Origin of the sequence: Klebsiella pneumoniae subsp. pneumoniae HS11286, assembly GCF_000240185.1 — a bacterium.
Classification (GTDB): domain Bacteria; phylum Pseudomonadota; class Gammaproteobacteria; order Enterobacterales; family Enterobacteriaceae; genus Klebsiella; species Klebsiella pneumoniae.
In genome coordinates, this window is record NC_016838.1 from 57071 (window position 1) to 112159 (window position 55089).

Below are 55089 nucleotides of genomic sequence, written 5' to 3' on the forward strand. Positions count from 1 at the left end.
TCGAGATATCCTTTAACGGCGTCAGATCTGCGTTTCGAAGGCTAATCTTGTTGTTGCCGGCATTATTGATCGCGAAGTCAGCGGATTTGCGAACCCATGCGCCGATACGATAAGTCTTGCCAGCCTGCAGCTCGACCGTTTGATTGCAGCCTGAGTCACCGCCAGAGGCCAGTTTGCCCGCCTGGATGATGTATTTCCCCGATTTGGGGGTCTGGGCCTCCAGCAGAGTCCAGCCGACATACTCCCAACCTTCGAAACCACGTTCAAAAGAGTTGTTTTTGAGCATGTTGCCGATGATCGCTTTCGAGGCATCAGCATCAGCATTGGCGTTATCCAGCGAGTTTGACAGGCTGGTGATGCTCTGGGACTGGCTGGAGATCTGATTTTCAGCAGCAGTTACGCGGTTTGTCAGATTAGTCACAGCTGAGGCGTCAGCTTTGTTCTTGATGCTGTTCTGCATCGAAGTGATCTGTTGCCCCTGACTTGTGATGGTGCCCTCAACAGACGATACCCGAGAGGTCAAAGCATTGGTGGCACTGGCGTTCGCCTCAATCGCCAGAGCATCAGTGACGTCAACAAAACCAACATCATCGAAGTACTGAGAACCGGTTTTGAGAGAAGACATGATCGATACGTCAACTTTACCGGTCAGCGTCGCCTTCCAGGTATCAGAGACCTCTTTCCATGTTTCATCTTTGGGCAGATTCTCCGGACGGATCGGAATCTCTTTGAGCAACGTGGCCGCGCCAATACGCAGTTTGTTGTTGCCAGGGCTGCTGATCACCGCATCAGTGGTGCACCGCACAAAAGAGGACAGCTTGTATATCCGCCCTTCGACGACGCTTACAGATTGCGTGATTTGCACCGTGCCGGCGGCGCAAACAAGAATTTTGCTACCAGAATGGGGCGCACTCGCCTTGATAACACTGGATACGCTGTTGCCTGCAGACCAACCTGCCAGGTCACGCTCAAAGGAGGCGTTAACCAGCAAATTGCTCGGGTTGCTTTTGGCAGTATCGGTATCGCTCTGAATATCGCTCAGCGAGTTATTCAGGGTGGTGATACTTTCACTCTGGCTGCTAAGGGTTTTATCCTGCTGGGTTACGGTCGACTGCAGACCGGTGATCGCCTTGCTGTTCGCAGATACACCAGACTCAACACTTCCTACGCGATTATCCAGCGTAGACAATGCCGCACCTTGTGATTTAAGGGTATTGCCCTGCTCTTCGACCTTCTGGGAAATTGTCTGTACCGCACTGGCATCGGCCTTCTGGCCAAGGCTTGTTTGCAACCCGGTAATCTTGCTTGCCTGGGAAGCTTGTTCAGTGGACAGCGTATGCAGCTCTTCTGCAACAGAGGCTTTGTTTCTGTTGAATTCAGTCTGCAAGGATTCACGCGCACTCGCTTCCGCAGCATCGGCGGTGATACGAGCATTTTTCTCCTGATAGATCAGACCGGAGCGAATGTCGTCCAGATTTCCGCTTTCAGAGGAACCGCGGATTTGTGCAGCCAATGTGCTGCGCGCCTGCGCTTCGGCGGTATCCGCATTCGCACGAGCCTGCTGCTCTTCCTGTAACGCGGCCATGCCTGCGCCCGGCGTCGGTCGACCGACAGCGATCCAGTCGAATAACAGGTAATTGTCCGCATCCTGACCTGAAGTGAAATCGAAGCGGAAACGACGAATCGTTGTCGAATCTCGCCACTCAAGGTCGTGCAGGGTCAGAATCGCAATACCCTTGTCATCGTATTCCGGTTCATTGATAACCACGGAGCGACCAGCATTCCAGCCGGTTTCATCAGCGCCGATCCAGAACATTTTGGCGTTCCAGGTTGGGTTGCCAACCTTTTTAATGCGCATCTTAATGAAACGATAAGCATGGGCATCGATCGTCAAGCCGTTAGGGGAACGACAGGTTGAGGTCGGATTGTTCGCTTTCAGCCAGCCATCGCTGGTGACGCTCATTGGCGTGTAGCCGTTATCATCTTCCGTCCAGCCTTCAGCGTCCTGGTCGAAATACCAGATTTTCAGAGAGTCGAACTGTTCTCCTGTGCCGGCGGCAATCTGCGAGATCTGTCGCGCGAGATTTTCGTCACCGGAGGTCACAACCTCAGACAAGCTATCGATAGAGGTTTTCAGCTCATTCTTCGCGCTCAGCAGTTGGTCGGCCGCTTGTTTGGCTGCATCATTAACATCTGCAATACGGTCATTCGTCTCTTTCTGAATGGCCGCAGTCAGATCTTTGCTGGTCTGGGACAGCGACGTTGTCAGTGATGACTGCGCATTCTTAATCTCCTGCGACAGAGCAGCGTCGCCGTCTTTAATAGACTGTTTTGCAGCTTCAATTTGGCTGTTTACGTTGGAGATGTTGGTATTGATCGTCTGGTTGACCGTATCGATATTGTCGACAATTGTCTGATTGACGGTATCAATGTCCTCTTTCAGCGACTGATTGACAGAGTCAACCTGCGCCTTAATTTCGGAGGAGGTTTGCGCAAGGTCGTTTTCAACTTGCTGAATAGACTCGTTGACTGAGTTCTGAACCTCGCCAATGGCGTTGTCTACCGCCTCCTGAGTGGCTTTGCTGTCGATTTCGTCGAGCAGCTCCTTGCCGAGTTCAGAAGATGTGATCTTATCTTTCAGGAAAGACAATACGTCGCGAGTGGTGGCCTCTGTACCGAGGTTAGAGTTAGGCTGGCCTACCATCCCACGTTTGTTTACCGCACGAATCCAGTAATACCAGGTCTCGTTGTCACCCAGCCCAGCGTGAGTGAAAGTCGTTGTGGCGGCCTGAGCAATGAGTGTCGCGGTGTCCAGCTTATTTGTTTTGGACGCATACACGTTGATCTGCGCGAGGTCGACTGAATCAGGGTTAACCCAATTCAATACCACGTTACGATAATCCCCCACCGCGGTCAGTGATGTGGGCGCCCCTGGCGGCGTCATCGTGCCTTTTACCTGATAGACAGCAGTAATGATCTCGGATTTTTTGCCGCCGAAGGAAACGGAATACAGCTGGAAGTCATATCGCCCATTTTCGGCAACATTGACGATTTCATATTGTTCTTCCGTGGCGCGGGCAGATTGCCAGTTGGAGACGTTGCCCTCGTCGGAGCGGCGCCAGCTGACCCAGTATTCTGGTGATTTACCTTCCCAGGCAAGCATCAGCTTCACGGACAAGTTGCCCGGACTGGACAGATAGGTGCCTTCTGAGATGACCAGATTGCTCGGTTTGGAATATGTGGGATCAAGAACCGTCGTATTTTCTGGAACGAGCGTGGCCCCGTTATCAATCGCCTGGTACTTAGATGCATTGTTCTGCACCACCGTGATATCAAACGACCCCGGGGTTTCACCTTGCGCGATAGCGACAACGCGCGCCCGCATTGGAACCAGGTCTGGTTCGGTGATCGTCCAGACGCCATTCGCTACTGGTTGATCGGCTGTGGCCAACGCCGTCTTGAAGGTAACTTTAGTGATGTTGTCGCCGGTCTCGTTGATGTCTCGCTCAACGATTTTGCCTTCCTGATTGATGATGCGGATGAAGCTACCGCTCTTTTTCAGAGAGACAGGTGCATCGAGGGTGATGCTGTTTTTGGTGAAAGAGACAATGCGACCGGAATTGCGTTTGCCGGCACGATATTTGTTCTGAATCAGAACGGTTTCGCCCGGCATCAGGAACGAGGCGTCCAGGCCCGCGGTAAAGGTGATCATGTCTGACTCCATACGCGCGGTATAGAGCAGCCACAAACCTACACGATGAGCCTGACCTCGGCTGGTGCATCCGAACGCAACGGCCTCGGTCTTGCGCTCCCCATAACGGGCCATCGCTTCCTGATCTTCAACATACTCAACGTTCTGCTTATAGCCGTCTTGTTTGTTGTTATAGGTAATCAGAGCAACGGACGGCCGATCTTTTCGAGCAGAGCCTTTATAGGTAAACAGGCCATCTTTTACGTTTGCGTTGGTAAACAGCATGACAGGGTCAGACGGGCTGTCCTGCATGATATTCACCATGCCACCAGCCCAGAAAACCATGCCACGGAAAGCGCCGGCAATATCCTGAATCAGACGATAAGCGTCCTGACGACTGGTGATCTGGGTGTTGATTGCAAAGCGTTTTTCTTTGCCGCCAAAGCCATCATCAACCTCTTCGTCGCAGTAGCGACCGATCTGATAAAGCTGGCCAAGGTCAATCATTGACTCCGAAACAAATTTGCCGAGGCCATAACGAGCATTGGTCAGCAGATCGAACAGAATCCAAGCAGGGTTTGAAGATGACAGAAGCTTAAATGTTCCATCCCAAACGCCGTTATAAGTGTTTGTATTTTCATCATAATTCGAAGGCACACGGATTTTGAGGCCACGGATAAGATACGAACGTGACGGCATAGAGCTACCAAACTGCTCAGAGTTAACCTTAAGGCCAACCAGAACGGAGTTCGGGTAGTTCATTGGGGTGTCAACGATCTCACCGATAGAGTCGACCCAGGTATCGTTAAAGAGATACTGATCGTTGCTGTCGGCGGAGAGACGAAGCACGCGCACTTTATAGGCACGCCCAGGCTTTGGAAGCTGGATTTCGTAACTGCGGTAGTAGACACCAGTCTTTTTCGCAGTCAGCGTCACGTCAGAGCTGCTCTCACCTGTAGCAATCACGTCATAGAAAGAGCCATTGCCATTGGCCAGCTGGAACTTAAACTGGACAGAAGTACCGTTTGTGTCCCCTGTTTTCTTGTCAATGCTACGCAGCGACGGGAACTTCATGATCACTCGGACACGATCAGCGTCGTCGTTATCGATGGCGACCGTAACCGCGTTTGTGGTTTTCAGCTGTGTGTTAACGGCCTTTGGCGTTTCGACAAAATCGAAACCAGGCATCGGGCTTTGGTCTTGCGAACCATCCCGGAAATCCCAGGTTACACCGGAATAGTTGAATGATCCGTCTTCGTTCTCCAGCGCCACGCCATCGATGAAGATAGATTTAGCACCGTTAATAAGCCCACCAACAACACCTTCCCCGAGCAGATCGAGGATAGACGCCATGGCCCGCGAATTAACGGTATCATCCGCTTCAACTGGTGTACGGCTTGAGCCTGAGCTCTTTTTGCCGCCCGCTCCCGCAATCAGGAGGGGCAATCTCTTTTTCTTGAACTGATCCATGTTCAAAAAACTTCCCTTACAGTTGGTCTATGGTGATTGAAGAACTCACAATCTGTGAGCCAACTAAAATTTCCTCGCCGTAATTAAGCTGAACCGGGTTTCCCTGGTTGCTGGTGTTTTGAGGCCCATCGAAATAAAACGAATCCGTGTTATCCGCCTGTCTGACAGACGCATTTGATGCCTGCGGCGAAATCAGCATGGACACACCGCCCATCATCAATGACATCCCTCCCATCACCAGCGCGGAAGACGCACCAAAAGTCAGCCCAGAGGCCAGAGCGCCGACAGCGATCATCGCGGCGCCCACGAAAGTCTGGAACCAGCCAAACGCCTTACCACCGCTGCCACGTGGTACGGGAGTAATGCGGATTTTTGCGATATTTTCCGACTCGCCCATCATCTGGTATTCGGTGTCGTCTATTGACCACTTGTGGCCCTGCTTATTTGTGACCTGGATGTGGTACTTATCGAAGTGGTTACGGTTACGCTTAATCCAGGCTTTAAAGCCCGGGCGATTCGCCTCAATCAAATCGATGGCTTGTTTGGTGTTGCGCACCTTCAATTTCCAATGGCGGCCAAAGTTCTTTGCCATCGCACCGCCGAGTTGAACATGAACTAATTCAGACACGTCTCGTCTCCCTTGAGTAAATCCCTGTGACGCAGGTGATGCGTCGTGTGCTTCTGATACATCCCACCGTAATAAGCCCGACAGCTGAGACGGTCGATCTGGTGATGCATGATCATGCCGTCGCCGATGTATACCGCGCAGTGATCTGGCATTTTCCCGTACTGGATGAAGAAGATGTCGCCGCGCTGGGGTTCCGTCCCCGGTGCCATGCGGACAAGTCCTTCATTTCGGTAGTTCTGGTCGAGGATGTCGTTGTCCCCCGTGTACCAGGAAGGAATATGCAGGTGGGCGTTTGCATTCAGCTCAACGTCAAATTCACGCTTTAGGTAATCGCGGCACAGCATCCAGCAATCAAACACACCGAATACGTATGGGCGACCGAGGTAGGGCATCTCAAAACCACACGGATAAATGACGTTCATTTCGCTAAAGTGGAATGGCATATCGCTTTCCACATTTTTGCGAATTGCCAGAATCATCCACGGTAGTTCCGTCGCCTCGCACCCGGAGCGATCCGGGTCTGACGCCTCTGCGCTGCGCTCAACGTGAGAGTGCCAAATAGCGATCACTTCCCCAGCATCTTCGGCCGCAATAATGTCGCTGGCACGCATGACAAAATCCTCACGTGGCGTTTCAGAGACATTCATCGCTTCCATAAAGCGATATTTCTCACCCTGTGTGCGTACCAGAAAGCCACACGCTTCATTCGGGTAACGTTGGATAGCGCAACGATAGATATCCTGCATGACTTCTGAGCCCAGCTCAGGTAACGTCTGGTTACTCATATCGTGTCGCCCCAATAAATCCGCCAAAATGAATAACGCCATTCGCGAAGTAGTTGCGACGAGCATTACAGGCGTCGTAACGCTTGGTGCAGTAGTCGGCGCCGGCCAAAGAGGTTTGCTGGTTGTTTTTGTCGAAATATGGGCCGGTGTAGCCACACTCTGTTCCGCGATATTTCCACGGGCAGCTGTTTTTGATGATCTGACGATACGGCAGTTGAACACCCATCAGATCTAAGACGCTGGACAACTCGAATTCGACATACTGGTGTGTCTCCAGGGTCTTCTGTTCGACGAACCACATTTCATCAGCAAAATGCTGACTTGGGTCTGCGGTCGGGTTTCCATCCGGAAAGTTCACCGCGTCCAGAAAACGTGCCAGCGTCATCTTGCGAATGATTTTGCAGCCAATCAGATCGTCATTGGCCTGCAGCTCCGCAGAAATTACACCGTCGTAGTTGGAAACCTGAATCTTTGGACGAGGAAGTGTTCCCTGACCGCTTTTATCAAAGCCAGACGCTTTAATTGGCCACGGCTCATAGGAAACTCCCTGCCAGACAATTGGCTGGCTAAGCCCGTTGGTGCCGGCATGGAAATACAACTTGCCGCCGGAGGTTGTCACCGACATATCCAGCTCGAACAACTCAATGAGCGAAGAAGGCGATAAACTCTGAATATCAGCTCTAATACCCATCACTTCATCCTTGAAAAACTCAACGTCACATCCTGTGACGTTGGTATATAATAATAGATAAGTACTTACTTATCTATAGTCGCAAATTAAGACTCAAAAACCTGTCTAAATGTTGCCGTAAGCACTTGATAACCTGGGTAACGTTTTACCGTATGGCTATCACAAACCACGATAATTGCTTTGCCTCTTGGGTTAGTCCAAACGAATGACTCCACCCCTGCGCGGGCAGTCAAAAAGTCATCAACGTCGTTTACCACGTCATGGCTACGGGTGAACGTGAGAGACCACTCTTCTTTAATCCGATTGAGCCCCTGCGACTGGCGCTGCTCGTAATCATCGCCGTAGTTCAGCACGGTCACGTTAGGCTTTACGGTTTTCTCAGACTCATAATCTGGATACCAATTAAATACTTTCCTCGACATATCACTTCCTTGTTATGGCCGCCCGCTAAGGCGGCCGGCTTTACTACCCTCTGGTGGTATGCGGATTAAGTGAACCACCAGAACGTTTCTCTTCGGCAATCGTCTCAAGCACAATCGACTTAATTTGCCGCGCTGCACCGTTCCAGAGATTGCTCTCGCTTCCACTGCTGCTCTCGCTGGTTCGTCCATCCTTGGTCACATTGATTTGAATTGAGACAGGGGACACCGCGTTACCCGTACTCTTTCCAGCCGACTCTGCAGAAAGTGTGACTGGAATGGTTCGACCATCTGGCAGCGGTACGTAAGCCTCATTCATTGAGCCCTCGCCAAACATCGCCAACTGCGGTGAGGTGGCGATTCCGCCTTTCTGATAGGCTCTCAGAGGTACAACCCCTTCCTTGCCAAAGATGCCGCCATTGGCGTGTTTCTTCACATTAGGCTTTGGCTCAGATGAAGACGATGAAGCTGACCCAGCCCAGGCGGACACTGCGGTACTGGCCAGTGACAGACCGAAATTTAGCCAACGGCTGGACGAACTCGACGACGAAGCACCTACCATGGCGAATGTAGCTGCCAGCGCCCCAGCCGCGGTAGACAGATTCCCCATACTGAGGATGCTGCTGTTAACCGCTTTGGTTTGATCTTTTGTAGCGTCAGTACCGGTGAACAATGACTTAGTCCAGTCCCAGACGCCATTCACCGCCTGACTTAAACCACTGGCCGCATTCTGAGACGCTTGCCCCATAGAGTTCACGCCGGAGGCTGTCTCCTTAGTGGCCTCGCCGACAGATTTATCCCCATTGGCCACCGACACACCAGAATTACCTAGCTGAACCCCTTGATTAGCGATCGCAGACGCTACGCCATTCATGAGATTTCCACTTTGTGCATTGCCAGCGTTTGTCGTTCCCATTCCCAACATATTCATGAGAGGCAGAGTGATCTGAGTCTTCACGACCATGTTGGTGATGTCTTTAAGGAACGATGTGGCCAGACTGGAGATGCTCATCTTCCCGTTAACAACAAAGTCAGTAAGCGTGTCAGTTAAACCGCTAAACAGATCTGTCCAGGTACCTTCGATCTGGTCAGCCAGGTTTTCATATTCCAGAGCCAACTGCTGGGTCGCTGTGCCTGTTTGCTTAATCAGCGCATTATTGCCAGCGGCCACCAGCTGATTAAGCTGCTTGTTGTAAAGCGAGATGATTTTCGGGTCAGTCGCCTTATCACGCAGCTCGATCAGCGCCTTAAGATTGCGGTTGTAGGTATCCGAAAACTCGGCAGCCTTCTCCTCATGGCTTTGCATCAAGCCTGCGCTGATAATCGAATCCGATTCCGGCGCCCAAGCGCTGATCATTTGCTCGACGTTACGGCGATTAAACATTTCACGGTATTCGGGGGTAGCGTTCCTCAAATCCGCGAGACGTTTTTTTGGCCTGGTCAACCATCTCCTGCGAGATAAACTCGTTAGGCGTGGCGTTTGCAAGATCGGTTAGTGACTTGGTGACATCACGCAGCGACTGATCAAACGACACAGTAGCCTTTGAACTTTCGCCCATTTGCCCCATGAGCTGATCAGCTTTATCCAGAGCCTTCTGGTAGCCGGCAGCCAGCTTCTGTTGCGCTCTTTCCTCCCTTTTCGCGGCGCGTTCAGAGGCATTCGCAGTACGCTTCCCTGCCCTCTCGGCAGCAGCGGCATCTTGTTCACGAGCTTTGGTTAATGCGGCTATGGCGGCTGCACGCTCCTTCTCGCTCATCTTTTCCAGAGAAGATGCAGTTGAGGCTTTCTGCAGGTTAAGCTGAGTTTTAAGCTGCTTCGGCCCAATGATAGGTTTTCCTTCAAAATCCATCATTGGTGTGCCATCAGGCAGCGTTCGCTGGTAAACCGCAGAGTCCATCTGGTTGCGCATGTACTGCGCGAGCGCTTTGTCAGCGCCTTTGTCGCTGGTGCCCAACCCAAGCACTGTTCCTTGGTTGGTCTTCACGCCCTTCCCGGTTTTCGCCGCGTTATCGCGTTCAAACTCAGCCTGTGTCAGTTCCTGAGCAATCGTCTCCAGGTGTTCCTGATAGCCGCGAATACTGCCCTGCAGCTTCTGTACCTGTTCTGTGTTTCCTTCTTTTTTCGCCTTTTCCAGCAAATCGCTAAAATGTGCGATCTGCTTTTCAGTTGCGGTCTTACGCGATGATAAAGAGTCGACAAGTTTCTGGGCCGGCTGCAGATAAGATTTGTTTACTGTCTCTCGAAGCGGCGCAAGCAGCTTGTTCTTCTCATCATCGGACAGTGTTTTGTCGTCATTGATCTTCTGGATTTTGTCCAGTGCCTCCTGACGCGCTTTAACAAACGTAGCTGAGAAGAGCTGATTGTCCGCCCGGATTTTCTCGATCTGGGATTCAGCAGCCTCTTTCGCCAGACGTTTGGATACAGCGCCATCCCCCAGCGCGATGGTGTCAGTGGTTCTCTTGTACTCTTCCTGATTTTTCTTCAGTCGAGCCTCAACAACCTCTTTAGACTCCTTAACGGCAACAGGGCCGGCGACAGTGGAAATGTAGTTCACACTTTCGCCAGTTTTAAGCGCTTGCTGATCCCGCTGAATTTGCTTCTCTAGCTGCGATGCGCGCTCCGCCATTTGTGCTCGCTTGGCTGCCGTCATCGCTTCGGGGATTTTGCGAATCTCCTCAACAACTTTGGACGTTTCGTTGCGAAGCATGGTCATGTAGGTGATCAGCCCGGCAACAGCCACTGTTGCAACAGTAAACGCAGCACCAATCGGGTTTGCTGCGATAAACGCAGTGAGCCCAGCGAATGCCCCTTTCAGCCCCGTAATCGCGCCACGAATGGCAAAAATGAGCGATGGGATTGGTGCCAGTCCCATGCGTGCAGCACGATTGAAACGAGTGACTGCCGTCGCTCCCAGCGTGAATGGTGTCTGGATTACAGTGGACATTTTCATGAAGGTGGAAAGCATCTGGCCGCCGGCGCCGACAACACCTAAAATGCCCGCTCTGAGCATTTTAAATGCCACCATTCCGGCGACAATTTTGCCCAGCGTAATAACCAACTCCTGATTCTTAGCCAACCATTGCGCCAGCTCGCGCAGGCCATCAATCGCGGTGGTAAGCCCCTCTCCCAATGAATTAGCGAACGAAATGCCTTCTGCGCTGTTCATTACGGCCGACAGCTCTTTCATCCCCTTGGTCAGAGAGTCAAGGTACCCAGCCTGACCCACTCGATCGGCAAACAGAGTGAAAGAGGTTTGCAGCTGCGCCAGCGCACCGGTGTAGGTTTGCATCATATCTTTGGCGGCATTTTCGTTTTCCGCACGCAAACCAACAAACATCAACGAAAGAGCCTGTTTCGCTTCAACGGTCCCACTGGATACGGCTTTGGTTAGCTCCCCCATCGTGATACCGGCCGCATCTGCCATGGCCTTCATCGCATTTGGAACCGCTTCACCCAATTGCTGGCGGAGCTCTTCCATCGACACGACGCCCTTACCAGACATTTGCTGGACAGCCACCGCCGCTCGCTTAAGCAACTCACTATCGCCACCAAAACGTGCGACTGAGTCCACCAGTGCCTTTAACGAACCATCAGTGGGATCGAGCCCAGCAGAACGGAATTTCACAAATGAGTCGGTTAAGGCCTGCATCGCAAATGGGGCGTTTTTCGCCATATTCACGATATACTGCATGTCTTGAGCAGCGGCTTCTCCAGGATTGACTTTATCCTTGTTCAACCCACGCAACATGACACGCATACGCTGCATTTCGGCCGCAGCATCTACGATCGGCTTCTGCCAACCAAACAGGATGTCAGTAACCGTTCTGGCAGCATCCCCAATTTCTCCCAGAAGGAAAATATTGCCGCGTAATCCAGAAAAGACGCCATTTTCACGACTGCCACCGCGATGGGACGCAGCGGTAAATCGATCAGCGCCACCTCCGCTGCCTCCCCCACCCGTTGTGGTTGTTCTGACCCTGACTGGACGGCTGATCAGCTGCTGGCTTCGAATAACGCCATCCATCTGATCTTTGACTTTTTTTAACCCCTCGGCCGCCTGGCTTGTCGTTGTTCCCCAATTGCTCAGACGCTTGCTGGTCGCATTTAGTCTGGTGTTCATTCCACCAAGAGAAGTAGTGGCACCCTTGATCTCAGTGTTGAATTTACCGGCATGGTCTCCTGCGTATTTAACCCAATCAGAAAACTCATTGAGTTCCGACTGAACCTTCCGCAATGAGGCCAGGAACTTGTGCGTAGACGATGTGGCTGAATCAACGCGATCTGTGAATGTCCGCAAATCAGTGCTGATAGCGGACAGTTCACGTTGTGCCTTTCGAGAGGTGTTGGAAACGAGTTCAAAACCGGCAGCTACGTCCTGTAGTTTGTCTGCCGTAGAATTGAGTCTGGTTTCAAGAGCGCCAAGAATGCTGGAGACCGAACCCAGAGAGCGCTCGAGGTTTTTAATTTTTTGAGCCGGTTTGGTAGCCCGCTCGCCAAATTTGGTAAGTAATTTACCCGCCCGGTCGATTGACGCCGTAAACTGTTTGTCTTCCAGCGACAGGATAAACTCTACGTTTTGTGACATTCCCTTGTCATCCTCTGCCAAAAATTTGCATCAGCTGCTCTTTGGCGTCGGGGTCTGCCTTATCCATATGCGGACGGTAGACTTTATCAGTAACGACTGGCCTTCCAATCCTGAGTTGCAAACCCTCCATGAACGCCTTAACGCCATCGCCATCCGCTTGGGCGACGCGGGCGACCTGCAGATTGCGGACATCCTCTTCCGCTCGCAGACGATCGATATTGCGGCTGAGCATCCAGAACATGGTCAACGGGACACTCAGTAGCTCTATTGGCGATACGGCGTAGTGAGCAACTACACGACTGAAATAGAATCCGAGATCTATCGAAACGGTCTTTACCCCGGATTCATCGCGGGATATTACTTTGCCCCTTCGCCAGCCGCTTTTTCGTTCTCTTCATCAATCACTTCCATGGCGAAAGTGAAGATCTGCTGGAGTTGCTGGACAGTCAGTTTTTCCAGAACGGAGTCAGGTACTGACGGAATGACTTTGCGTACCAGTTCTGCGTAGGCAGTTACCTGGTCGACGGGAGACATATTCATGAGGTCTTTGTCTTCCATCTGCTTGATAGAAACAAAGAGGCCGACGGTCATTTCAACGATGGGATATTCTTTGCCACCAAATTTGATGCTTTTTTTCGGCGGCAGAATGGAGTCGAGATCGAGTAATTTGGTCATGGTTTAAATCCTTTTAAACTCATACAGAGGCCCATCCATGGGCCTCTTGGGTTATCACAATTTAGCTTGCGGCAGTTACAGAGACGGCTTTGGTCGCCTTCTTGGCGCCGTCATTAGTTGTGAAGGTGATATTGGCTGAACCGACAGCTTTACCAGTTACCAGTCCGTTCTGATCTACGGTTGCTTTATCAGTCGCATCAGAGCTCCACACGCCAGTCTTATTGGTTGCATCGGCCGGGGTAAAGGTTGCGCTCAACTGAACTTTAGCGCCCACTTTTACGGTCGGTGAAGACGGGGTCAGCGTGACGCTCTCAACCGGCTTTGGGAGGCTCATTTTCCCCAACACGCCAGCGTCGTCCGGGTAAGCGGAAAACTCAACTGAGAACACGCGAACGTCGTCAGACTGGTAGGTCATGGTGAAGTTACCCGCGGTTGCTGCTTTAGGGATGGTCAGAACATAATCCGTCGCATCCTGCGGGGTCAGCACCAACTCTTTTGCAACGTCGATCAGGTTCACACCCTGCGCAGACGTGATGGTTACGGTATCTTCGCCAGAACTCAGCGTTGAACCTGGCATCAGATCGACCATGTTTTTCAACACGGATTCAGCCAGCGGCGCAGTAATGGTGATGTTGCGGCCTTGGATCAGCTCGGAGATCGTGGTCTGGCCCAGCTGGTCTACGGTCACTTTCAGCGTTTCGGTTGCGATTTCAACCTGAACACCGCCTTTGGTGTAACCCAGATCCACGCCACCAAACGACACCTTGCAGGCGCCAAGCTTGATGTTTTTAACATGGGTATTGGACATTATTGGAAAACTCCTTTTTCCGTTAAAACAGTGTCATTCCGACACACAATGGTAAGTATATACTTACTTATTTATTCAGTTCAATAAAGTACCCGGCAAATTCAAGTGGAATCCCTGTTTCAATAAGCGATCCGTCATTTATTGGATACGTTATTGGCATCGCCATCGGCCTAACCATTTTGAAGAATACCCCGTCAGACTCAACGTTGCTAACAGGAAGGATATCCATGATTTTGTTGGCCATTTCAACAGATTTTGTGATACTCGCATTGCGAACTACTATCGTGAATGAGTCGAAGTAAAAACCCTGCAAATCCGGGTCGATGGCTATGCCTGTATTGGGATTAATCAGCAAAATGCCAGACTTAACTTTTGCTGGCATATAGTGACAGAAAATGTCCGTCCCTACTTTTCCAAGCCCATTTTTCTGTATCAATTTTGCGAATGCTTCTACAAACATGTCAACCTCGCGTAAATCCTGCTTTTCTGGCAGCTTCCATGATCGTTTGCGAAAATTGCTTTTCGCTGATCTGAGTCGCTCGCTCAAGGAAATATGGGCCCACTTTAGGCTTCACGCCGGCGACAGGAGGGTTGGTAACATTCTTCATACGAGACAAATAACCAAGACGGTACTTACCAAGCTCCATGTATTTGGCATAGTCCCCAACCTCAACGCCTGGATGCCCTTCTCGCTGCTTTGCGCCTGAAACGGAAAGCTCAATACGAAGCCCCGCGTATCCTTCTTTTACAACCCGTGCAAAAATGGCGCTCTCAAGCGAACCGGTTTCAAGCGGGGCCATGGCTCGTGCCAGTCGTTCAACCAGACGCGCCAGCTTTTCCATGTCCCTGATTAGATATCGCTTGAACGCTTTCTGGCTGTTATTAAGTCTGGCGCCGGCACGCTTAAACTGGTGTGCGTCATATTTCAAACCCATATATTCGCCCCCAACTCAAGATGCCCAGGGCGGCCACGTAGTCCCCATCGCCGATGTACGCTTGAGACCTTCAGCTTCTGTCCCTCCAGCACAAGAACGTCATCGAGTTGAACAGCGGCTTCAAGTGGAACAATAAGTACAGCGTCAAACAACTCCAGCGCCGCCTTTCCGCGGCTTCCAGAGCTATCTGCCCTGACGGACGATTTTTCATTGCTCTGTTCAAATTTAACGACGCCTACTTTCGTCTTCCTGACGAACTGCAATTGCGCTTCACCGTAGACATTTTTGGAACCAAACCGGTAGATCGACAATTCGGCTTGCCACGAAATATTCATCCACTCTCCTTGTGTGAAGTCGTCGCACTCATTACCAGGCGGAGGCGCGGTTTCCCGTCTTTGGCCTGTCGACCAGAAGTAAAGAGCACGACGTGTGTTACGCACGACGAACAATCATCCGATTGTTGATGTAACTAATAAGCAATCGCCAGGTGCTGCGGGCCACACGGACATTCGCCACTTTGCTTGTGCGGTACATATTGGTTGTTTCACCGATCGATTCAGACAAAATGCCGTCTTCTCGCGCACTCGCAATATCGTTGCCATTGGCGATCTCGCATGCCTCATTAACAGTGGCCAGAAGCAGCGCCTCTTTAAAGTAGTCTGGCAAATCCGCAAACTGCTCCGAAGTGATCCGCTCCCAGTCCACCAAATCCTGCCGATACACGCCGTCAGCCCCCCAGGGAATGTCATAGACATTCAGCATGTTTTGGGGACGGTCATACCGATCGAAATCGATGCGCATGATCCTCCGGATAGAGAAAGGTAAGGTTTTGATTCGCCGTGTCGCTTCGATTAGCCGCTTGCGCATCAAACCCTCTCCATCAGCCAGCAATGTATCTCCATTGATCATATCAATGGCCTGCATTTGAGCATCGGCTACGGTGGCAAACGACTGAGCCGGGACGGATAGTTCAAAGCTATTAAGCAGCACATACATCTGCCGCTCTTCATGGGTTAGCCCACCCGCTGTGGCCTTCACGATGACGTAGCGCAGATCACGCTCTTTTTCGACCAGCTGGTTATGCTCTGCTGAGATCACAACCGGTATAGACATTTGGCCTTCTGCAATATCGAGAGGCTCTTCGTCCACAAGTGTTGTGCCTGCACTATCTCGCACCGTATAAGAGGCGGAGTCGATATCCAGTACGTTAAAGGCGAAGGTCAGAGACACGATGTCTCCGCTACGAAACGTGTCGATCAGAGCCATCACTCACCGCCTTGTGCTTTCAGGATGCCCTCGATCATTTCAACAATGCCCTTCGCTTTCACGCCAAGCGTGTTGCCGATCTGGCGCAGGCCGGCGATACCTTCACAGTCAGCAATGGACTCCAGCTCTTCTCGGGTGAAGCGCTGCACTTGTTTGTCTCCTCCTTCGCGACGCCACGTTTCATAGGGACAATATCAGGGGCCGTAGGCTCCACAATCTGATCGGCCACCAGCTCGTTACGATTGCTGAAGGCAGCTGATGGAGAGACATTTTGCCCATCAATCGTTTCGGCACGCATTGAGGCACAGATCCGCTGTTGATCGAGGAATGGCAGCTCTGCTACGGAAATGCCGTCTTTAAAGTAAACGCCGCACAGGATGCCCGTGTATCCAAGGAACTGAGGTTCCAGAAGATGAATTTTTGCTGGTTTCATGAGTTTTCCTCTGAACAGGGTGGCCAGAGCCACCCCTTGTTACTGAATCAGGCTGCAGCTGCTGTAACTTGAACAGTTGCGGTTGCTTTATGGCTGCCGTCTGCGGTCGTGACTTCAATTGTTGCAGTCCCTTCTGCAACGCCGGTCACGAGACCAGTAGCCGCGTCAACCGTTGCAAATTCAGCATTTTTCGACGCCCAGGTAACTTTCTTGTTGGTAGCACCAGCAGGCGCCACGGTAGCCGTGAGTTGAACCGTTTTTTTCACCTCCACCGATGCCGACTTAGGACTTACCGACACACCAGTAACAGCGACAGTGGGCTCCATCGGAACCGCTCGCATAGCTGCGGTGATACGGTTCTGCATGCGCTCGTTTACTGGATGATCGGACACCGATTTAGTGAAAGAAGTACGGAACATAACCCCCGTAAAGTCGGTGAAGGCCTTTTCAGTGATCTTCACTTTTTTTTCTGACATATATCGCTCCCATAAAAAGGGCGGGCGTATAGCCCACCCATTTAAAAATAATAGGTAAGTACTTACCTATTATTAGGATTAAATTTTGACGTTAGTCAGCGCCGCGATAGCTTTGTCGTGCTTATTGGCCAGAGAGCAGTACCACTTCACACGAGTACGTACTGCGTCTTTGTTCTGAACGGTGCCAATGTTTTCCACAACGATACCGGCGTTTTCGCCGCCGTACAGACCAGTTACACCGTTTTCTTCAGAAAGGTGCAGACAGTAGATATCCGCTTTGGTGGAGTCCGCAACCGGAATGAAGTCGTTTACGATAAACGGAACGCCGTTATGGCACAGCATTGGTCGACCGAAGTTTTCCATCATGATTTCGGACGGGCCTACGTTTACAGTTCGCAGCAGCGCACGATATGCGCGAAGATGCTCAGAACGCATCATGATGCAGTCTGCGCCCAGATCTTTAACTGCGTCGACCAGTTCGTCGAACATAGAGAAAGTCATGGATGCGCCGGAGATGTCGATCTTCTGATCATCATGCATCAGCTTCGGAATACCGTCGAAGGCTTTGTTGTTAGTGGTGGAGTCGCCAACAATCAGATTGCGACGGAAGGCACGAGCCAGACCTTTGACTTTCTGACGAACCTGGATAGCCAGCTGGTTGTTGGTATCAGCCATAGTGGTAGCCAGGAATTTGTCGACGTCAACGTCGCCAGCCAGAATGCGCAGCTTCGCAACTTTCTCTTCGAAGGTTGCTGCACCTTCGGTGATGGTGTCGTTCACATCAATGAAAGTAGCTTCGCTCAGGGTTTTTTCGCGGTTATACAGATATGCCTTCGAATTGATCTTCATGAAAGGCAGGACGGCGAACAGGTCGTCACGATCGATAATGGTCTCGATCACGCCCTGTTCAAGCTCGTTATTAGACAGCTTTTCAGCTTCTTCACGCAGTAATGGCATCTTTCATTTCCCTATGATTTAAGATGTTACTTGATTCCGATTTTCCCTAAACCGGCAGTCAACTTATCCATTGTCGACTTGTTCTTCGGCTGGGTTACTTTGTGGGTCGGTTTACTAATTGAACCAGCACCCTGCTTAGCTTCGCTGCGCAATAAAGCGTCAGCTTCCGGATCTGCACGTAAAATACGCTCAATCGCGGATTCGAACGGTAACGGCTTACCTTCGCCGTCAACCAGAACAGCACGCTCTTTCTGACCTGCCGGCTTGTCATAGCCAACGACGTTACCGTCTTCACCCACTTCGAAATGAGAGCCGTAGATAACGCGGGCCTTAGCCGGAGTCATCAGAACTTTTTCACGCAGGAAATTGGAGCCAGAAAAGGAAGCGCCGACGGTCATTTCAACCAGCTGGGCTTTAAGTGCGGCGTTTTCGCTCTCCAGAGCGGAAAAACGTTCATCACGTTGAGCCATCTCAGCCTGGTGAGCTTCGATCATTTGCTTTTTCACAGCATCGAATTCACCGCGGCGTTCCAGTTCAGCTTGCTCCGCCTCACGGCGTGCGTTTTCTGCGGCTTGCTCAGCTTCAAGAAGCTGGCGTGCTCGTGCCGGATCGATATCACCGTACTGAGCCAGCTGATCGGCCATGGCACGCTCTTTTTCCTTGCGTTTCATGTTCTCTTTCAGCAGGTCAGCACCGGCTTTCTTGGATTTACGCAATTCAGCGAGCAACTCTTCCTGAGTCATCCCTCCGAATTCATCGTCTTCGATTTTCGGCTGATCTTTCTGCTCGCCGTTCTGCTTACCAGATTCCTGGGTGCCCTGCTCTTCTGCACCAGCGGGAGCTCCAGCACCTGCGCCACCACGTTCATGTGATTCGGCGACATCCATGAGGCCACGACGGGCCATTAGCATTTGCCACAGATTCATAAAAATTCCTTTTAATTACTTATCACTCGGTTGCTTGAGTTGATGAGTTCCCATTCCCTTGGGATAGATCTTGTCCGCTCTCTTGGACTGTATCACGATGATAAGTAAGTACTGACTTATTTTCAAGGGTGTTAAGAGCATTTTTTGGCGGAAAATTCAAGAGATCTTTCTCAAATTCTTTCTGCATCGCGGCCGAAATATTCGGGAAGATTTTCTCAATGAGCATTTCCATCTGATATCGACGCACAGAATCCGGTGCTTCCAGCAGACCAAGTTTCTCGGCAACGGCAAATTCATCCGTCAGACCGCGGATATCAAAGCTCTCCGGATAGGCAATCAGCGAATGCTCCTCATCGAGATCGACCCCCATCCACTTCGCCGCCAAAAACATCATCTGGCGTTCAGCCCGCTCAAGACGCTCGGCTTTAGTAATAAGCAGACTATTAACCCGCTGAAAGTCATATAACTTGGCGGCCCCGGATGAATTATCGATCCCCTTAGCGTTATCCTGCTTTGTTCGCTCGCCAGCGACCCCAACGGAGTGGTAGATCTCATTAATCACGGTCTGGATAGTGGTGATGATCATCTGAGCTTGCTTAGGGTCTGGCGACAAATAAAAAGGCTGGTTGCCACTTTCCGAGTCATAGGTGAAGACGCGTTTTGTCCCCATTTCCATTACCTTTGCGTGATTCTCATCGCCTGGCAGGAGCGACTGAACAGGAATGGCCAGCTGGCTGAACGTCTGATCCTGAATAATGGCGTCAAGGTTCGACAGATAGTTGGCTACTGCACGGTCAAGGTAGGCGATATCATCAATAAGCGACGGGCTAAATACGGCGATTCGCTCTCCCCTATGCAATCAACAGGAAACACAGGTACAACGCCAAGTTTGTGTTCGCCTTTATCTTCAAGCACAACTTTTGCGGTCCGACGACCGGCATTCCCGGCGCCTTTCTTAACCTCTTCCCGGAATAAATACCACTCGTTACGTGTCCATAGACGATAACGCTGATATTCCTGGCCAGATGAGGTAAAAGGATCTTGATCATCGCGCGCCACTTCGACAATCAGCGCCCAGATCAAATTGCCGTCATCGTCCCACGCCATATCCAACATCTGCTGCGGAGAAATCCAGTAGGCATAGGCGCGAACATCCTTCTTCTTCTCGTCAGCGACGGATTCTGCGTCACTATCCATCGTGCTATCGACCACCACCCAGACACGACCATAGATGGAGGACTGGAGGTCAAGCGCGGACATAAAGCCATCGATGGAAACATTCTGTCGTGTCGCGCGTTTCCAGAATTTCTGAATTGGCTCAGGCGCTTCTTCTACATTTCGATGGATGTCCTCTTTGAAGAGATATTTATTAATCAGGTTCACCACTTCCCTGGTGTGATTGAAGCGGTAGGCGCGTTCCAGACGCTCCTTGAACTCCTGATCACCTTCTTTGAAGTATCGGAAAATGTTGTCATCGAACCAGGCACGCCCGCCAGCGTATGTGCTGGCGAGGAAATCCCAGTGCTCTTTTTTCTTTATGTATTCGGGGTGGCGTCTTGCCACAAGATCCTTAATTTGCTTATCAGTCAATTCCATTTGCTTCTCTTCCATGATAGGTAAGTACTTACTTATCTTGAACCACCAAGAATAACACGATTTTTTACGGGATACCTACGATGAACCGGGTAGCCCAAGGCATCCGCGCTGTGCTCAATCCCCCCGCTCTTATCCATATCGCGAGAGCCTGGTTTGTAGATAACTTTCTCCAGTGAATCGATGAGATGTTTGCACTTAGGGTCGATATACAAACGAGTTTCGCCAGAGGCGCTCATCAACATGCGATTCACTGAGTTCACACGATCAGCAATCGGTGGGTGCTTTTTCGGATAATCAACACGCAGAAAGCCCTTCTCCTTGAAGATGTCGATGTCCGATTCCCCACGAGCGTGCTGACGATAGGCGCCGGCCGGGTCTGGAAAAATTGTGACCTGCGATTTCCACCGCCAGAAGCGGCGCTCCAGCTCATCGCACACTTCTGCCGTATTCGACGAAAACAAGACAAGCTCATCCACAGCCCACAGCTCCCCATTCGGTTGTGGCTGCAGGATGACCGACGACATTGGATCAATGTTGAAGTCCTGACCTACCCACACCGGTAATTTAGGATTGAACTGCAGCGGCTTAACGTGAACGCTACGATCGAACGGGTAATACACGCGCCCTGACATGTTTTCGAAGCTGGCGAGGTACTCCTGAGCGAACGACTTAGGGTCCATATCGTTCTTGGCTGCCTCGATTTCTGCCGTCGGAACGAATGGTGAATCAGCGGTTACAAACTGCCAGCTTTTCCACTGACCTTTGCGCTGCAGCTCTTTGTTCTGCCCGATAGTCCATAGTTTATGGAATTCGGAGAACCCTTTCGGTGTACCGATGATCAGCGCGCCGCCGCGGGTGGATGACAATGTCGGACGGAGAACCTTGTACCAGGTGTCTGGCTTCATATCCTGGAACTCGTCGAGCACAACGAAATGCAGCGCAACACCACGAAGCGTATCCGGTTTATCTGCGCCTTTAAGCGCGATCTCCGAACCGTTTTTCAACACGATGGTCATCGTGGTGTCGTTCTTCTTCCGAATCCACTTACGCGGCAGAACTTCCTGCAGATCATCCCAAAGAATCTGGCGCGCCATTTGGTAGGTCGGCGCGACGTACCAAACTCGTTGTTTTCTCTCCTTAGCGGCAGCACGAATGATGGTTGAGATCGACAGCCTCGATTTACCCCAACGTCGTCCGGCGCACACCACTTTGAAACGATGTGGCGACTGGAAGACTTGCATCTGCCCGGAATGCAGCTGTACGAGACTTAGAGACGACGGGATGGACATGGTTATGCATCTCCATCATCATCTTCGCCCGATGCGTCAAAATCGCTCTCAGCTTCGCTCAGCGCTTCTTCTTCGAGTGATTCCAACAGATCGTCATCAATCACTTCGGGCTCATCATCTTCCTTGCGCAGCTGGGCCACCTGTGATGGGGTTAGCTCGCCAAAGACAAGGTTCGGAATATCCTCTTCACCGCCTTCGTCTTTCTCCATGCCCAATGCCTTGGAGGAAATTTCGAAGCATTTGGCCAGCGTGCCGCTGGCGCGCTGCAGGCTTTTAAGATCGTCCTCAATCGAGGCCAGTGGCTTGCCTTCGCGCTTTGCTGTAGTGACCTCGACCATTACCATCTGACCAAGGGCATACGCCCAGCCGTCATAGCGTGTCCGGCGGTCTTCTATCTTTTCGGCTCGGGCTTTAGCGCGCAGTTCTGCATCGGACTTGAGAGACTCGCGCACCATCTTCCCAACAGAATCAGCGCCTTTCTCTAATCCACGCTTTTTGAAGTGTCTGGAGAGCGTTTCACGACGGATGCCGTACTCTTCTTCCAGTTTTGAGAGCGTATACTCGCCCGAAGTCCATTTCGCTTCGGCTTCCGCCCATTCAGCCGGAGTCAGGCGAGTTTTGCTCTCGTCTTTTTCGACAGTCATAGATCCCTCTAAAACACACACAGAGCGCTTCCTTGCGCTCTTAAACAATTTGTTTTCTGGTTGTATTAATTAGGTCTGGGGAATCTGTTTGAGAGCCTGCTTTCGTATATATTTAATAAGTGACTTATTAGTTATATATACAGACGCAGGCTGTTAATCTGACTCCCAGACCAACTTACATCACCAGTAACTTGGCTCTGGCTCGACCTAATGTCGTCAGCCCCAGAGTTCGACGCTGGTAGCCAGAATCCTCTCGCGGCCGGCAGTCGTGCTTTTCGACCAAACCTTTCTTGATCAGCGCGCGCAGGGAGAATTGCATAGACTGCTTTGTCGTCCGGTAAGGCAGCACTTCCAGCAGCTCGTCCAGATCGAGCAAATGTCCACGTTCATGGCCTAAGTTGATGGTCTTAATGATGTCTTTCTGTTTATCAGTCAGTGTCATGGCAAATCCTTATGCCGGTAACGCAATATCCAGTGGTGCATTCAGCGGTTGTTTATCAAAAGCCAGCAGTGGCAGTGTGTCAGGCAGCTGGCGACCAAAATCAGGGTTGCGATAAACCCCATAGAGCGGTGAAGTGAAGCTCAGATTGTGAATATCCTTGAGCAGTTTCACGATGCTGGCCTCATCCACCAGGCTATCCGCGATATCCTGAATGGTAGTGCCACGGTTGCGGCCTGCTTTTGCCAGAGAACTATTCTTGTGGTAGTCCGCCACCAGATCTCGCAGTGCGCGGCGCCGGCGTGAATCAGTCATCGCAAACAGCTCCTTCACAATCGCTTCGTTGTCGCCGGGGTCAGAACGAAAATGGCGCTGAAAAACACGAAGCGCGCTTTCGTAGCTCTTCGGACGTTCAGGACGGATGAAGCAAAACCCTGCTTTCATAGCAAACGGGTTATATTTGCTCATCGACGACTGGATCTCGATGATTGGCCGGTCATGCATCCTGCTAACCAGATTAATCATGCGATACGACACCCCGACGCCACGATACTGGGTGTCCACTACAGAGCGGCTGATCACAGCGAAGTTGTTGTTTACGTAACGTCCCCAGTACTGATTTGCCACAGTGGTGTTGGTTGTGGGTTTCAGCTTTGGAAACATGCGATGCCGCGGCGCCAGCAGCAGTTTAGGGAAGGCCATAACTACAACGCCTACCAACCGACCATCTAGCTCACAACGGTAGTAGGTAGGGGCGAACGGCTTCCCATCTGTCTTGTAGTGAAGCGACTTAAGCGCGTGCCAGTCTTCTACCGTCCCCCTGGTGACGGTCATGCGCTCAAGAAAGTCCAGATGGCGCGGGAACTCCTCCGGGCGATACCGTTTGATGATGATGTCTGTCATGCCGATCACCTGCGCTCGATATTGGCATTGATGAAGTCCAGGCGAAGCGATTCCATCGCCCCAACCATGACGTATGGGCGCCCACCGTTATGCCAGCAATCCAGAACACTCCCGTCGTTATTGATCATCAGCAGCGCCAGGCTCTGGCTTTTGCCTTCTCTGGCGTACTGGAGTGCATCTTCCAGCAGGCGGATGACTTCAACGTTATTGTTGTCAGTCTCTTTCGATGGCTTCCGCTCTACGATCTTCAAATCAGGCATATTCCACCTTCACGCGTTCTTTGTAGTGCTTGGTGATCTGCATATCCGGGCGCAGCGCGTTCTTCAGGTCTTCGTGGGTCGTCGCCACCATTACCGTCGCACCTACCTTTCGCGCGGCACGCTGGAGGTTCGACGCCACAACCTGGGCGGTAACACGATCAAGAACTGCGCCAAATTCATCCGCAGCCCATACCTTTGCGCCCGACTCAATAAGCTTGGCGATCTTGAGCCGGTATTTCTGGCCATCCGACATTTCAGAAGGTTTGCGCACAAAGAGATAGGCATCATTCAAGCCAGCCATCGAAAGCAGCCCTAACGCTTCGCTGGTGGTTTTACCCAGTTGGTCAATGACATTGACGTCGTTGTCAAAGGTAAAGTCATCAATGGAGGCGACTGAAAGCCCTTCATCTTTCATCTGGCGTTGTAGCTCACGCAGCACGACAGATTTCCGGAGCCTGACTGGCCAGTGATGTAGACCACATCACCCTGCTCGACTTCCAGCTCAAGATTGTCGTAAAGCGTCCAGTCTTTTTCATCCAGACCAAGCCCAAACGATTCGGCGATCTCAAGCGTGCGAGTGGTCTTGTTGACACGGGTCTGGAACGATACGTTGATGGTATATGTGCTCATGCTTCGACTCCCCCGGAGGAAACTTTCTGCGCATAAGCAACGAACGCGTCTACCCCGCTCTCTCCCGTGATTTCTTCCATGTGGGCAAGCAAATCCCCCACGACAATCGCAGAGCCAGCAGGGAGCGTCTTAAAACCCAGAACATCGACCACTCGAACCTCTTCGGCGGCGACTTCGCGACTGATTTCGGTGTGCTCTTCTTTCTGGCGCTCGGTTTCCTCCCCCAGATCCATAACCAGTGCGCCAGTATCCATTTCTTCGGTCATGCTACCGACCAGCACGTTCAGCTCACGCTCGTCAAAGCCGAAGACTTCAACGTCACCAAATACCAGAGACTCCAGCTCTTTCTGTAACTTGATGGCATCGTAATCAATGCTGGCCAGCCGGTTATCCTCCAGACGCTTCGCCTTCACTTCTTCATCGGACAGATCGTCGCGAACGATCACCGGCACACTTTTCAGCCCCGCTAAAAGCGCAGCTTCGCGGCGGCCATGGCCAGTAATGATGACATCGTCTTTATCGACAGTGATCGGCTGGTCAAAACCACGCTTTTTTATGGCTGCGGCCAGGTCACGGATCTGCTGCTCGTCATGCTTTTTGGCGTTCATTTCATAGGGAATGAGCTCTGCCGGGTCTCGGTAGACGATTTCGAACGTTTTGGTCATTAAATACACTCCTTGTAGTTATCGACCAGCCATACCAGAGCTTCACCAGCATTCTCCATGTCGTTGCCGGTGTTGATCGCCTGCTCTTTGATGATGGATTTAATGGTTTCGGTAACGCGATCAGAAGCGTCAAACGTCACTTTGAAGCGCATGGTCTGGTGTTCCGCACCGACACGCTCAGCTTTTTCGCGAGAGTCCTTCTCAATGGGCTCTTCGTCGCCACGCGACAACGCCTCAAGCATTTCCAGGTCAATTGCCGACTCACGAGCCAGTGTGGCCGCCAGTTCGTCGTCGTAAGGGGCAATTTCCGACAGCTGATAATCGAGTTCGGACTGAATTTCCTCGATCAGACGCTGTAATGCGACCTGATCGTCTTCGCCGTATCGCTCGTTATCGACCAGAGACATTTGTTTCGCTACCAGATCGCTTATTTTGCCCACCGATATAACAGGAACCGTGGAAATACCCTGTTCCATAGCGGCTCGCCAGCGATGTTCGCCACCGAGGATCTCAAATTGGCCACCGTCCAGCTCACGCGCGAGAATTGGCTTGAAAAAACCCAGTTTTTCGATGGAGCCTTTCAATTTTTCGAAGTTTTGAGCACCAACCGAGTTGGTGTTCCAGGGATTTGGCCGGAGTCTGGCAATTTCTACCTGCAGAATGGTAATTTTTACGTCCATACTTTTTGATACAATCCATTGCATAAGTACTTACTTACTATTCTAGCCAATTAACATATAAAAGGCACGAAGGAAAGATATTTATGACTGTTAGGATTGTTTCGAACGCGGTCAACGCTATGGTCTCCGGCGCTGATGACAACGTGAAGCGACTCGTCCAGGAAATGCTGAGTTACGAAGTCGAAGCTGGCGACTGGAAAGGCACCAGTACTATGTTCAACTGGAGCAAAAATGCCTTCCCCGCGGGTTTTGCTAAATCGGTAGCAGCAAATCTGGTGAAGGCTGGCATTAAATGCGTGCATATTCGCAAAGACAAGGTTCCGGCGCTTGGTAAACCAAACCCGGCAGTTAACCCTTTCCCCTATAATCCGGACTATGCGTATCAAGATCAGGCTGTAGAGACACTGGTTCGCGAAGGAATGATGATTGCGCAGATCGCCACTGGCGGGGGAAAGTCGAACGTAGCTTGCAAAGCCGCGGCGCGTATTGGTCGCATGACGCTGTTTTTAACCACCCGCTCTGTTCTTATGTTTCAAATGGCAGATAACTTCCAGAAGTCGATCGACTATCGCGCTGAGAATGGAGAGCCGTGGCTTAAAGGTCAGAAGGTTGGCATCATTGGTTCTGGTGAGTTTCAGGTGTCTCGCCATATCAATGTCGCAACAGTGCAAACCCTGGCGAGTTTTCTTGAAGAGCCTCCACGCGATATGCCGGCGGAGAAAAAGGCTTATCATCTTAAGCGCCGGGAGCTGATTAAGCGATTCCTCTCAAGCGTCTCACTGCTAATCCTCGAAGAAGCCCACGAATCCTCCGGTTCAAACTTTTATGACATCGCCAGGCTTTGCATTAACGCAGACTATCGCCTGGCGCTGACGGCAACCCCGTTTATGAAGGCTTCAACTGAGGCCAATATGCGTCTGATGGCGGTTGCAGGACGCATCGAGATAAAGGTCACTGAAAAATATCTGATCGAGCGAGGTATTTTGGCTAAACCTTACTTCGTATACCATAAAATCGCGTACACTCCGGATGAGGCTCGTATACGAGCGGAGCTCGCTTCCAAGCATCTGAACTTCAGAGTTGGTATGAGCACGCCGTATCAGAAAGCTTATCAGCTCGGTATCGTTTACAATATTGGACGTAACGAGGCCGTCGTTCGCGACGCGCTGATGTACCGTGATCATGGACTGAACTGTATGACCCTGGTGAGGATCAAACGCCACGGTCAGATACTGATGGAAATGATGAAAGAGAGCGGCTTACGGGTAGATTTTATTTACGGTGAATCCAACCAGAGTACCAGACAGGCTAAGCTTAACAGCCTGGCTGCAGGGAAAATTGATGTGCTGATCGGCTCTACGATACTGGATGTCGGTGTCGATGTGCCAAGTGTTGGCGCCGTAATTCTTGCCGGAGGAGGCAAGGCCGAAGTCGAAATGCGTCAACGTGTTGGTCGCGGCCTTCGTGCCAAGAAGAATCAGGCAAATGTGTGTTTTATTTCGGATTTTATCGATATAAGCAACAAACACCTGATGTCACACTCATACGAACGAAAACACATTATTGACACCACTCCCGGGTTTGCGGAAGGCGTGTTGCCTGTCGGGAGCAGTTTTGACTTTGGTGTATTACAAAGAGATTAATTATGACCGAAAATCGCTCAATTTCATGTCAGGTGAAGCTCACCGAAAAAGCCAACGAAAAGCTTGGTTCGTTCAAAAAGCGCCTGAAAGAGCGCAACATCAAAATGTCGAAGTCAGACATCATTAACCTTGTTCTGACCAAGATGAGCACAGCAGAGTTTGAGAAGATCGCGACCTCGATGGCAGCGGCTGAGAACGCGAGACAGAAAGTGTTGCAGATCTACGAGAACTCCGGGATGACCAAGGAAGACTTGGAAGATATCCTCAAACGTCTCTAACGCGTACTTACGGAGGGCGTGGGTAAAACGCTCTCGCCCTCCTCTACCATTTATTTATAGGCTGTTTTCATGATGAACAGCTCTGCCGACACCGTCACCCCGATCCGATATTCGTCTTGCTTATCTTTTGACACCATGATTTCTCTTTCGGTGTTCATCTTGCCGCACATAATAGACATACCCTGCTGATCTACAGACAGAATATGCTCGCCATAAGGCAGGTTTAACTCAACCTTCTCAGATGTTTTGATATCAGCAACTGGCTCACCATCAACAGAAAGCCGGCTGGTACAAAGCGCGCCCTTACTGCCAGAGTCTCGTTTCACGATGATTTTTTGCGTATTCTCTGACGGCGTATTGTATTTGGTCGACAGTATTCTCGAAGCTGGGACTGGGTCGGCAGCACTCGTCCTGACCGCCTGGGTTGAACATCCAGCCACCAGTAAACTGGAGGTTATCAAAGCTATTAATGCGCACTTATTCATCATTCTTCACCATATAGAAACTTGCCTGCAAACTATAACAATTCTAAGTATTTGCAACAAGGTAACGCTTTTTCGCCTGTCAAAACTAAGGAAATAGAAGATAATGGTGACTCGTACCTTCTGGTAATTTTTATCGCATAACATGAGGCGTTTAAAATATGCCCAATACCATTACCGATATCACCTACGGGATACCTGCTGAGGTCTGGCCGCGCGATTACTCAAAAGTAGAGGCGTCGTTGATGTTCTGGCGCAAGGAGCAAATTCCCGTAAAGGTCACGATGGAAGATGGCCAGGTGTTCTGCATGTACGTTCAGGGGACGATGTCCTCCCGTAACAAGGTAGATCTATGCCCGGCGCCGTTCGACAAAGACAATCGTGTAAGGTTGCCACTTGAGCGAATCAGCACTATCGAGTCAGGTGTAAATGACGCTGTCACCCATGATTTCGTTGGTCGCGTAACCGTACATCCAGACTATGTTGATAACCGGCCATCCCGCCGTGATTTCTTTAAAATTTGCCGCCAGGCTCACGAGAACCATAAATCTGTAAGGGTCTACATGGCGGACGGCCGCGAAATTGAAGGTGTGTCACTTGGCGTCGACGCTTGTCAGGTCACACTTGCCGTTGGGAACGGGCGAAAAATGATCGTCCTGTTTGATTGGGTTGAACGAATTCTGCCGTTTTAAGTTATGAAGCCGATTTTACTATCCTCAATTCTATTTATTATCGCGCCTGCTGTTTCGGCAATGGACTATAAACCGGTTATCCAGTCTCTCATGAACGACGTTTGTTCATCGTCGGAGAATGTGTCGGTTTGTATGTACCAGTTTTCAGCTGCGGTTAAGGCCGGCAAATCTATTGGCGAGAGCGCCGAACTTTGTAAGGGTCTATCAAGTGACATGCGGGAGCTGCAGGACTGTGGCGAAAGCGAGTCATCGGCAGACTTTGTCGATACACTATTTGAAACCAATCGGAGAGCAGTCGTATCAACGCAATAATCTATAAGGGCAATAACCGGCTATGTCCGGTTATTATTTTATGGGTCATCTCCCGATAAATTAAATCACCAAAAGCATTGTCAGCGCCAAATATATAAGGGTAATACACCGAGTGTAGAATTTATTTAGGCAACACCTTCGAGAAAACGCGATTTATTTCTAAGACTTTGATTTATCTGCGAAATAAATTTTTTATCACCCCTTGCGAAAAACGCTTGATTTTATTTTTTGTATGTCGATAATTACTTACATCGAAAGCAAACATGCTGACGATAGACGAAAAACAAAATAAGTTTTCAATATTACATAAGGATTAAAATCATGTCTAACGTAACCATTTCTAAAAAATCCATCATTGATGCAGCTGTAGTTATCACTGACGAATTACAATTAAAAGCAGATCAAGCTACTCAGACTTACAACGAACATTATCAGAATGGCACGCACACCAAAGCAGATAAAGCTAACATGCTTGCAGCGTCTACTAAACTTGCATACTTCGTGAATAACGTTGTAAACGCAGTAAACGACGATAAGTTGTCTGGTGTCTTCTACTACGCGATTAAAGCAAGCAAGCAAACGCCAGAAGTGTTTTTCCGCGAAGCGATGACAAATAGCTACTCTCTCGAAAAGCTGGTTTATCTGGTTAAATCTATCAAGTCTGGTAAATGTGTGTATTCAGTCGCTGATATGTCCGGATCTCGTGTATTCGCTTTAATCGATATGATTAACGATGAGATCGACACGTTCACAAATGGTGCTGTTTTCGATTTGATGAATGAAGCAAAACAAGCAAATGAAATTAAGTTAGATGCAGGATATACGCAAGCCAACCAGCTGATCAATCTGTGTGAACGTCTGGGACTGGTCGAGAAGATTAAAGGAATGGGCGCTGCCAAAAACGGATCGCAGCAATATCGCTTCATCAAAAATGATTTTTATAACTATCTGGCTGACGCTTTCAAAGCATAAGTAGACGGATTCAGCGCCCACTATGGGCGCTAGTTTTAAGGATAAAAATCATGATTAGCTATGACCAGATCCGCGCGGAGTATCGCGCTAAATATCGCGCTTATAAACTTGAACTCATCGACGGATTAAGCGCCCAGCGTGACGCGCTAAACTTTACGTTCTCTGATTTGCTTAACAGCAAGCGAGACTGTAAACGGAAAAGAGAATATTTGCGCTTGTCTGAAATGATCGGAAAGTTGCAAAACAGCATTTAGCCACCAGCGCCCACTATGGGCGCTTTTTTTTCGTTTCAGGATCTCCACCATAACGCGCCAACAATGGCGCGTTTTCTTTTATCTCGCGTTCACTCATTCACACCAAAAATAAGCGCCATAAACGCGCCAATTTAACGCGTTTTTACGTGTGGTAGTACATACCCATTACACACAGTAAAAAACACGTTATAGCGCGTTTAAAAGCGTTTTAGCGCGTGGCTTATTTTGTCGTGTCGTGGGCGTGATCGTCTGGTGACGCGATCCGCGCTATCCTTCGGGGCGTGTCGGCAATATTGGCGCGATCCGTGGGCGCTCACGTATCATTAGCACGTTGGCGCAACGTGTACGCGCTAACAATGCAGCGCAGATTACAGCGCTGGACGTATGGCGCAAAAACAGCTTACGTCCACCAGCTGGCGACGATTCTGGCGTCTCCCTCTATACAAATTTTTCCCATGAGGCGACCCCCGCCGTTTCCCGAAAATTTTCTGGCCGTTTCCCGTCGGTTGCCCGGATGGCTTTCTGCCCGTTTCTGAATTTCCCTGCGGGAGCTGGTGGACGGAAAGAAAAGGGCGTTTCCAGCCCCCTCCCCTCTTACTTGCCAGCCAGTATGTGAATCCGATTACTGGCGTATACATTCAGCATAAAGTTAGCGCAAAACAGTTTCCATGAGTCAACGCCAGCGGCATACGTGATGTTTTTGCATTTAATTGCATTGTTGGCGATCCGCATACCCTGCGCTATTGCTTCATCATCGCTAAAATCGAACGACGATTGAGTCTTAATCCAGATAGCGATCTGCGAGGCAAACTCAGTCAGCTTGGACTGGCAGAATCGCCCGGAGCGCACCGGGAAGACAAATGTTCCAAACCCAGAATTTACCACATACGCTTTCTCAAATACCCGCGTGAATCGACGGTTGCAAATGATGTCTTTGGCGATCTGCTGCTTCTCTTTCCCGGACAGCTGGATGGTCTCTTCTTCGCGCCAGGCGCCCAGGATGTTCTTTTCAATGTCGGCGTATGTGACAGAGATGGTGCCATGCGCGGGAGTGTTTACAGTAGCGATATAGTTCATTGTGATAATCCTTTAAACAACTTGTTTTCTCGTTGGTTTAATTATCGCAGTGGGTGTGAGGCGTCCAAGCGTTCTGTTTCGGCAACTGGTGGCCGTCGGGAAGTCGGTGGGTGTTCGGTAGCCTGGCGGTAAGAGGTGGGTGTTTTTAGCCTGCGGGAAAGCAGGTGGTAGTTAAGAGCCACCAGCATCGGTGGCCCTCCTCTCTCAATGAAGTAATCCGATGTCGATGGTGTCGCCTGAATCTGTCACGCGGATCATCAGCATAGCGAAGGCATTCAGTGGATAGCCGGCGTGCCATTCCGGGAAGCGGTCATCGCGCATGAAGTCGGCAATGTCATAAACGCTATCTTGATAATGGAAGAAGCGGGAGCTGGTTTGTTCGTCCGGTTCGACGTGATCCATTTCTTTCTGCTCGGCCGGCGACAGGTCAAGCCAGGATTCCAGCCATACGTTTTCTGCTTCGGGGAGATGGTGAAATCGGTCATGTGCGTTTCCTCACTGCGTTAATAACTTGTTTTCTTGTTGGTGTTATTATCGCAACGCAGGAGAGGCATAAAACAACTTGTTTACGGATTGGGGAAAATGGCGCGGGTTACGCGCCATTGGCTGATTTACTGGACGTTGTAGACGGACTCAGGCAGATACTCTTCCAGAGAGCCGCCAGACACAATGGTGATGCCGTATGAACCAACCCAGGTATTGTTGGCGCCCAGGTTTCCCTCGATCATATCCTGAACCTGTGCCATCAGGCCTTCGAAAATGGTCTTCGGGTCTGTTCGATAATAGGCTTCAATGGCGGCCAGCAGAGTGTCCGAACCATTTTTCACTGATTGCTCGCCGACGGCATAAACCTTCGAGCGATCGCGCTTAAGAGTTGTACGGGCCAGCTGGGTGGTCACATGCGGAACAGCCGATGCATCACGGAACTGAACGGTCAGCTGGGCCAGTTTATTGCCTTCTTCGTCAGTGCTGGATGCGTAGTAAAGGTCAAATACTAAATCTTCTTTGGTCAAACTCATTTTTACCTCCATGTAAATGCGTCGTAATACTATCGCCGTAGGTAAGTACTTACAATACAAAAAAGCCCCGAAGGATCGACGGGGCTGTCGTAAATTCGACTAATCTGTGTTGCACATGACTATGCAATGGCGAGGGTTGTTGCTCGTTGAATTTCCTGCTGGGCGACCTTGTTAACTTCCAGTAAAGCCAACTCCAGTTCTGACTCAGGCCAGATAACTTGTTTAGCTACCCACCCTTTCGCACTATAGCGCCTGACGCTCATTACAATGCGCTTGCGAGAAGTTTCGCCGAAGACGACAACGGTCTCTTTGAAAAGTCGGATGGCTGTGCCGTTGGCCACTATGTCCAGTAAAGTGATCGAACCGAGTACTGCAGGTTTGTCTTTGCGAGGCTGGAGCTTATCCAGTTTCAAAATCATCTCGGTATTCATTACACACTCCGTAAACAATTTGTTTTCTTGTTTGTGTAAATAATACCAGTGTGAAAACGGCCACCAAGCGAAGCGTTCCGGCATTCAGCTGGCCGCAGGCCACAATCACTCAAAAGCCACCTGCTGGTGGCCGTCGCTAATCTTCGTCAGGGAACTCCTCTTTCACTGCGGCCACCAGCTCCCGCTTCTCTTCATCAGTCAGCAGGTGCCAAACATCCTTCCCTTTGGGTGACTCTCCCTTAGCTGGTACAAACGACCATAATTTACGGGTTAGTGCTGGCCCTACGCCATCAAGACATTCGGCCAGCGAGTCCACGCTCCATACTTCCACAATCACAGGCATATTCATTGTCTTCCTCCTTTATCTGGACTCTGACGTTGTGCAGTTCCACGCGACGGACATTGCGTTGTCCTCGATATGAAAATCAAACGTGCCCTCGCGATAACCTTCGACAATCAGCGTACCAATGCGCCCAGCGACATCCGCAGAGCGGATAACGTCATCCAGAGAGATCTGGAGTTCGTCAGTACATGTCTCTTCTCCGCAAAGGGTGATGCTGATGTTCAAATGCTTGTACATGTTTTTCTCCTTTGTCTAAACACGTTGTTTTCTTGTTGGTGTTATTATCGCAATAAGACATAGTCGAAAAAGAATTTTGTATCGGGAAGAACTGGAAAAGCAGTGAGTATCCGGGAGCGTATCGGGAGCGATTTTTACATTATTCTTCTCAATGCGCACCGCAGGACTGGTGGGCAGTATTTTCCTCTTCCCGAAAACCTGCTGAAACAGCTTGTGACCCTCGAACGCTCTGGCAGAATACGTATCAGCAGCTGCGCGCAGCGGGAAGAAAGCCACCTGCGCACCAAAGGGTGTACCGCCAGAGAATCAGCCGTCCCCGCGGCATTTTGTCTCTATACCGGCACACACCCTTTCCATGACGGGAACCCAGCCGTTTCCCGAAAAATCTCCAGCCGTTTCCACTCAGGCAGCCAGCCTTTTCCCTGCGGGGACGCTCCGATAGATTTTCGCGGTGGCCCTTTCACTCATTCGACCGCAGGGATGTTACGGGGGATAAAATCAGGACTTGAATAAATACGGGAAATGGAGCGATCCCCCTCCATCCCCTCTCTCTTATATCTGTGCTCTTTCCTGACTCGAATAACCTCTCTTATGGGGGACTCGTATCTCTCTTATTAGCGCTCTATACGGTGACCATTCGTATGGGAGAAAAGGCAACTTTCTTCTCTCTGCCGGTAAGTGGTTTTGCAGATGTTGTAGAGGTGGTGGTCTTGTGGTTTTACTCTGGTCTGTATTCTTCGTTTTGGGGATAGTTCTTCTCTGTGTATGGAGTGATGGCGTGCGCGCTTTTCCTTTCGTTCATCTTGAGAGGTGGAAGTGTGGGTGATGTGGTTTCTGGTCTGTTGTAGTTCTCCTTATGTGAAGTAATGGCGTTCTCTGCTTATCAGGAATTTGCGTTTTCTTTCGGGGTAAGAGTGGGTAAACGAGATGGCGCCGGGTACTGTTCTGGCCTGGTCTTGTCTGGAGATTCTTCCCGGGTATTCTCTTCGGTGTATTGGGGAATGGCGTTCAGATAAATTGCCTTTCTCTCGTCGCTTTTTGGTGGTGGTCGAGGTTTGCTTCATGGGGTCGGTAGCCTGGGGCAATGAGGTTGGTCTTTTCGGTAGCCTGGCTGGAAGAGGTTGGTATTGCCTGGGTGTGGGGTAATGGCAGTTCCTTTTCTTTGTTATCTTGTTTTGTTGTTTTCTTATTGCCTAAAACAATTTGTTTATATACTCATTAAACGCAACCAGAGCGATTCTGAGCGTGTCTGTTTTGTGGTGGTATCAGGAGTCGTTTTTGGCGTTTTCGTCGCAGGGTGTTGGTCTCTGGTGCGCTGCTTAACGGATATAAGAAGTGACATGGCAAAACGTCAACTTTTGAGACCAAATCAGGGTAAAGCGTTGACTTTTCATTGATGTGTTATTTATTTGTTTTCTTGTGGGTGTTATGTGCGTAAAAGCCTTGCCGCGCCTGGAGTGTATGAGGTTGGAGGGTAGGGAAGAAGGGCGATCAACGAGTTCTTATAGAAATCCTCAATTAGTGACCGCCAATGTCAACGCGTTGATTAGTCTGTCGCCTGGGAGTCTGTACGCGTAGCCACGCTTCATCCCCCCAAAATCACGCGTCACAAAGCTGCCAGCGTAACGTTTGGTAATGACCTGGCAGACATAACAGATAGCGAGAAGATAAAGCATGGACTTCTTGTTAACTTTGGTAAAAACATAGCAAGACAGGTTTCATCACTTTGTGCATCCGCAATGCGAGTCTACCCGAACGAAAAACACAAACCGAGCAGTCAGCTTTTCCACTGCATAAATTATGCTTGTGCAAATACTGTACTCGTTACACCCTTTAGATTAAAATCAGCCAGCTAATATAACACATGAGGTTTATGATGGCTGGCCAGTATGAAAAAGCAATAACGATAAAACAAGCGATAGATTCAATTAATTTACGCCACTACCTTCTGCCTGCAATTCAGCGAAAGTTTGTCTGGAGTTACGGGCAGATATGTCTACTATTTGATTCCATCATGCGAGACTACCCGATAAACTACTTTCATGATGTGGGATATCCGTAGTATCAGTATTAAAAACGATTACAAATTTTATGAGTTCCTGAAAGAATACTGTCAGCGGTTTAATGAAGAAAACCCATATGTACCAACAAATGCGGGATTTCATGATTTTAAGGCGGTGATTGATGGTCAGCAGCGTCTCACATCTTTATATATTGGACTGTGTGGAACGTATGCGTATAAAAAGCCCCGGGAGTGGTGGCCTTCGGCACAGGATGATCGCATCCTGCCGCCCAGAAAGCTTTACGTCGATTTAACAGCGCCACTTGACTCAGACGATGAGCCCATGATGAAGTACAACTTCAGGTTCCTCACCGACAAGGAATACACTGATTCACTTACCGATAACAAACATCACTGGTTCTGCCTTCACGAAATATTCAAATACGAGCAAATTGATTCTCCGGATGATATCTTATTTAAAGTTGTCGTACCAGAACTCGAAAAAAGAGGACTCATTTCCAGTGAATTCTCCAGAAAAACCCTGCTTAAACTTTATACCAAGATAAGAACTGAGAATCTTATCCACTACTTCAATGAGAGCAGCCAGGACATTGATCATGTGTTGGATGTTTTCATCCGCACGAATAACGGGGGGACAAAACTTGAGTTCTCCGACTTACTGATGTCAATAGCTGTAGCACACTGGCAGGGTGATTTCAGAAGAGAACTGGATGAACTAACAAAAAACATTCATCAGAATAATGAAATGGGGTTTTATATTGAAAGAGACTGGTTCTTAAAAACCAGCCTGATGCTTATTGACTCTGACGTCCGGTTCAAAGTAAAAAATTTCACTTCAGAAGAGGTCGGTAAGATACAACAACAATGGTCTGAAATAAAATCCTGTATCAAGGAGACTTTTGTTCTTATCAGGCGATTCGGCATCAATCCACAGTCACTGATATCTAAAAATGCAGTCATTCCTGTGGTCTACTGGCTTTACAAAAAGCAAACCAATGGACACCCATTATATACAACGATTAATCTCCTGAATAAAAACCACAATGAACGCTCAGTAATTAGCCAGTGGTTTTACATGGTACTTCTGAAAGGGATCTTTGGAAGCCAGGCAGATGCGCTACTCACGAGCATCAGAGACGTAATGAAGAATAGTCTTTCAGATGTTCATTTTCCTCTTGAGAAGATTATTGACAGGTACAAAGGCTCGAATAAGGACCTCAGATTTGACAACGAATACATCGAAAGCCTTCTCAATATCAGATATGGCGAAGGTCGCTGCCGCGTACTATTGCATCTTCTGTTCCCTGAAATGAATCCGACCGAGGTGTTTCATATTGATCACCTTCATCCAAGAAATCATTTTTCAAATAAATATCTTGAAAAATTAGATTATATTGCGAATTCACCGGAGAAACTCAGCTTTTACGAAAATCCGGAACACTGGGACACCATACCAAATCTTCATTTACTGAATCACTCTCAGAATACAAGTAAACAGGATACATCCCTGAAACAATGGCTATCTCACTCATCAAACAACTATACTCCATCAATGCTGTTAGTTTCAGATGAAAACATTGAGTTCAGTCGCTTCCAGGAATTCTACAATGAGCGAAGAAACGCCCTAAAGCAAAGACTACTGAATCGGGTATTTCTTACAACAAAAATAGATTCATCACCATCCACAATGGATACGGATGAAGAAATTCTCACCGACTGAACGTTCAGCCCCGATAGTATCGGGGCTTCAGTATTTATCGTCAGCGCAACGTTTCTACTGGCCTGACTGAAAGAACGTTGGCTACACAACCGGGCAAACGAACTCTCAGTGCAACGCATGACATACAAAACCTGTCATCAATATGAAATTGCGATAAAATCGGGCCAATAACAGTACTTAAGAATCATACAACAGGATACAAGATGACAAGCCTTCAGCAACGTGCAGAGTTACACCGTCAAATCTGGGCCATTGCCAATGATGTCAGAGGCTCAGTGGATGGATGGGATTTTAAACAGTATGTACTCGGTGCACTTTTCTATCGCTTCATTAGTGAGAATTTTTCCAGCTACATGGAAGCAGGGGATGAGAGCATAAATTATGCTGCACTTGATGACAGCATCATTACCGATGACATCAAAGACGATGCCATCAGGACTAAAGGCTATTTCATCTACCCGAGCCAGCTGTTCTGCAATGTTGCAGCTAAAGCTAACACCAACGACAGGCTGAATGCTGATTTAAACAGTATCTTCGTTGCTATTGAAAGCTCTGCCTACGGCTATCCGTCCGAGGCCGACATCAAAGGCCTGTTCGCCGATTTCGATACGACCAGCAATCGACTGGGGAACACCGTAAAAGATAAAAACAGCCGTCTTGCCGCCGTTCTGAAAGGCGTGGAGGGGCTGAAGCTGGGGAATTTTAACGAGCACCAGATTGATCTGTTTGGTGATGCCTACGAGTTCCTGATTTCTAACTATGCGGCGAATGCCGGTAAGTCTGGCGGAGAGTTCTTCACGCCACAGCATGTCTCTAAGTTGATTGCTCAGCTTGCGATGCACGGTCAGACTCACGTCAACAAAATCTATGACCCTGCTGCAGGCTCGGGCTCACTGCTGCTGCAGGCGAAAAAACATTTTGATAACCACATCATCGAAGAAGGCTTTTTTGGTCAGGAAATCAACCATACGACGTTCAACCTGGCGCGTATGAACATGTTTCTGCACAATATCAACTACGACAAATTTGATATCAGACTGGGAAATACTCTGACTGAGCCTCACTTTGGCGATGAAAAACCGTTTGACGCGATCGTCTCTAACCCGCCGTACTCGGTTAAGTGGATTGGCAGCGATGACCCGACCCTGATTAACGATGAGCGCTTTGCTCCGGCTGGCGTGCTGGCCCCGAAATCAAAAGCTGACTTTGCGTTTGTACTACATGCGCTGAATTACCTGTCTGCTAAAGGGCGCGCAGCAATAGTTTGCTTCCCCGGTATTTTTTACCGTGGCGGTGCAGAGCAGAAAATCCGACAGTACCTGGTCGACAACAACTATGTTGAAACGGTGATTTCTCTGGCACCTAATCTGTTCTTCGGCACCACTATTGCCGTTAACATTCTGGTGATGTCAAAGCACAAAACAGATACCCGCGTTCAGTTTATTGACGCCAGCGGGTTGTTTAAGAAAGAAACCAATAACAATATCCTGACTGATGGTCATATCGAAAAGATTATGCAGGTCTTTACCAGTAAAGCAGATATTGACCACTTAGCGAAAACAATCCCTTATGAAACAGTAGCCGCAAATGACTATAACCTGTCAGTAAGCAGCTACGTCGAAGCCATGGATACCCGCGAAATTGTCGATATTGCAGAGCTGAATGCCGAGCTAAAAATCACCGTCAGCAAAATCGATCAGTTGCGCAAAGACATTGATTCAATAGTGGCTGAGATTGAAGGTGACGAGGTACAGAAATGAGCGCTCTGAGCTATCTGGAAAAGTTACTTAATGGAGTTGATATTCAATGGAAGACGATTGGAGAAGTTACTCTACGAACGAGTAATATAAAATGGCGTGAGGCTACCCGCTCTTATCGATATGTGGATTTAACCTCTGTTGATATTGAAACAAAAAAAATCATTGAGACAACTGAAGTTACAGCAAACAATGCCCCGAGTAGGGCTCAAAAACTCATTGAGGAAAATGATGTTATTTTCGCAACAACTCGACCAACTCAACAACGGTTTTGCCTAATAGACGGTGAGTACTCAGATGAAGTAGCAAGCACCGGATTCTGTGTCTTAAGAGCGAAACAAGATGAGGTTCTGCCAAAATGGATTTGGCATTGGATTTCAACAAGTTACTTTAAAAAATATGTTGAAGAAAATCAAAGTGGATCAGCATACCCTGCGATATCTGACGCGAAGGTAAAGGAGTGCTATATTCCAGTTCCCTGCCCGGAAAATCCTGGAAAGTCTCTTGCCATCCAGTCTGAAATCGTCCGAATTCTGGATAAATTTACTGCACTTACCGCTGAGCTTACCGCTGAGCTTACCGCACGGAAAAAACAGTACAACTACTATCGTGACCAGTTGCTGAGTTTTGAGGGGGGGAGTGTTGAGTGGAAGAGTCTGGGGGAAGTAGCAATAATTACAATTGGTGCGTTTGTCCGTAAGGACAAGCAGAATCCTGACGCAGATTATCCGGTCTACAACGGAGGGCGGACTCCTACAGGTTACTACGAAGACTTCAACAATGATGGCGATAAGATTATTGTGAGTGCGCGTGGAGCAAATGCAGGATTTGTAAATAAGAGTTCCACTCCTTACTGGGCAGGCAATAGTTGCTATTCCATCTCTGTTAGAAGCACTGAACAGTTGCATTGGATGTATGTCTATTACTATCTGAAACAATCCGAGACCAAATTAACGGGTATTCAGCAGAAAGGAGGTATTCCTGCCGTATCCAAAAAACAAATGGAGGACCTTTTACTACCAATCCCTTCAAAGTCAGAGCAAGTTAGGATTGTCACCATACTCGATAAATTCGACACATTAACAAGCTCTATCACCGAAGGCTTACCCCGCGAAATCGAGCTGCGCCAGAAACAGTACGAATACTATCGTGATTTGCTGTTCAGCTTCCCGAAGCCTGAAATTGCCAGTCACTGATTTGACTTTATACTCGCCGGAAGAGGCCCTGAACCCTCTTCCGGCCTTTGCCTGATGGCAGATTAAGGATACGCCATGACTCACCAGACCCACACCATTGCTGAATCCAATAACTTTATCGTCCTTGATAAATACACCAAAGCCCAGCCGACAGGCGACAGCTATCAAAGCGAGTCTGATCTGGAGCGAGAGCTGATCCAAGACCTGCAAAATCAGGGCTATGAGTTTCTTGCTGTAAAATCACAGACCGCAATGCTGGCTAATATCCGGGCGCAGCTCCAGAGCCTCAATGGTGTGGCGTTTAACGAAAGTGAATGGCGGCGCTTCGCAGAGCAGTATCTGGACAGCCCCCAGTGACAGCAGCCTGGACAAAACCCGCAAAATCCATATCGACTATATCTGTGATTTTACGTTTGATGATGGTCGTCTGGAAAACATCTATCTGATAGATAAAAAGAACCTGCTGCGCAATAAGGTGCAGGTCATTCAGCAGTTTGAGCAGACCGGCTCACACGCTAACCGTTATGACGTCACCATTCTGGTTAACGGCCTGCCGCTGGTGCAAATCGAACTCAAAAAGCGTGGCGTGGCGATTCGTGAAGCCTTTAACCAGATACACCGTTACAGCAAGGAAAGCTTTAACAGCGATAACTCCCTGTTTAAATATCTGCAACTCTTCGTGATTTCCAACGGGACTGATACCCGGTACTTTGCCAGTACCACTAAACGGGATAAAAATAGCTTTGATTTCACCATGAACTGGGCGAAATCGGATAACACTCTTATTAAGGACCTGAAGGACTTTACCGCCACTTTCTTCCAGAAGCATACTCTGCTGAATGTTCTGTTTAATTACAGCGTGTTTGACAGCAGCCAGACGCTGCTCGTCATGCGCCCCTATCAGATTGCCGCCACCGAGCGCATTCTCTGGAAAATTAACAGCTCATTTAAAGCGAAGAACTGGTCAAAACCAGAAAGCGGCGGGTTTATCTGGCATACCACTGGGTCAGGTAAAACCCTGACCAGCTTTAAGGCTGCACGTCTGGCGACTGAACTGGACTTCATTGATAAAGTCTTCTTTGTGGTCGACCGTAAAGACCTCGATTACCAGACCATGAAGGAGTATCAGCGCTTCTCTCCGGACAGTGTCAATGGTTCGGATAATACAGCAGGCCTCAGAAGAAACCTGGATAAGGACGATAACAAAATTATCGTCACAACCATTCAGAAACTCAATAACCTGATGAAAGCCGAAGCTGACCTGCCCGTCTATCAGCAGCAGGTGGTGTTTATCTTTGATGAGTGTCACCGCAGCCAGTTTGGTGAGGCCCAGAAAAACCTCAAAAAGAAATTCAGACGCTTTTATCAGTTTGGTTTTACCGGTACGCCTATTTTCCCGCAAAACGCATTAGGGTCGGAAACGACCGCCAGCGTTTTTGGCCGTGAGTTACATTCTTACGTGATTACCGATGCCATTCGTGATGAAAAGGTGCTGAAGTTTAAGGTGGACTATAACGATGTCCGCCCGCAGTTTAAGGCGCTGGAAACCGAAACCGACGAGAAAAAACTCAGTGCCGCGGAAAATCAGCAGGCTTTTCTTCACCCGCTGCGCATCCAGGAAATCACACAGTACATACTGAACAACTTCCGCCAGAAAACACATCGCACTTTCCCGGGAGCCAAGGGCTTTAACGCCATGTTAGCAGTTAGCAGTGTGGAAGCGGCAAAAGCTTATTACTCGACGTTTAAAGTACTACAGGAAGAAGCAGCAAAAAAATCAGGCAGCTATAAATGCCTTCGGGTTGCAACCATCTTCTCCTTTGCTGCAAATGAAGAGCAAAGCGCCATTGGTGATATTACTGACGAAAGCTTTGATACCAGCGCGATGAACAGCAGCGCAAAGGAATTCCTGGATTCAGCTATTGATGACTATAACAACCACTTTAAAACCAATTTCAGTACCGACAGTAACGGCTTCCAGAACTACTACCGCGATTTAGCTCAACGAGTGAAAAATCAGGATATTGACCTTCTCATCGTGGTGGGAATGTTCTTAACCGGCTTTGATGCCCCGACGCTTAACACTCTGTTCGTTGACAAAAACCTGCGTTATCACGGCCTGATGCAGGCATTTTCCCGCACCAACCGTATCTATGATGCAACCAAAACCTTCGGCAATATCGTGACTTTCAGGGACCTGGAGCGTCCCACCATTGATGCCATTACACTTTTTGGCGACAAAAACACCAAGAATGTGGTACTGGAAAAAAGCTACGAAGAGTACATGCAGGGCTTTAGCGATGCGGCAACCGGCGAAGCTAAACGAGGTTTTATGTCTATTGTTTCGGAGCTGGAGCAGCGCTTCCCTGACCCTGCCAGTATCGAGAGTGAAAAAGAGAAAAAAGCCTTCGTCAAACTGTTTGGTGAATATCTGCGGGCAGAAAACATCCTGCAAAACTACGATGAATTTGCCACGCTGAAAGCCCTGCAGAAGGTTGATATTAGTGACCCGGAAGCGGTAGAAACCTTTAAAGCAGAGCACTACGTGGATGATGAAAAATTTGCTGAATTACAAACCATTCGCCTCCCTGCCGAACGTAAAGTTCAGGACTACCGCTCAGCTTACAATGATATCCGGGACTGGCAGCGACGTGAAAAAGCAGCAAACGACAGGGATACATCAACCACGGACTGGGATGACGTGGTGTTTGAAATTGACCTGCTCAAGTCGCAAGAGATTAACCTGGACTACATTCTGGGCCTGATTTTTGACCACAACCGTCAGAAAAGGGTAAAGAAGCCCTGACTGAAGAGGTCCGACGCTTAATCCGCTCAAGTCTAGGCAACCGTGCCAAAGAAGGTCTGATTGTTGACTTTATTCAGCAAACTAACCTTGATGATATGCCGGATAAAGCCAGTATCATTGATGCATTCTTTACCTATGCTCAGCGTGAACAGCAGCGGGAAGCGGAAGCGTTGATTAAGGAAGAAAACCTCAATGAAGAGGCGGCAAGGCGCTATATCCGTACATCACTCAAACGGGAATATGCTACCGAAAATGGAACGGAGTTAAATGAGACGCTACCAAAACTCAGTCCACTGAATCCTCAGTACAAAACGAAAAAGCAGACCGTATTCCAAAAAATTGGGGCGTTTATCGAAAAATTTAAAGGGGTTGGAGGAAGGATTTAAATTACATTAGGTTATTAAGCAGTTTTTTCTTAAAAGAGCTTAGGGATATGATCTTATATCCCTACCAAATAATTTCCACTTCCAATGTAGGTAGTACAAATCTTAAACACTTATTCCAGTGACGTTCGTCGCCATAAGTGAAGTCGTGAACCTGGTGCATGAACGCGATCCCTTTCTCGCACTCGGCCACGATTGCATGGATGACGTTCATCTCTTTGCTGTGGTCGATACCGGTGTTCGAAGCAAAAGACTCAAGGACAGAAAGCGCAGCACTCATAATGCCACCATATAAACAATTTGTTTTATTATTGGTTTTATTATCTCAGATAAGAAAAGGCGTTAAAGATCTATCCAGAGGGCTACGGAGGAGGGGAAGGGGGCTCTCGCCCCCTTGCTATTTCAGGTTCAGTGGCTGACTTGCTGCATCTTGTGCGGCTGGTCATTTAGATCGTGGCGATGGGCAAGTTCTCGCATCATGTCTTCGATACGGCTCTTCGCTTCATCCATATTATCCGCCATCGCACCAAGCAGCTGGCGAATAGCAGCGGGATGTTCATCGCCGGTTAGCTCTGGCATTTTGAACCCGTTATGGGTTGCCATTAGTTTAAAGGCGGTAATTAACATGCCTAAAGATGACTTAAGGCTGGCGATCTCCCGCTCTTTGCTTTCAATGCCCATATTGTCTCCGGAGAGCTCTGGCGCCGGCGCGCATTTTGGTTCGCTCATCATGTCCAGAGTTGCCTGCAGTTTATTGGCACGTTCATGCTCTTCCACATACGCCCCGCCAAAGTGACGAGCAAGCATCAGGATTTTCATTGGTTCGTCAAATAAGTCCATGACCTGGACGATGGCCATGATGCGTTCCAGCGGATGAGCGTCACCATGACCAGTTATAGAATCAAGCATCCCTACGAGTTTTTTAGCCCCGACTTCATTAATGATCTTCTTTACTTCAGCGTTAGCGGCGGTGCATTTATCACACATGTGTTTTTCCTTAATTGTTAAAATAATTTGTTTTCTTGGTGGCTTTATTCTGACAATTCAGAAGAGGGGGGCAAACGCGTCATAACGGTTAAACCAGAAGAATCGAGGGCCAGGTGGCCCTCGGCGATCACTTCGATTTTTTAAGTAGAGGTTGGGCAAAGTAGATAGCCAATCCAACCAACACGCCATCTGCCGCGATAGACATCAGTTTGCCAGTGAAGTCCACCAGCACGACCAGCACGAGAAGAATGGCGACGACGGCCAGCCTTAATTTCTCTGCCATTAGATGTACGCATCCAGAGATAACTGCAGCGCCTGAGCAATTTTCTTCAGCACAACCTCTTCTTCTTCGCCGATGCCATCCTGATCGGCAATATCCAGGCAGAGACACAACACATCAACGGCTTCTGGAGTGCCGGCGACATCAGCAAGCTCCCGAAGAGCCTGTGCGTTGGCGGAACGAGGAGAAGCTTCATAGCGAGCACGAATATTGCTGCTCATCTGGGCGATCTCACCCGCGAACGGTGAGAAAGCTGGCAATGCGGAGATGGTCTTCTCCAGAATAGCGATTTCTTTTGCATCACAGTTGCCGTCTGCATAAGCGATCATGTATGCGCCCCAGACAGTAGCTTCGACCGCATCGCGGTTCTCCATTTTTTAACTTCAATAACCGCTTTACGAGTTTTCTTTTTGAAGAAACCTAACATGTGTTTTTCCCTATATGTTATGTGCTTAAACAAATTGTTTTCGTATACAAATAAACATTAAGGCAGCAAAGAGAGCCTCCAAGGCTTCAACCCCTACGCCCATTAACAGAACCCGAGAACAGAGCCGATCGGTGGGACAAAAATCCCCACAACACGAGCGATCGTCATACCTGAGTGAAGAAATAAATCACCGTGTAGTGCCAGCTTAACGATGTTTGAGATCCAGCCACCCACCGCCAAAAGCAGAATGGCTATCCAAATGAATGACCAGTTTTTGAGTAAGAAGATCACGCCATCACCTCAGTCGCAGCAGGAGGAAGATCCGGAGTCGCAGGACGAACTTGAGGAATCGAATCCAACCGCATCCCATCCAGAGTGGCAGACCGGGGCATGGTGGTGATGCTGGTTGTGCTTTCCGTGACTGGTGCCGGCGTCTGCTGCGAAACCGTTTTGCATGAGTCCGGCATCAGCAACGCCTGAGTCGACGGTATTGCTACGGCTGCCAGACAAATCGTGATCAGCCCGTAGGCCATTGGAAGTAGTCTTTTTCGTTGAAATTGATCCATCTGAGCTCTCCATGCGCGTTTGATTGGCTCGCACGCCCCAGGTGTCTCGCAGGATTTTTGCGGTTCGGGCCTTCATCACTTCCCCCATTGCCACACGAGCCCCCAGGTTAGAGATGGCCACCGCATGGTCATCCAGACGATGCTCCATTTGACCTACTTTCTCTTCCAGTTCGGACAGGCGTGCAGACACACGGCCGGAGAATAACTCCGCCAGGATGAGTCGTAGCGAACGGGGGTGTTTCTTAAGAGAAGAGGAAGGCGTTTGATGTGCCATTTGAAATCCTTTCAATGTCAGAAAGAGTTGCGGCTGGAATGTCCAGCCGCCGTTTTTTTGCGTTCCATCCTTGGAACCGTGCCTAACCAGCACGTTGTCATCCTGACGATGGGTAAGATACATGATACAAAATTATAGGTAAATACTTACTTATCATTTTGTACCAAAAAACCAGCATCTTTTTTGTGTGGAGTATCCGCTGCCGCATATGCTGCGATCTTGGCCAGCCTGTCGCATATTTCGTTTTCTCGATGCCCGGCGTGGCCCTTTACCCAGTTCCACCTGACATTGTGGCGACTGGCGGCTAAATCGAGTCGTTTCCAGAGGTCGACATTCTTAACAGGCTTCTTGTCAGCAGTGATCCAACCATTAAGTTTCCACCCCTTCATCCAGAGGGTCATACCATTTTTGAGATACTGGCTATCTGAGTGCAGGATCACGTTGCAGGAGAATTTTAGGCGTTCCAAAGCTATCAGGGCGCCCATCATCTCCATGCGATTGTTTGTGGTGCTGTGGAAGCCCTCAGAAAGCTCGCGCTCTTCGCCTCGATACTGGAGAACGATGCCGTAACCGCCAGGCCCGCCCGGATTTTTGAGGCAAGAGCCATCACTGAATACTTTTACGGTTTTGAGCTGGGGATTGAACTCGACTACGGGGGTTTTGAAGTTGGTACGGGATTGCTGGTGGGTTTGGTATCTGGCTTTGGACTTCGTGCGGCAGCCAGTATGTTGCCGGGCTGGGGTCTTGGTCGTCATTTTGGCTCCAGAATCGCGCGCCGCGACGATTTTTTTTTTCCCTCGCGCGTGCGCGCACACGTGCGTGTAAATATTAAAATTTTAGAAAAGAAAACTTACTTCCCAGAACAGGTTTTATTAAAACCTGAACTGAGCGAACGAAGTGAGCGAAGTTCACCTCGAACGAAGTGAGAGGTTGTCTTTTCAGGTAATACTCTCCCAGGGAGGTGAGTAAAAAATCCTCACCAACCTGGTCGTTTCATAACCTGAAAAGTTATGACCTAAGTCTACTGCCAGCTTAGGCTTGGGAAGTTATGGATGACAGCACCCCAGAACCGAGATCTTCCCACACTTTATGAAGGGGAGTACTGGATTCAACCTCTCGAAACACTCCAGACTCGACAATCATAAAGTGACCCTTCTCTCTGCTCACTTTGGTTCCCCCTTCCCCAACCCCTAAACGGTGCCGGTTCTACGCTGGTAGTGAGCTTTTTTAAACCTGACGCCAGTGACGCTACCCCCCACCCATCAGATCGAGATTTCGATTCAGGTCGAAATCGACATCATTCTACAACCACTATGATACATTGCAAACGGTAACTACTTACTTACTTTTTTGACTGATCATTTTGTCTACCATGAAGCTGAACTTGCAGAGCAAAAACCTCGTTGATTAGCTCGCCAAGGAGCTGCTCAATCAGGTCTTTGTGTTCGCCAGTGTGCAAACATTTCAGTGACCACTCGTAAAGACTGAATGCCTTTTCACGATCCTTCATGAGTTCGCGAGCGTTAGCCAAAAAATCGCTCTCAACGAGCGCTACGACGTTCGTCGGGTATACCATGATAGTTTTCCTTACTGTGGTTCATAAAATCGATTCTAGAGCGTCTGAAGAGGGGTTCCAGTGGGTTCTGGAGGTGTAAAACGGTCTGGGAGTTGTTTGGAAATCACGTCTTAAAAAGCCTGCGTCTGTATATATTAATAATTAGTACTTAGTTATTTATATATACGGAAGCAGGTTCTCAAACTAACTCCCAGACTGGTGTTTACGCTGCCTTTTTACGTGGTCTCTTCTTCCTGACAACATTGGCAGGATCATAACCACCCAGCTTTTTCATCACCGCCAGCGGTATCTTGCTGATGGTGTGCCCAGCTTCCTGACAGTAGCCACGGAAGATAAGCAACATGCTGCCACCAGGGTTGATGTTTACCTCCACCAGCCCAAGTTCAACATCCGGCTCAACGAACGCCACGCGGCCGCCAGACAAGATGACGGTTTCGTTGGCGCATTCAGCCGCACGCTCGTACCACTGCGTATCGAGGGATTGTGGTATCAACATGACCGTCGTCACTCCACGCGACTGCTCGCGGATGGCTGCGTCTATCCAGGGGGTGATTTTGGAGTAGGGCGGGTTAAGGAACGCCACAGTGCCAGGATCACCCCAGCTGGACTTAAGAGCATCTCGTTCCACACCGATATAGCTCGGAAGAAGCGCGTTTTCTTTGTTACAGGCGACATCAACATCAAACGTAATGCCGAGATATCGCTGAATGGCGACAAACAACCATTTCGGTGTGCGCCAAAGATCTCGAAGAGAGGCATCTCGCTCTCGCTTTTTGATTTTTTCGGCTGCTATCATTTTACAATCCAATAGGTAAGTATTTACCTATTTTTTCATGTCATCTTACGAATGGCAAATAAAGAAAAAACACGCCAGATTGCTTAACGGGAGACGCTCTGGCGTGTTTTTTACTGTTGGGGCATACGAATAACTGTCCAACGCTCTAAAACTATCAGGGGGCTTCAGAGCGCGAAACGGATCGTCAGCCAATGGAATACTCCGCGATAAATTTCCTTACGATCGGGGACTCTTCATTAAGAAGCAATCTTCCACCATCCCTCGTAGCGATTCCCGTGACAGGGAAAACAGCCATCATCTGGCCAGCCTGAGTCGACGCGGTGCTGAGTGGATATGGCTTTTCCGGATAGCTCATTAACGCCAGCTTAATGCTATTGCTGCTTGCCTCTTTTGTGTCAATAAGATGCCGCAATGCAATCACCGTGTAGATGCTGATATCCGGTCCGCCATTGAACCAATTTAGCAGGTTAGAGATCTTGTCTTTTGCCTTAACCGGCGCCGAATTCAGAGCTTCGATGAAGACCTCACGTTTCAGACCAGCCGCAGCATAAAAATCATCGCCCTTATCGTTCAGGCTGAATCGAGGCTTGGGTGCTGCGCGCTCTTTTTTCGCCGCCTTCGACTCTTTTGGCTGAGCCGCAACTGACGATTCTTTGGCGTGTTTCTCCTTTTTTTCATCAGTCTGAGGTTTATCACCCTGTGTCGAGTCGATCTCAGGAAGAGTGGAGATCGACTCGACTTGAGGTATCTCAACATCAACCACCTTCAGCGACTCATGTTCGTTTTCCAACTCTTCAAACACACAGGTGAGATCGCCGCCGTCTTTCGCTTCCATTACAGTTTCAGCAACAGCCGGCACCTGCACGATCGTCTCATCGTTAAGATCTGCCAGCAGGTCGTCTATTTCGTCTCCTACAACGGCCTCCGAAGCCAGTTTTTCAGGCTCATCGAGCAGTTGCAGCATGGCGGTCAGCTCATCCAGATCATCTTTTTTGACTGTATTGTTGAGGTTGCTCATGTCTCTCTCCTTTACGTTGTGTGAGAGTTTATACGTTTTTGGGTTGAGAGCATTTTGTCAAAACCTATTAGGTGGAAAAGAAGTAAATACAGGCAGTTGGGATAATGAGAGGGGCGAAAGCGCCGTCAGGCGCTTTCGAATGGGAGCTTATAGAAGCCGTATTTTTCCCGTGCTTTGAAAAAGCAGTGCATCATCAGATCGGTATCATAGAGCGCGCTGTGCGCCTTAGCCTTGTCATAGACAAAACCCAATGAGAAGGCGAGTTCCTCCAGTCGCGGCCGTTTGCCGTCTTCTGTCGCCCATAATCCGGATAACATAGTGTCCACAAGAGGCAGCTCTGGGAGAGTGACGCCGTACTCTGCAAATTCATGGCGAATAAAGGGGAGGTCGAACGCTTCACCATTGTGAGCAACCAAAACGCTTGCATCGCTAATATAGCGAGCGATTTTACCGGCATGTTCAGACAATAGTGGCTCTGCGGAAAGATCTTCCAGCGAAATGCCATGCACTGCCTGGGCTTTTGGATCGATACTCCGCCGCGGGTTAAAACGCATCGCCAGACTATCGATGTGCTTCTGGGTCTCCAGCTCATAGCGGGTAATGGCTATTTCAATAATCTTGTGGTTAGCCCTAAAGTCCAACCCTGTAGATTCAATATCAAGCCCAGCAACAATAGTTGTCATAACTACTCCTTACAGCTTTTTGGCACCTTTAAGCAGTGCGCTACGCACGAATTGAGCTGCTTTTTTGATGGTCTCCTCCTGCGATTCGCACTCTACCGGCGCACGCCACTCACCAGTGGTGACGTTGAGAATGCGAATTTCATTGGTATCCAGACAAATCGACACATACAGAACAGTGCCGGCAGCCATTTTGATATGTATGGGGAAGATAGGTCGCTTGCCGCGTTCGCTGAACTGGGACATTGCCACATTCAGAACCTCTCCCACATCATCGCCTACCAATCCCTGAACGGACTCAAAAACAGCTCTGATAGCCAGCCTGGCCTCTCGTTCTGTCATCAGCGATCGGGACTGCTCGTCTGCGATGCGTGTTAGCGCCTCTATCGTTTTACGATCTAACTCATCAGCCAGAGATATTTCGCCTAACATTCTGTTTTCCTGAAACTATTTTTGGTGACGTTATTCTGGCATTCCTTCACAGGGGAACAAGAATCAGTGGAAGGTGACGCGATTTGAGATACGGCTCTCTATACGTTCCACATGGCGGTCGATTACTCGCATGATCGAGCGTGCTCTTGCGTCAACGGAAATGCAGGTTCCCGACAGGACGAAAACCTGCAGATCTCCGGATTTGGCCAGAGAGTTAATTTTTGTCAGCTCGCCACACATCAACGAGTCGATACGAGCGACATAAAGGCGATCAAGCGAACCTCTCTGGGCACGTTCATAATCTTGTGCTCTCAAATTCACGCCCGGGCGCAGCCCCGCAATGGCATTAAAATTGGACAACGCGGTCTTGTGGCAAAAACGCTCAATTTCCAGCACCAGATCAATACATCGTTGGTCATTGGTCTGGCCGACCAAATCGAGCGTATAAGCCATCACATCAGCAGGCGTACGGTCTATTACAAAGCCTTCCGCTCCGCGTGTTACCAGCTCAATATGGCGGGCAACTTCCATCTGCACCTGCAGACGCTCAAAGAGCGGCATTGGATCGCCTACGTTGACTCCAAGCCTTGTCATCAGTGCGCCGACGCCAGCATCCACATACGGAATCCCGTAATGCTCGTCGATAAACTTTGCCAGGGTTGTTTTTCCACTGCCCTGAGCGCCAGTGATCCCAATTCGGTAATCCATTACCACCTTCTGTAAACAATCTGTTGGAAGCCTGGCTCATCCTCCGTTACCCGTTGTGTATGAGCCGTTAACACAGGAAAGAAGCCGAGATTACGCATCATTTGCCGCGGAAAATGAGCATCACTGTCAGGAGCGTCTACGCCCATATGCGATAACCAGAGTTCCTCGACGTGAGGCAGAAACAGAGAATAGATCTGCGCACCGCCGATAACCCAAACGGGACCATCAAGCTGCATTACATCGTCCATAGTGGCAGGGTAAAAACCATTGGGCATGAACCCAGATGAGCGCGTCAGAACGACGTTGTGGCGCTCCGGAAGCGGGCGCTTAAGACTTTCCATTGTCTTTCTGCCCATGACGACTGTGGCGTTTGTGGTGAGCTCCCTGAACAGTTTTAACTCTGAGGGGCAGCGCCAGGGGAGTTCGTTTCCTCTACCGATCTCATAATTGCGACCGACAGCTGCAATCATCTTCACTGAGATACCTCATACAATACCGGGCGCTGGTGGAAACCAGACAGAGCGGCTCGTAGGCGTGACGAACTCACCAGTGCCGCGATCATCAGATCATCTTTATGCGCGGCAAGCGTGCGCTTTATATGGGTTTCGTAATTGACTCCACCTGGTGCAAGGTGCAGCCAGTCATAATCAATGCCGAAATCTCTCAGCCATTTCTTGGTTGCGCTTTCGAGCGCTTCCGGACGGTGGCTGATAAGCACCACTTCAGCACCAGAGCGAGCAAAGCCACGCAACATGCGGCTTGTGGGAAATATGAGCTCATCACCTGCAACGAGAGTGTCTGCGTTTTCATCAGCAGCGGCTTTACGATGGCCGGCTCTCGCCAGCACATCTTCAATTTCACATAACACATACATGCCTCTGGCCATATCACACCGCCACTGGAGCCTTAATCCATGGAAGTGGTTCGTAGCCGAAGATCTGCACGCCGTCCCATTTGAAGTCATCCAGCTCTTCCCATTCGTGCGGGAAGACGACGATGGGGTCGGACGACTCCGGATGTTCGCGAGCCAGTAGCTCTTCAACCTGCTCCAAGTGGTTGTTGTAAATGTGAACATCAAAGCCGAAATGGACGAAGGCGCCAGCCATGTGACCCGTAATCTTCGCAATGAACTGCGTGAGGATGCCGTAACCGGCAATATTGAATGGCATACCAAGGAAAGTATCGACACTCCGCTGCACCAGGCAGGAGTTCAGGATACGTTTAGGGATACCAAGCTCATCCAGCATTGGCTCAGAGATACTGCCTCGCTGCTCTATCAGGCAAAGCATCTGTGTATAGATCGATTCATAGCCATGCCGGTTATGCTGGATGCCAATGTCGGTGGCCATAGACAAACGGGTCTGGAAATCGAGCTCACGACTCCATACGGACAACACAAAGTGGCAAGGTGGAAGCTTCATGTCCTCCAGCTCACCAACATTCCAGGCATTAAGCAGTATGCGGCGATCGGTCGGGTCGTTGCGCAACTGATCAACCATACGTTGTAACTGATCGATTTCACGGGTGATAACGACGCGGTCTTCATTCAGCCCAATGTAACCTTCAACGCGATAACCACGTTCCAGGAAGATGTCCTCCTTAAGGCGATACTCGCTGTAAGGGACAATTCTGGTGTCCTCCCATCGACGCCACTGCTTGCCATATACAGGCCCTAAATCGCCATTATCGTCGGCCCAAGCATCCCAGATCTTCACACCATGCTCTTTAAGGAACCCAATGTTGCCTGAACCTTGTAAATACCATTCAAGCTCAACCAGTAGCGGTTTCAGGTTTACCTGTTTTGAAGAAATGAGCGGAACAGCCCCGCCGGTAAGCATGTAGTAGGAAGGCACATAAGAAACGCCAAGCGTACCGGTGCCGGTGCGATCTTCGGAAGGAACGCCGGTATCAACAACGGTCTGAATGACACGGCCATAAGAGCTAGAAGCCAGCTGACCGTTACTGAATTCTCGATTAAGTAAAAAAGACAAGATGACCTCAAATAATAAGTAAGTACATACCTATCATTTTAAACACAGAGAAGACATCCAGGCTAGAAATTAAGTAAAAAAATGGTGGCCACGGGGCCACCAACGCTCAACTTTATCGAAAATAAAGATTGATAAGGATAGAAATGGACAATAGATCACACGTCCATTTCAATATATATTGATAAGTTAGTACTTACAAGCTGTTTTTAACCACTTCATACAGCGAAGATGCCTGTGCTTGCTCAAGGAAACGAGACAGATCGACATCGCTATATGTCGGCGATTTAAGGATTTTTCCATCAGACAGGCGATAGCCGATCATCATGTCAGTGCCGTCAGCATGGCGGAATCCGAGATCATTCTTATCATATTTACAGCTCTCAACGGCAAGACGACGCGCTTCAGCATCCGCCGGCCACAGCTTTGTCATATTAGAACGGTGGATCTCCGCCACCAGCTCCACGACGTCGACGCCAAGGAATTCAGCCAGGCGATACACCATCATGCACGCCACATAGATTTTGTTCATCACGCGGCGCAGATCCTGAATCAGCTCAGCATCACCTACCTTGTTATGTTCAAGTTTATCGGCCAGCGCGGCCAACATAAGCGCAGCTTCTTCTGCTTCATTGAAGGGGATGGCCATATCGTCGAAGACGGTATTTCCAGGCACCATAATGGTATGAATAAAGCGATCGACGCTTTGCTCCTGAGTGTAGTAGCTCATGCCAGTTGATAGCCCACCTTTGATGGCTACCATCGTCCCGACACCCACATACAGGAAGTCAGCCATTGCATCCAGCAATCCCTGCATATCCCCTTTTTTCGCTGCAGGCAGCCCTTCTTCTACCGCCTCTTCATGGATCAGCTTAGCGCGCAGGCGCAGCAGCTCCGGAGTGGGCATTACACGACGCGGGTGCTGAAACAGCTCGTGGAACTGGTCAACCATCTTGTAAATACTCTCTGTCGCTTCTCCAAAACCGGGGTTCAGCTCATATGGCTCTGGTTTGAAGCCCACCAGCTTATCGGTGGCCAGCTTGAGATGGTCGGTCAGTTTCGTTAATTTCATGCTTTATCTTTCCTTAGTGCTTTTTTTCGCGTTCATTGTGGCCCAGAGCGACCAGGCCACAAAATCTTTATCCAGGCTTACAAATCGGCAAACTGGCTTAGGCCAGCGCGATCAACAGCGGAGTCAATCTGGCCAACGAGATAAGTGCTTTGCTCAGCTTCCTGCGGTGCAATCTGCAAGGTGTCGGACAACAGCCATTTGTTCATCCACACCAGCGGGTCATCTTTTATCTCCGGGTACAGTGGTTTCAGGCCAAGACGGCGCATCGCAAGATTGGTTCGGTATTTAACATAGCTTTTCAGGATATCTGCGTTTAAGCCAATCATTGAGCCGTCTTTAAACAGGTAATCTGCCCAGCGCATTTCCTGTTCGGCAACGTCCATCATGGTCTGATAGATGAATGGTTCCTCATCCGCAGCGATCTGGGCCCATAGCAAGCCTTCGCGGCCTGTACGCATAAACCGGAGCATTCGTTCTGTGCCTTCGCAATGAAGCGCCTCATCGCGCGCAATGAAACGCATGATTTTGGTGTTGCCCTCAAGTAATTTCCTTTCTCCAAAAGCAAACGTACAGGCGAAGCTAACGTAAAAACGAATGGCCTCCAGCGCGTTGATGGATACTAAAGTACGGAACAGCTGGCGCTGGAGAGGGTAGGGCTTTCCGTCAAATTCGGAGACGTAGAGCCGTTCGAATTCATCTTCTCCCAGATGCTGGCGCGCGCAGGTCATCTCATAAAGCTTGTCGTACTCTGTAGAGATACTGATAGCCCGGCTGATAATTTCCTCGTCGGTCACAATGCCATCGAAGA

69 protein-coding genes and 3 other annotated features (2 of these 72 only partly in view) are annotated in these 55089 nt (G+C 49.4%); of the genes, 16 read left to right on the forward strand and 53 right to left on the reverse strand.

Annotated elements, in window-relative coordinates; translation table 11 throughout:
* The 15 genes from KPHS_p100610 to KPHS_p100750 all read right to left on the reverse strand — a co-directional run.
* Positions 1-5161, reverse strand: partial view of a putative phage tail protein gene (locus KPHS_p100610; protein YP_005220868.1) — the 5' portion only. The gene continues 464 nt to the left of window position 1, outside the view; the window shows 5161 of its 5625 coding nt (coding positions 1-5161); its start codon is at positions 5159-5161; the stop codon falls past the left edge of the window.
* Positions 5162-5177: 16 nt separating this feature from the next.
* Positions 5178-5789, reverse strand: coding sequence for a putative phage tail protein (locus KPHS_p100620; RefSeq protein YP_005220869.1), 612 nt, complete (start codon positions 5787-5789; stop codon positions 5178-5180).
* A complete protein-coding gene (locus KPHS_p100630) occupies positions 5777-6574 on the reverse strand; it encodes a putative phage tail protein (RefSeq protein ID YP_005220870.1) in 798 nt (265 codons plus the stop codon). The genes KPHS_p100620 and KPHS_p100630 overlap by 13 nt, the downstream gene beginning before the upstream one ends.
* Entirely contained in the window at positions 6567-7265 is a 699-nt protein-coding gene (locus KPHS_p100640) for a putative phage tail protein (protein YP_005220871.1), read from the reverse strand. Before KPHS_p100640 ends, KPHS_p100630 begins: the two co-directional genes overlap by 8 nt.
* A gap of 86 nt (positions 7266-7351) precedes the next feature.
* The gene (locus KPHS_p100650) at positions 7352-7687 is read right to left on the reverse strand and encodes a minor tail fiber protein M (protein ID YP_005220872.1); all 336 of its coding nucleotides are present in this window, start codon (positions 7685-7687) and stop codon (positions 7352-7354) included.
* 43 nt (positions 7688-7730) lie between these two features.
* Positions 7731-9068 carry a putative phage tail tape measure protein gene (locus tag KPHS_p100660; RefSeq protein ID YP_005220873.1) on the reverse strand — a complete coding sequence of 446 codons (1338 nt, stop codon included), beginning with the start codon at positions 9066-9068 and terminating at the stop codon, positions 7731-7733.
* A 1-nt stretch (position 9069) separates the two neighbouring features.
* Positions 9070-12270, reverse strand: coding sequence for a hypothetical protein (locus tag KPHS_p100670; protein ID YP_005220874.1), 3201 nt, complete (start codon positions 12268-12270; stop codon positions 9070-9072).
* A 7-nt stretch (positions 12271-12277) separates the two neighbouring features.
* Complete coding sequence (locus KPHS_p100680; RefSeq protein YP_005220875.1) at positions 12278-12502, reverse strand: hypothetical protein; 225 nt, start codon at positions 12500-12502, stop codon at positions 12278-12280.
* 125 nt (positions 12503-12627) lie between these two features.
* Positions 12628-12945 carry a hypothetical protein gene (locus tag KPHS_p100690; RefSeq protein YP_005220876.1) on the reverse strand — a complete coding sequence of 106 codons (318 nt, stop codon included), beginning with the start codon at positions 12943-12945 and terminating at the stop codon, positions 12628-12630.
* A 61-nt stretch (positions 12946-13006) separates the two neighbouring features.
* Positions 13007-13753 carry a hypothetical protein gene (locus KPHS_p100700; protein ID YP_005220877.1) on the reverse strand — a complete coding sequence of 249 codons (747 nt, stop codon included), beginning with the start codon at positions 13751-13753 and terminating at the stop codon, positions 13007-13009.
* A 67-nt stretch (positions 13754-13820) separates the two neighbouring features.
* Positions 13821-14213, reverse strand: a complete 393-nt coding sequence (locus KPHS_p100710; protein ID YP_005220878.1) for a hypothetical protein — start codon at positions 14211-14213, stop codon at positions 13821-13823.
* 1 nt (position 14214) lies between these two features.
* The gene (locus tag KPHS_p100720) at positions 14215-14688 is read right to left on the reverse strand and encodes a hypothetical protein (protein ID YP_005220879.1); all 474 of its coding nucleotides are present in this window, start codon (positions 14686-14688) and stop codon (positions 14215-14217) included.
* Positions 14679-15023 (reverse strand): hypothetical protein, encoded by a 345-nt coding sequence (locus KPHS_p100730; protein ID YP_005220880.1) that lies wholly within the window; start codon positions 15021-15023, stop codon positions 14679-14681. Before KPHS_p100730 ends, KPHS_p100720 begins: the two co-directional genes overlap by 10 nt.
* Positions 15024-15120: 97 nt before the next feature.
* The gene (locus tag KPHS_p100740; protein YP_005220881.1) at positions 15121-15954 is read right to left on the reverse strand and encodes a hypothetical protein; all 834 of its coding nucleotides are present in this window, start codon (positions 15952-15954) and stop codon (positions 15121-15123) included.
* Positions 15954-16103: a hypothetical protein gene (locus tag KPHS_p100750; protein YP_005220882.1), complete on the reverse strand. Its 150-nt coding sequence runs from the start codon at positions 16101-16103 to the stop codon at positions 15954-15956. The genes KPHS_p100740 and KPHS_p100750 overlap by 1 nt, the downstream gene beginning before the upstream one ends.
* A 167-nt stretch (positions 16104-16270) precedes the next feature.
* Here KPHS_p100750 and KPHS_p100760 point away from each other — a divergent pair, with 167 nt between their 5' ends.
* On the forward strand, positions 16271-16459 hold the full coding sequence (locus KPHS_p100760; RefSeq protein YP_005220883.1) for a hypothetical protein: 189 nt from the start codon (positions 16271-16273) through the stop codon (positions 16457-16459).
* On the opposite strand, the gene KPHS_p100770 is transcribed toward KPHS_p100760, so the two are convergent.
* The 14 genes from KPHS_p100770 to KPHS_p100900 all read right to left on the reverse strand — a co-directional run bounded on the left by KPHS_p100770 (position 16435) and on the right by KPHS_p100900 (position 25876).
* A complete protein-coding gene (locus KPHS_p100770) occupies positions 16435-16863 on the reverse strand; it encodes a hypothetical protein (RefSeq protein ID YP_005220884.1) in 429 nt (142 codons plus the stop codon). The genes KPHS_p100760 and KPHS_p100770 overlap by 25 nt on opposite strands.
* Before the next feature lie 78 nt (positions 16864-16941).
* Entirely contained in the window at positions 16942-17820 is an 879-nt protein-coding gene (locus KPHS_p100780) for a hypothetical protein (RefSeq protein ID YP_005220885.1), read from the reverse strand.
* A 26-nt stretch (positions 17821-17846) separates the two neighbouring features.
* Positions 17847-18746 carry a hypothetical protein gene (locus tag KPHS_p100790; RefSeq protein YP_005220886.1) on the reverse strand — a complete coding sequence of 300 codons (900 nt, stop codon included), beginning with the start codon at positions 18744-18746 and terminating at the stop codon, positions 17847-17849.
* A 22-nt stretch (positions 18747-18768) separates the two neighbouring features.
* Positions 18769-19416 (reverse strand): hypothetical protein, encoded by a 648-nt coding sequence (locus tag KPHS_p100800; RefSeq protein YP_005220887.1) that lies wholly within the window; start codon positions 19414-19416, stop codon positions 18769-18771.
* 113 nt (positions 19417-19529) lie between these two features.
* Positions 19530-20357 carry a hypothetical protein gene (locus KPHS_p100810; protein ID YP_005220888.1) on the reverse strand — a complete coding sequence of 276 codons (828 nt, stop codon included), beginning with the start codon at positions 20355-20357 and terminating at the stop codon, positions 19530-19532.
* 17 nt (positions 20358-20374) lie between these two features.
* Positions 20375-21631 carry a hypothetical protein gene (locus KPHS_p100820; RefSeq protein ID YP_005220889.1) on the reverse strand — a complete coding sequence of 419 codons (1257 nt, stop codon included), beginning with the start codon at positions 21629-21631 and terminating at the stop codon, positions 20375-20377.
* Positions 21632-21633: 2 nt separating this feature from the next.
* Complete coding sequence (locus KPHS_p100830) at positions 21634-22275, reverse strand: putative DNA-binding protein (RefSeq protein YP_005220890.1); 642 nt, start codon at positions 22273-22275, stop codon at positions 21634-21636.
* Between the two features lie 175 nt (positions 22276-22450).
* Positions 22451-22717 carry a hypothetical protein gene (locus tag KPHS_p100840; RefSeq protein ID YP_005220891.1) on the reverse strand — a complete coding sequence of 89 codons (267 nt, stop codon included), beginning with the start codon at positions 22715-22717 and terminating at the stop codon, positions 22451-22453.
* 9 nt (positions 22718-22726) lie between these two features.
* Complete coding sequence (locus tag KPHS_p100850) at positions 22727-23617, reverse strand: hypothetical protein (RefSeq protein YP_005220892.1); 891 nt, start codon at positions 23615-23617, stop codon at positions 22727-22729.
* 5 nt (positions 23618-23622) lie between these two features.
* On the reverse strand, positions 23623-23877 hold the full coding sequence (locus tag KPHS_p100860) for a hypothetical protein (RefSeq protein ID YP_005220893.1): 255 nt from the start codon (positions 23875-23877) through the stop codon (positions 23623-23625).
* Positions 23870-24292, reverse strand: coding sequence for a putative ABC transporter ATP-binding protein (locus KPHS_p100870; RefSeq protein ID YP_005220894.1), 423 nt, complete (start codon positions 24290-24292; stop codon positions 23870-23872). Before KPHS_p100870 ends, KPHS_p100860 begins: the two co-directional genes overlap by 8 nt.
* Positions 23870-24507: a sequence feature (potential frameshift: common BLAST hit: gi|18466740|ref|NP_569547.1| putative ABC transporter ATP-binding protein), on the reverse strand. (Overlaps the previous gene by 423 nt.)
* Positions 24289-24507, reverse strand: coding sequence for a putative ABC transporter ATP-binding protein (locus KPHS_p100880; protein YP_005220895.1), 219 nt, complete (start codon positions 24505-24507; stop codon positions 24289-24291). It overlaps the preceding feature by 219 nt. Before KPHS_p100880 ends, KPHS_p100870 begins: the two co-directional genes overlap by 4 nt.
* A complete protein-coding gene (locus KPHS_p100890) occupies positions 24504-25172 on the reverse strand; it encodes a hypothetical protein (protein ID YP_005220896.1) in 669 nt (222 codons plus the stop codon). The genes KPHS_p100880 and KPHS_p100890 overlap by 4 nt, the downstream gene beginning before the upstream one ends.
* Positions 25172-25876 (reverse strand): hypothetical protein, encoded by a 705-nt coding sequence (locus KPHS_p100900; RefSeq protein ID YP_005220897.1) that lies wholly within the window; start codon positions 25874-25876, stop codon positions 25172-25174. The genes KPHS_p100890 and KPHS_p100900 overlap by 1 nt, the downstream gene beginning before the upstream one ends.
* A gap of 59 nt (positions 25877-25935) precedes the next feature.
* On the opposite strand from KPHS_p100900, the gene KPHS_p100910 reads away from it, so the two are divergent.
* Entirely contained in the window at positions 25936-27495 is a 1560-nt protein-coding gene (locus tag KPHS_p100910) for a putative helicase (RefSeq protein ID YP_005220898.1), read from the forward strand.
* 2 nt (positions 27496-27497) lie between these two features.
* Entirely contained in the window at positions 27498-27773 is a 276-nt protein-coding gene (locus KPHS_p100920; RefSeq protein ID YP_005220899.1) for a hypothetical protein, read from the forward strand.
* A 50-nt stretch (positions 27774-27823) separates the two neighbouring features.
* On the opposite strand, the gene KPHS_p100930 is transcribed toward KPHS_p100920, so the two are convergent.
* Positions 27824-28258 (reverse strand): hypothetical protein, encoded by a 435-nt coding sequence (locus KPHS_p100930; RefSeq protein ID YP_005220900.1) that lies wholly within the window; start codon positions 28256-28258, stop codon positions 27824-27826.
* 158 nt (positions 28259-28416) lie between these two features.
* Here KPHS_p100930 and KPHS_p100940 point away from each other — a divergent pair, with 158 nt between their 5' ends.
* The 4 genes from KPHS_p100940 to KPHS_p100970 all read left to right on the forward strand — a co-directional run bounded on the left by KPHS_p100940 (position 28417) and on the right by KPHS_p100970 (position 30485).
* Positions 28417-28947: a putative transcriptional regulator gene (locus KPHS_p100940; RefSeq protein YP_005220901.1), complete on the forward strand. Its 531-nt coding sequence runs from the start codon at positions 28417-28419 to the stop codon at positions 28945-28947.
* Positions 28948-29079: 132 nt separating this feature from the next.
* Entirely contained in the window at positions 29080-29259 is a 180-nt protein-coding gene (locus tag KPHS_p100950) for a hypothetical protein (RefSeq protein YP_005220902.1), read from the forward strand.
* A 321-nt stretch (positions 29260-29580) separates the two neighbouring features.
* Positions 29581-30231 carry a hypothetical protein gene (locus tag KPHS_p100960; RefSeq protein YP_005220903.1) on the forward strand — a complete coding sequence of 217 codons (651 nt, stop codon included), beginning with the start codon at positions 29581-29583 and terminating at the stop codon, positions 30229-30231.
* Positions 30232-30281: 50 nt separating this feature from the next.
* The gene (locus KPHS_p100970; protein YP_005220904.1) at positions 30282-30485 is read left to right on the forward strand and encodes a hypothetical protein; all 204 of its coding nucleotides are present in this window, start codon (positions 30282-30284) and stop codon (positions 30483-30485) included.
* 594 nt (positions 30486-31079) lie between these two features.
* Here KPHS_p100970 and KPHS_p100980 read toward each other — a convergent pair.
* Both KPHS_p100980 and KPHS_p100990 read right to left on the reverse strand, forming a co-directional pair.
* Entirely contained in the window at positions 31080-31562 is a 483-nt protein-coding gene (locus tag KPHS_p100980) for a hypothetical protein (RefSeq protein ID YP_005220905.1), read from the reverse strand.
* A 204-nt stretch (positions 31563-31766) separates the two neighbouring features.
* Entirely contained in the window at positions 31767-31964 is a 198-nt protein-coding gene (locus tag KPHS_p100990) for a hypothetical protein (protein ID YP_005220906.1), read from the reverse strand.
* Between KPHS_p100990 and KPHS_p101000 the strand changes: the two genes are divergently transcribed.
* Positions 31917-32069, forward strand: coding sequence for a hypothetical protein (locus KPHS_p101000; RefSeq protein YP_005220907.1), 153 nt, complete (start codon positions 31917-31919; stop codon positions 32067-32069). The genes KPHS_p100990 and KPHS_p101000 overlap by 48 nt on opposite strands.
* A 104-nt stretch (positions 32070-32173) precedes the next feature.
* Here KPHS_p101000 and KPHS_p101010 read toward each other — a convergent pair whose 3' ends face one another.
* From KPHS_p101010 to KPHS_p101040, 4 genes are all read right to left on the reverse strand, one after another.
* On the reverse strand, positions 32174-32593 hold the full coding sequence (locus KPHS_p101010; RefSeq protein ID YP_005220908.1) for a hypothetical protein: 420 nt from the start codon (positions 32591-32593) through the stop codon (positions 32174-32176).
* A gap of 107 nt (positions 32594-32700) precedes the next feature.
* Positions 32701-33000, reverse strand: coding sequence for a hypothetical protein (locus KPHS_p101020; RefSeq protein ID YP_005220909.1), 300 nt, complete (start codon positions 32998-33000; stop codon positions 32701-32703).
* Between the two features lie 148 nt (positions 33001-33148).
* Positions 33149-33361 carry a hypothetical protein gene (locus tag KPHS_p101030; RefSeq protein ID YP_005220910.1) on the reverse strand — a complete coding sequence of 71 codons (213 nt, stop codon included), beginning with the start codon at positions 33359-33361 and terminating at the stop codon, positions 33149-33151.
* Between the two features lie 12 nt (positions 33362-33373).
* Complete coding sequence (locus KPHS_p101040) at positions 33374-33592, reverse strand: hypothetical protein (protein ID YP_005220911.1); 219 nt, start codon at positions 33590-33592, stop codon at positions 33374-33376.
* A 629-nt stretch (positions 33593-34221) separates the two neighbouring features.
* Here KPHS_p101040 and KPHS_p101050 point away from each other — a divergent pair.
* From KPHS_p101050 to KPHS_p101120, 8 genes are all read left to right on the forward strand, one after another.
* On the forward strand, positions 34222-34344 hold the full coding sequence (locus KPHS_p101050) for a hypothetical protein (protein ID YP_005220912.1): 123 nt from the start codon (positions 34222-34224) through the stop codon (positions 34342-34344).
* A 1124-nt stretch (positions 34345-35468) separates the two neighbouring features.
* Positions 35469-35654 (forward strand): hypothetical protein, encoded by a 186-nt coding sequence (locus KPHS_p101060; protein YP_005220913.1) that lies wholly within the window; start codon positions 35469-35471, stop codon positions 35652-35654.
* Positions 35638-37335, forward strand: coding sequence for a hypothetical protein (locus KPHS_p101070; RefSeq protein ID YP_005220914.1), 1698 nt, complete (start codon positions 35638-35640; stop codon positions 37333-37335). The genes KPHS_p101060 and KPHS_p101070 overlap by 17 nt, the downstream gene beginning before the upstream one ends.
* Positions 37336-37538: 203 nt before the next feature.
* The gene (locus KPHS_p101080) at positions 37539-39095 is read left to right on the forward strand and encodes a type I restriction enzyme (protein ID YP_005220915.1); all 1557 of its coding nucleotides are present in this window, start codon (positions 37539-37541) and stop codon (positions 39093-39095) included.
* Positions 39092-40288 (forward strand): Restriction modification system DNA specificity domain protein, encoded by a 1197-nt coding sequence (locus tag KPHS_p101090; RefSeq protein YP_005220916.1) that lies wholly within the window; start codon positions 39092-39094, stop codon positions 40286-40288. The genes KPHS_p101080 and KPHS_p101090 overlap by 4 nt, the downstream gene beginning before the upstream one ends.
* A gap of 75 nt (positions 40289-40363) precedes the next feature.
* Positions 40364-40645: an HsdR protein gene (locus KPHS_p101100; RefSeq protein ID YP_005220917.1), complete on the forward strand. Its 282-nt coding sequence runs from the start codon at positions 40364-40366 to the stop codon at positions 40643-40645.
* Positions 40364-43094, forward strand: a sequence feature (potential frameshift: common BLAST hit: gi|291289374|ref|YP_003517706.1| type I restriction-modification system restriction subunit R). It overlaps the preceding gene by 282 nt.
* Entirely contained in the window at positions 40599-43094 is a 2496-nt protein-coding gene (locus tag KPHS_p101110) for a putative type I restriction-modification enzyme R subunit (protein YP_005220918.1), read from the forward strand. (Overlaps the previous feature by 2496 nt.) Before KPHS_p101100 ends, KPHS_p101110 begins: the two co-directional genes overlap by 47 nt.
* Positions 40599-43480, forward strand: a sequence feature (potential frameshift: common BLAST hit: gi|215489626|ref|YP_002332057.1| type I restriction-modification enzyme R subunit). It overlaps the preceding gene by 2496 nt.
* Positions 43190-43480, forward strand: coding sequence for a putative type I restriction-modification enzyme R subunit (locus KPHS_p101120; protein ID YP_005220919.1), 291 nt, complete (start codon positions 43190-43192; stop codon positions 43478-43480). It overlaps the preceding feature by 291 nt.
* Before the next feature lie 61 nt (positions 43481-43541).
* Here KPHS_p101120 and KPHS_p101130 read toward each other — a convergent pair whose 3' ends face one another.
* The 17 genes from KPHS_p101130 to KPHS_p101290 all read right to left on the reverse strand — a co-directional run.
* Positions 43542-43757, reverse strand: coding sequence for a putative DNA modification methylase (locus KPHS_p101130; RefSeq protein YP_005220920.1), 216 nt, complete (start codon positions 43755-43757; stop codon positions 43542-43544).
* A gap of 128 nt (positions 43758-43885) precedes the next feature.
* Positions 43886-44464 carry a hypothetical protein gene (locus tag KPHS_p101140; RefSeq protein YP_005220921.1) on the reverse strand — a complete coding sequence of 193 codons (579 nt, stop codon included), beginning with the start codon at positions 44462-44464 and terminating at the stop codon, positions 43886-43888.
* A gap of 127 nt (positions 44465-44591) precedes the next feature.
* A complete protein-coding gene (locus KPHS_p101150; protein ID YP_005220922.1) occupies positions 44592-44747 on the reverse strand; it encodes a hypothetical protein in 156 nt (51 codons plus the stop codon).
* Positions 44747-45118, reverse strand: coding sequence for a TciA (locus KPHS_p101160; protein ID YP_005220923.1), 372 nt, complete (start codon positions 45116-45118; stop codon positions 44747-44749). The genes KPHS_p101150 and KPHS_p101160 overlap by 1 nt, the downstream gene beginning before the upstream one ends.
* Positions 45119-45471: 353 nt before the next feature.
* A complete protein-coding gene (locus KPHS_p101170; RefSeq protein ID YP_005220924.1) occupies positions 45472-46134 on the reverse strand; it encodes a hypothetical protein in 663 nt (220 codons plus the stop codon).
* A gap of 23 nt (positions 46135-46157) precedes the next feature.
* Complete coding sequence (locus KPHS_p101180; RefSeq protein ID YP_005220925.1) at positions 46158-46826, reverse strand: putative ribonuclease H; 669 nt, start codon at positions 46824-46826, stop codon at positions 46158-46160.
* A gap of 527 nt (positions 46827-47353) precedes the next feature.
* Positions 47354-47587 (reverse strand): hypothetical protein, encoded by a 234-nt coding sequence (locus KPHS_p101190; protein ID YP_005220926.1) that lies wholly within the window; start codon positions 47585-47587, stop codon positions 47354-47356.
* A 202-nt stretch (positions 47588-47789) separates the two neighbouring features.
* Positions 47790-48383, reverse strand: a complete 594-nt coding sequence (locus KPHS_p101200) for a hypothetical protein (protein ID YP_005220927.1) — start codon at positions 48381-48383, stop codon at positions 47790-47792.
* A gap of 184 nt (positions 48384-48567) precedes the next feature.
* On the reverse strand, positions 48568-49401 hold the full coding sequence (locus tag KPHS_p101210) for a hypothetical protein (RefSeq protein YP_005220928.1): 834 nt from the start codon (positions 49399-49401) through the stop codon (positions 48568-48570).
* Between the two features lie 125 nt (positions 49402-49526).
* Complete coding sequence (locus KPHS_p101220; RefSeq protein ID YP_005220929.1) at positions 49527-50084, reverse strand: hypothetical protein; 558 nt, start codon at positions 50082-50084, stop codon at positions 49527-49529.
* Between the two features lie 9 nt (positions 50085-50093).
* The gene (locus KPHS_p101230; protein ID YP_005220930.1) at positions 50094-50513 is read right to left on the reverse strand and encodes a hypothetical protein; all 420 of its coding nucleotides are present in this window, start codon (positions 50511-50513) and stop codon (positions 50094-50096) included.
* A 63-nt stretch (positions 50514-50576) separates the two neighbouring features.
* Positions 50577-51221: a hypothetical protein gene (locus KPHS_p101240; protein ID YP_005220931.1), complete on the reverse strand. Its 645-nt coding sequence runs from the start codon at positions 51219-51221 to the stop codon at positions 50577-50579.
* Positions 51221-51691 carry a putative dihydrofolate reductase gene (locus KPHS_p101250; protein ID YP_005220932.1) on the reverse strand — a complete coding sequence of 157 codons (471 nt, stop codon included), beginning with the start codon at positions 51689-51691 and terminating at the stop codon, positions 51221-51223. Before KPHS_p101250 ends, KPHS_p101240 begins: the two co-directional genes overlap by 1 nt.
* Positions 51692-51693: 2 nt before the next feature.
* Positions 51694-52089, reverse strand: coding sequence for a hypothetical protein (locus tag KPHS_p101260; RefSeq protein ID YP_005220933.1), 396 nt, complete (start codon positions 52087-52089; stop codon positions 51694-51696).
* Between the two features lie 19 nt (positions 52090-52108).
* Positions 52109-53212: a putative thymidylate synthase gene (locus tag KPHS_p101270; protein ID YP_005220934.1), complete on the reverse strand. Its 1104-nt coding sequence runs from the start codon at positions 53210-53212 to the stop codon at positions 52109-52111.
* Between the two features lie 193 nt (positions 53213-53405).
* A complete protein-coding gene (locus KPHS_p101280; protein YP_005220935.1) occupies positions 53406-54281 on the reverse strand; it encodes a hypothetical protein in 876 nt (291 codons plus the stop codon).
* Positions 54282-54358: 77 nt separating this feature from the next.
* Positions 54359-55089 carry the 3' portion of a ribonucleotide-diphosphate reductase subunit beta gene (locus KPHS_p101290; protein ID YP_005220936.1) on the reverse strand. 412 nt of this gene lie beyond the right edge of the window, so the window shows 731 of its 1143 coding nt (coding positions 413-1143); its start codon lies off the right edge, out of view; the stop codon is at positions 54359-54361.

What these genes read in the sequence shown, in the direction of transcription:
- KPHS_p101190 (YP_005220926.1), bottom strand. Translation starts at nt 47,587, where the DNA reads ATGGTATACCCGACGAACGTCGTAGCGCTCGTTGAGAGCGATTTTTTG.
- KPHS_p101220 (YP_005220929.1), bottom strand. Translation starts at nt 50,084, where the DNA reads ATGACAACTATTGTTGCTGGGCTTGATATTGAATCTACAGGGTTGGAC.
- KPHS_p101040 (YP_005220911.1), bottom strand. Translation starts at nt 33,592, where the DNA reads ATGTACAAGCATTTGAACATCAGCATCACCCTTTGCGGAGAAGAGACA.
- KPHS_p100630 (YP_005220870.1), bottom strand. Translation starts at nt 6,574, where the DNA reads ATGAGTAACCAGACGTTACCTGAGCTGGGCTCAGAAGTCATGCAGGAT.
- KPHS_p100880 (YP_005220895.1), bottom strand. Translation starts at nt 24,507, where the DNA reads ATGAGCACATATACCATCAACGTATCGTTCCAGACCCGTGTCAACAAG.
- KPHS_p101240 (YP_005220931.1), bottom strand. Translation starts at nt 51,221, where the DNA reads ATGGATTACCGAATTGGGATCACTGGCGCTCAGGGCAGTGGAAAAACA.
- KPHS_p100790 (YP_005220886.1), bottom strand. Translation starts at nt 18,746, where the DNA reads ATGAATCTGTGGCAAATGCTAATGGCCCGTCGTGGCCTCATGGATGTC.
- KPHS_p100870 (YP_005220894.1), bottom strand. Translation starts at nt 24,292, where the DNA reads ATGAAAGATGAAGGGCTTTCAGTCGCCTCCATTGATGACTTTACCTTT.
- KPHS_p100900 (YP_005220897.1), bottom strand. Translation starts at nt 25,876, where the DNA reads ATGCAATGGATTGTATCAAAAAGTATGGACGTAAAAATTACCATTCTG.
- KPHS_p100810 (YP_005220888.1), bottom strand. Translation starts at nt 20,357, where the DNA reads ATGGAAGAGAAGCAAATGGAATTGACTGATAAGCAAATTAAGGATCTT.
- KPHS_p101150 (YP_005220922.1), bottom strand. Translation starts at nt 44,747, where the DNA reads ATGGCAGAGAAATTAAGGCTGGCCGTCGTCGCCATTCTTCTCGTGCTG.
- KPHS_p101060 (YP_005220913.1), top strand. Translation starts at nt 35,469, where the DNA reads ATGGCTGGCCAGTATGAAAAAGCAATAACGATAAAACAAGCGATAGAT.
- KPHS_p100980 (YP_005220905.1), bottom strand. Translation starts at nt 31,562, where the DNA reads ATGAACTATATCGCTACTGTAAACACTCCCGCGCATGGCACCATCTCT.
- KPHS_p100700 (YP_005220877.1), bottom strand. Translation starts at nt 13,753, where the DNA reads ATGTCCAATACCCATGTTAAAAACATCAAGCTTGGCGCCTGCAAGGTG.
- KPHS_p100960 (YP_005220903.1), top strand. Translation starts at nt 29,581, where the DNA reads ATGTCTAACGTAACCATTTCTAAAAAATCCATCATTGATGCAGCTGTA.
- KPHS_p101100 (YP_005220917.1), top strand. Translation starts at nt 40,364, where the DNA reads ATGACTCACCAGACCCACACCATTGCTGAATCCAATAACTTTATCGTC.
- KPHS_p100940 (YP_005220901.1), top strand. Translation starts at nt 28,417, where the DNA reads ATGCCCAATACCATTACCGATATCACCTACGGGATACCTGCTGAGGTC.
- KPHS_p100720 (YP_005220879.1), bottom strand. Translation starts at nt 14,688, where the DNA reads ATGGGTTTGAAATATGACGCACACCAGTTTAAGCGTGCCGGCGCCAGA.
- KPHS_p100920 (YP_005220899.1), top strand. Translation starts at nt 27,498, where the DNA reads ATGACCGAAAATCGCTCAATTTCATGTCAGGTGAAGCTCACCGAAAAA.
- KPHS_p100990 (YP_005220906.1), bottom strand. Translation starts at nt 31,964, where the DNA reads ATGGATCACGTCGAACCGGACGAACAAACCAGCTCCCGCTTCTTCCAT.
- KPHS_p101120 (YP_005220919.1), top strand. Translation starts at nt 43,190, where the DNA reads ATGCCGGATAAAGCCAGTATCATTGATGCATTCTTTACCTATGCTCAG.
- KPHS_p101250 (YP_005220932.1), bottom strand. Translation starts at nt 51,691, where the DNA reads ATGATTGCAGCTGTCGGTCGCAATTATGAGATCGGTAGAGGAAACGAA.
- KPHS_p100910 (YP_005220898.1), top strand. Translation starts at nt 25,936, where the DNA reads ATGACTGTTAGGATTGTTTCGAACGCGGTCAACGCTATGGTCTCCGGC.
- KPHS_p101170 (YP_005220924.1), bottom strand. Translation starts at nt 46,134, where the DNA reads ATGTATCTTACCCATCGTCAGGATGACAACGTGCTGGTTAGGCACGGT.
- KPHS_p101230 (YP_005220930.1), bottom strand. Translation starts at nt 50,513, where the DNA reads ATGTTAGGCGAAATATCTCTGGCTGATGAGTTAGATCGTAAAACGATA.
- KPHS_p101000 (YP_005220907.1), top strand. Translation starts at nt 31,917, where the DNA reads ATGGAAGAAGCGGGAGCTGGTTTGTTCGTCCGGTTCGACGTGATCCAT.
- KPHS_p100660 (YP_005220873.1), bottom strand. Translation starts at nt 9,068, where the DNA reads ATGTTTAATCGCCGTAACGTCGAGCAAATGATCAGCGCTTGGGCGCCG.
- KPHS_p101200 (YP_005220927.1), bottom strand. Translation starts at nt 48,383, where the DNA reads ATGATAGCAGCCGAAAAAATCAAAAAGCGAGAGCGAGATGCCTCTCTT.
- KPHS_p101090 (YP_005220916.1), top strand. Translation starts at nt 39,092, where the DNA reads ATGAGCGCTCTGAGCTATCTGGAAAAGTTACTTAATGGAGTTGATATT.
- KPHS_p101080 (YP_005220915.1), top strand. Translation starts at nt 37,539, where the DNA reads ATGACAAGCCTTCAGCAACGTGCAGAGTTACACCGTCAAATCTGGGCC.
- KPHS_p101160 (YP_005220923.1), bottom strand. Translation starts at nt 45,118, where the DNA reads ATGGAGAACCGCGATGCGGTCGAAGCTACTGTCTGGGGCGCATACATG.
- KPHS_p100800 (YP_005220887.1), bottom strand. Translation starts at nt 19,416, where the DNA reads ATGGGGACAAAACGCGTCTTCACCTATGACTCGGAAAGTGGCAACCAG.
- KPHS_p100780 (YP_005220885.1), bottom strand. Translation starts at nt 17,820, where the DNA reads ATGCCATTACTGCGTGAAGAAGCTGAAAAGCTGTCTAATAACGAGCTT.
- KPHS_p101280 (YP_005220935.1), bottom strand. Translation starts at nt 54,281, where the DNA reads ATGAAATTAACGAAACTGACCGACCATCTCAAGCTGGCCACCGATAAG.
- KPHS_p100710 (YP_005220878.1), bottom strand. Translation starts at nt 14,213, where the DNA reads ATGTTTGTAGAAGCATTCGCAAAATTGATACAGAAAAATGGGCTTGGA.
- KPHS_p101130 (YP_005220920.1), bottom strand. Translation starts at nt 43,757, where the DNA reads ATGAGTGCTGCGCTTTCTGTCCTTGAGTCTTTTGCTTCGAACACCGGT.
- KPHS_p100840 (YP_005220891.1), bottom strand. Translation starts at nt 22,717, where the DNA reads ATGACACTGACTGATAAACAGAAAGACATCATTAAGACCATCAACTTA.
- KPHS_p100970 (YP_005220904.1), top strand. Translation starts at nt 30,282, where the DNA reads ATGATTAGCTATGACCAGATCCGCGCGGAGTATCGCGCTAAATATCGC.
- KPHS_p101140 (YP_005220921.1), bottom strand. Translation starts at nt 44,464, where the DNA reads ATGTGTGATAAATGCACCGCCGCTAACGCTGAAGTAAAGAAGATCATT.
- KPHS_p101010 (YP_005220908.1), bottom strand. Translation starts at nt 32,593, where the DNA reads ATGGAGGTAAAAATGAGTTTGACCAAAGAAGATTTAGTATTTGACCTT.
- KPHS_p100830 (YP_005220890.1), bottom strand. Translation starts at nt 22,275, where the DNA reads ATGACTGTCGAAAAAGACGAGAGCAAAACTCGCCTGACTCCGGCTGAA.
- KPHS_p100690 (YP_005220876.1), bottom strand. Translation starts at nt 12,945, where the DNA reads ATGACCAAATTACTCGATCTCGACTCCATTCTGCCGCCGAAAAAAAGC.
- KPHS_p100740 (YP_005220881.1), bottom strand. Translation starts at nt 15,954, where the DNA reads ATGGCTCTGATCGACACGTTTCGTAGCGGAGACATCGTGTCTCTGACC.
- KPHS_p100860 (YP_005220893.1), bottom strand. Translation starts at nt 23,877, where the DNA reads ATGCCTGATTTGAAGATCGTAGAGCGGAAGCCATCGAAAGAGACTGAC.
- KPHS_p100890 (YP_005220896.1), bottom strand. Translation starts at nt 25,172, where the DNA reads ATGACCAAAACGTTCGAAATCGTCTACCGAGACCCGGCAGAGCTCATT.
- KPHS_p100770 (YP_005220884.1), bottom strand. Translation starts at nt 16,863, where the DNA reads ATGTCAGAAAAAAAAGTGAAGATCACTGAAAAGGCCTTCACCGACTTT.
- KPHS_p100670 (YP_005220874.1), bottom strand. Translation starts at nt 12,270, where the DNA reads ATGTCACAAAACGTAGAGTTTATCCTGTCGCTGGAAGACAAACAGTTT.
- KPHS_p101020 (YP_005220909.1), bottom strand. Translation starts at nt 33,000, where the DNA reads ATGATTTTGAAACTGGATAAGCTCCAGCCTCGCAAAGACAAACCTGCA.
- KPHS_p100820 (YP_005220889.1), bottom strand. Translation starts at nt 21,631, where the DNA reads ATGTCCATCCCGTCGTCTCTAAGTCTCGTACAGCTGCATTCCGGGCAG.
- KPHS_p100930 (YP_005220900.1), bottom strand. Translation starts at nt 28,258, where the DNA reads ATGAATAAGTGCGCATTAATAGCTTTGATAACCTCCAGTTTACTGGTG.
- KPHS_p100650 (YP_005220872.1), bottom strand. Translation starts at nt 7,687, where the DNA reads ATGTCGAGGAAAGTATTTAATTGGTATCCAGATTATGAGTCTGAGAAA.
- KPHS_p101030 (YP_005220910.1), bottom strand. Translation starts at nt 33,361, where the DNA reads ATGAATATGCCTGTGATTGTGGAAGTATGGAGCGTGGACTCGCTGGCC.
- KPHS_p100640 (YP_005220871.1), bottom strand. Translation starts at nt 7,265, where the DNA reads ATGGGTATTAGAGCTGATATTCAGAGTTTATCGCCTTCTTCGCTCATT.
- KPHS_p100850 (YP_005220892.1), bottom strand. Translation starts at nt 23,617, where the DNA reads ATGACAGACATCATCATCAAACGGTATCGCCCGGAGGAGTTCCCGCGC.
- KPHS_p101210 (YP_005220928.1), bottom strand. Translation starts at nt 49,401, where the DNA reads ATGAGCAACCTCAACAATACAGTCAAAAAAGATGATCTGGATGAGCTG.
- KPHS_p100730 (YP_005220880.1), bottom strand. Translation starts at nt 15,023, where the DNA reads ATGAATATTTCGTGGCAAGCCGAATTGTCGATCTACCGGTTTGGTTCC.
- KPHS_p100680 (YP_005220875.1), bottom strand. Translation starts at nt 12,502, where the DNA reads ATGCTCAGCCGCAATATCGATCGTCTGCGAGCGGAAGAGGATGTCCGC.
- KPHS_p100950 (YP_005220902.1), top strand. Translation starts at nt 29,080, where the DNA reads ATGTACCAGTTTTCAGCTGCGGTTAAGGCCGGCAAATCTATTGGCGAG.
- KPHS_p101070 (YP_005220914.1), top strand. Translation starts at nt 35,638, where the DNA reads ATGTGGGATATCCGTAGTATCAGTATTAAAAACGATTACAAATTTTAT.